The 57671-nt window shown below is 59.4% G+C and carries 46 protein-coding genes, 2 tRNA genes and 1 pseudogene (2 of these 49 cut by a window edge); 20 read left to right on the top strand and 29 right to left on the bottom strand.

Translation table 11 applies throughout. The features are described 5' to 3' along the window. Positions 1-682 carry the 5' portion of a pyridoxal phosphate-dependent aminotransferase gene (locus QF039_RS33560; protein WP_307522851.1) on the bottom strand. 491 nt of this gene lie to the left of the window's left edge, so only the first 682 of its 1173 coding nucleotides appear in the window; its start codon is at positions 680-682; its stop codon lies beyond the left edge, outside the window. Positions 683-1003: 321 nt separating this feature from the next. On the opposite strand from QF039_RS33560, the gene dksA reads away from it, so the two are divergent. From dksA to QF039_RS33490, 14 genes are all read left to right on the top strand, one after another. Beyond that, complete coding sequence (gene dksA / locus QF039_RS33555) at positions 1004-1438, top strand: RNA polymerase-binding protein DksA (protein ID WP_003212154.1); 435 nt, start codon at positions 1004-1006, stop codon at positions 1436-1438. 84 nt (positions 1439-1522) lie between these two features. After that, positions 1523-2410 carry a tRNA glutamyl-Q(34) synthetase GluQRS gene (gene gluQRS / locus QF039_RS33550; protein ID WP_008436880.1) on the top strand — a complete coding sequence of 296 codons (888 nt, stop codon included), beginning with the start codon at positions 1523-1525 and terminating at the stop codon, positions 2408-2410. A 62-nt stretch (positions 2411-2472) separates the two neighbouring features. Then, on the top strand, positions 2473-2649 hold the full coding sequence (locus tag QF039_RS33545) for a hypothetical protein (protein WP_003176118.1): 177 nt from the start codon (positions 2473-2475) through the stop codon (positions 2647-2649). Continuing rightward, entirely contained in the window at positions 2633-5587 is a 2955-nt protein-coding gene (locus tag QF039_RS33540; protein ID WP_023659379.1) for a sensor histidine kinase, read from the top strand. The genes QF039_RS33545 and QF039_RS33540 overlap by 17 nt, the downstream gene beginning before the upstream one ends. Before the next feature lie 22 nt (positions 5588-5609). After that, positions 5610-7049, top strand: a complete 1440-nt coding sequence (locus tag QF039_RS33535) for a sigma-54 dependent transcriptional regulator (protein WP_003212159.1) — start codon at positions 5610-5612, stop codon at positions 7047-7049. Positions 7050-7760: 711 nt separating this feature from the next. Further along, positions 7761-9167, top strand: a complete 1407-nt coding sequence (locus tag QF039_RS33530; protein WP_003212161.1) for a polynucleotide adenylyltransferase PcnB — start codon at positions 7761-7763, stop codon at positions 9165-9167. A 4-nt stretch (positions 9168-9171) separates the two neighbouring features. Next, on the top strand, positions 9172-9669 hold the full coding sequence (folK, locus tag QF039_RS33525) for a 2-amino-4-hydroxy-6-hydroxymethyldihydropteridine diphosphokinase (RefSeq protein WP_307522845.1): 498 nt from the start codon (positions 9172-9174) through the stop codon (positions 9667-9669). A gap of 215 nt (positions 9670-9884) precedes the next feature. After that, on the top strand, positions 9885-10685 hold the full coding sequence (gene panB / locus QF039_RS33520) for a 3-methyl-2-oxobutanoate hydroxymethyltransferase (RefSeq protein WP_307522843.1): 801 nt from the start codon (positions 9885-9887) through the stop codon (positions 10683-10685). After that, positions 10682-11533 (top strand): pantoate--beta-alanine ligase, encoded by an 852-nt coding sequence (panC, locus tag QF039_RS33515; protein WP_003212166.1) that lies wholly within the window; start codon positions 10682-10684, stop codon positions 11531-11533. Before panB ends, panC begins: the two co-directional genes overlap by 4 nt. A gap of 225 nt (positions 11534-11758) precedes the next feature. Continuing rightward, the gene (gene pgi / locus QF039_RS33510) at positions 11759-13423 is read left to right on the top strand and encodes a glucose-6-phosphate isomerase (protein WP_003212168.1); all 1665 of its coding nucleotides are present in this window, start codon (positions 11759-11761) and stop codon (positions 13421-13423) included. A 184-nt stretch (positions 13424-13607) separates the two neighbouring features. Next, the gene (gene acs / locus QF039_RS33505; protein ID WP_307522840.1) at positions 13608-15545 is read left to right on the top strand and encodes an acetate--CoA ligase; all 1938 of its coding nucleotides are present in this window, start codon (positions 13608-13610) and stop codon (positions 15543-15545) included. Positions 15546-15551: 6 nt separating this feature from the next. Further along, a complete protein-coding gene (locus QF039_RS33500) occupies positions 15552-16427 on the top strand; it encodes an oxygenase MpaB family protein (RefSeq protein ID WP_102604509.1) in 876 nt (291 codons plus the stop codon). Positions 16428-16470: 43 nt separating this feature from the next. Further along, positions 16471-17487, top strand: coding sequence for a class I SAM-dependent rRNA methyltransferase (locus QF039_RS33495; RefSeq protein ID WP_102368082.1), 1017 nt, complete (start codon positions 16471-16473; stop codon positions 17485-17487). 108 nt (positions 17488-17595) lie between these two features. Next, the gene (locus QF039_RS33490) at positions 17596-20535 is read left to right on the top strand and encodes a DUF748 domain-containing protein (RefSeq protein ID WP_307522836.1); all 2940 of its coding nucleotides are present in this window, start codon (positions 17596-17598) and stop codon (positions 20533-20535) included. A 226-nt stretch (positions 20536-20761) separates the two neighbouring features. Here QF039_RS33490 and QF039_RS33485 read toward each other — a convergent pair whose 3' ends face one another. The 16 genes and pseudogenes from QF039_RS33485 to rlmE all read right to left on the bottom strand — a co-directional run bounded on the left by QF039_RS33485 (position 20762) and on the right by rlmE (position 37033). Then, positions 20762-21382, bottom strand: coding sequence for a BON domain-containing protein (locus tag QF039_RS33485; RefSeq protein WP_003212178.1), 621 nt, complete (start codon positions 21380-21382; stop codon positions 20762-20764). Positions 21383-21677: 295 nt separating this feature from the next. Further along, on the bottom strand, positions 21678-23783 hold the full coding sequence (pnp, locus tag QF039_RS33480; RefSeq protein WP_003212180.1) for a polyribonucleotide nucleotidyltransferase: 2106 nt from the start codon (positions 23781-23783) through the stop codon (positions 21678-21680). A 194-nt stretch (positions 23784-23977) separates the two neighbouring features. Beyond that, positions 23978-24247 carry a 30S ribosomal protein S15 gene (gene rpsO / locus QF039_RS33475; protein WP_003177875.1) on the bottom strand — a complete coding sequence of 90 codons (270 nt, stop codon included), beginning with the start codon at positions 24245-24247 and terminating at the stop codon, positions 23978-23980. Positions 24248-24406: 159 nt separating this feature from the next. Then, entirely contained in the window at positions 24407-25324 is a 918-nt protein-coding gene (truB, locus tag QF039_RS33470) for a tRNA pseudouridine(55) synthase TruB (protein ID WP_307522832.1), read from the bottom strand. Positions 25325-25327: 3 nt separating this feature from the next. Next, a complete protein-coding gene (gene rbfA / locus QF039_RS33465; RefSeq protein WP_003212184.1) occupies positions 25328-25729 on the bottom strand; it encodes a 30S ribosome-binding factor RbfA in 402 nt (133 codons plus the stop codon). A gap of 159 nt (positions 25730-25888) precedes the next feature. Further along, positions 25889-28411, bottom strand: coding sequence for a translation initiation factor IF-2 (gene infB / locus QF039_RS33460; RefSeq protein WP_003212186.1), 2523 nt, complete (start codon positions 28409-28411; stop codon positions 25889-25891). A 27-nt stretch (positions 28412-28438) separates the two neighbouring features. After that, a complete protein-coding gene (nusA, locus tag QF039_RS33455) occupies positions 28439-29920 on the bottom strand; it encodes a transcription termination factor NusA (RefSeq protein WP_003212187.1) in 1482 nt (493 codons plus the stop codon). Positions 29921-29967: 47 nt separating this feature from the next. Continuing rightward, entirely contained in the window at positions 29968-30426 is a 459-nt protein-coding gene (gene rimP / locus QF039_RS33450) for a ribosome maturation factor RimP (RefSeq protein ID WP_003235029.1), read from the bottom strand. A 140-nt stretch (positions 30427-30566) separates the two neighbouring features. Next, positions 30567-30643: transfer RNA gene (locus tag QF039_RS33445), tRNA-Met, on the bottom strand. A 96-nt stretch (positions 30644-30739) separates the two neighbouring features. After that, positions 30740-30825 (bottom strand) — tRNA-Leu (locus tag QF039_RS33440). A 21-nt stretch (positions 30826-30846) separates the two neighbouring features. Next, positions 30847-31230: a preprotein translocase subunit SecG gene (secG, locus tag QF039_RS33435; RefSeq protein ID WP_026078118.1), complete on the bottom strand. Its 384-nt coding sequence runs from the start codon at positions 31228-31230 to the stop codon at positions 30847-30849. Between the two features lie 4 nt (positions 31231-31234). Continuing rightward, on the bottom strand, positions 31235-31990 hold the full coding sequence (gene tpiA, locus QF039_RS33430; RefSeq protein ID WP_003212194.1) for a triose-phosphate isomerase: 756 nt from the start codon (positions 31988-31990) through the stop codon (positions 31235-31237). Between the two features lie 66 nt (positions 31991-32056). Further along, a complete protein-coding gene (gene glmM / locus QF039_RS33425) occupies positions 32057-33394 on the bottom strand; it encodes a phosphoglucosamine mutase (RefSeq protein WP_177019338.1) in 1338 nt (445 codons plus the stop codon). 16 nt (positions 33395-33410) lie between these two features. Beyond that, the gene (gene folP / locus QF039_RS33420; RefSeq protein WP_102368079.1) at positions 33411-34262 is read right to left on the bottom strand and encodes a dihydropteroate synthase; all 852 of its coding nucleotides are present in this window, start codon (positions 34260-34262) and stop codon (positions 33411-33413) included. Positions 34263-34270: 8 nt separating this feature from the next. Further along, positions 34271-36182 (bottom strand): annotated as a pseudogene (gene ftsH, locus QF039_RS33415) (ATP-dependent zinc metalloprotease FtsH). Positions 36183-36382: 200 nt separating this feature from the next. Continuing rightward, positions 36383-37033 (bottom strand): 23S rRNA (uridine(2552)-2'-O)-methyltransferase RlmE, encoded by a 651-nt coding sequence (gene rlmE, locus QF039_RS33410; protein WP_003212203.1) that lies wholly within the window; start codon positions 37031-37033, stop codon positions 36383-36385. Between the two features lie 105 nt (positions 37034-37138). On the opposite strand from rlmE, the gene yhbY reads away from it, so the two are divergent. Further along, the gene (yhbY, locus tag QF039_RS33405) at positions 37139-37447 is read left to right on the top strand and encodes a ribosome assembly RNA-binding protein YhbY (RefSeq protein ID WP_003212205.1); all 309 of its coding nucleotides are present in this window, start codon (positions 37139-37141) and stop codon (positions 37445-37447) included. 8 nt (positions 37448-37455) lie between these two features. Here yhbY and QF039_RS33400 read toward each other — a convergent pair whose 3' ends face one another. The 8 genes from QF039_RS33400 to grpE form a co-directional block, all read right to left on the bottom strand. Beyond that, on the bottom strand, positions 37456-37860 hold the full coding sequence (locus tag QF039_RS33400) for a hypothetical protein (protein WP_003212207.1): 405 nt from the start codon (positions 37858-37860) through the stop codon (positions 37456-37458). 28 nt (positions 37861-37888) lie between these two features. Beyond that, positions 37889-38365: a transcription elongation factor GreA gene (gene greA / locus QF039_RS33395; RefSeq protein ID WP_003212209.1), complete on the bottom strand. Its 477-nt coding sequence runs from the start codon at positions 38363-38365 to the stop codon at positions 37889-37891. Then, positions 38362-41583 (bottom strand): carbamoyl-phosphate synthase large subunit, encoded by a 3222-nt coding sequence (gene carB, locus QF039_RS33390; protein WP_003212212.1) that lies wholly within the window; start codon positions 41581-41583, stop codon positions 38362-38364. The genes greA and carB overlap by 4 nt, the downstream gene beginning before the upstream one ends. A gap of 105 nt (positions 41584-41688) precedes the next feature. Beyond that, positions 41689-42825, bottom strand: coding sequence for a glutamine-hydrolyzing carbamoyl-phosphate synthase small subunit (gene carA / locus QF039_RS33385; protein WP_003212214.1), 1137 nt, complete (start codon positions 42823-42825; stop codon positions 41689-41691). A gap of 259 nt (positions 42826-43084) precedes the next feature. Beyond that, on the bottom strand, positions 43085-43891 hold the full coding sequence (dapB, locus tag QF039_RS33380; protein WP_087693401.1) for a 4-hydroxy-tetrahydrodipicolinate reductase: 807 nt from the start codon (positions 43889-43891) through the stop codon (positions 43085-43087). Between the two features lie 10 nt (positions 43892-43901). Further along, positions 43902-45026 (bottom strand): molecular chaperone DnaJ, encoded by a 1125-nt coding sequence (dnaJ, locus tag QF039_RS33375; RefSeq protein ID WP_003212219.1) that lies wholly within the window; start codon positions 45024-45026, stop codon positions 43902-43904. Positions 45027-45342: 316 nt separating this feature from the next. Next, entirely contained in the window at positions 45343-47259 is a 1917-nt protein-coding gene (gene dnaK / locus QF039_RS33370; RefSeq protein WP_003212222.1) for a molecular chaperone DnaK, read from the bottom strand. Between the two features lie 102 nt (positions 47260-47361). Then, positions 47362-47922, bottom strand: coding sequence for a nucleotide exchange factor GrpE (gene grpE / locus QF039_RS33365; RefSeq protein ID WP_003212224.1), 561 nt, complete (start codon positions 47920-47922; stop codon positions 47362-47364). 253 nt (positions 47923-48175) lie between these two features. On the opposite strand from grpE, the gene recN reads away from it, so the two are divergent. Further along, positions 48176-49849: a DNA repair protein RecN gene (gene recN / locus QF039_RS33360; RefSeq protein WP_087693402.1), complete on the top strand. Its 1674-nt coding sequence runs from the start codon at positions 48176-48178 to the stop codon at positions 49847-49849. A 96-nt stretch (positions 49850-49945) separates the two neighbouring features. Here recN and fur read toward each other — a convergent pair whose 3' ends face one another. Continuing rightward, positions 49946-50350 carry a ferric iron uptake transcriptional regulator gene (gene fur / locus QF039_RS33355; RefSeq protein WP_003212228.1) on the bottom strand — a complete coding sequence of 135 codons (405 nt, stop codon included), beginning with the start codon at positions 50348-50350 and terminating at the stop codon, positions 49946-49948. A 98-nt stretch (positions 50351-50448) separates the two neighbouring features. On the opposite strand from fur, the gene QF039_RS33350 reads away from it, so the two are divergent. Then, positions 50449-50976 (top strand): outer membrane protein assembly factor BamE, encoded by a 528-nt coding sequence (locus QF039_RS33350; protein ID WP_003212232.1) that lies wholly within the window; start codon positions 50449-50451, stop codon positions 50974-50976. 62 nt (positions 50977-51038) lie between these two features. Here the strand turns inward: QF039_RS33350 and QF039_RS33345 are convergent, their stop codons facing one another. Further along, complete coding sequence (locus QF039_RS33345; protein WP_003212234.1) at positions 51039-51353, bottom strand: RnfH family protein; 315 nt, start codon at positions 51351-51353, stop codon at positions 51039-51041. Then, positions 51346-51780: a type II toxin-antitoxin system RatA family toxin gene (locus QF039_RS33340; protein ID WP_003212236.1), complete on the bottom strand. Its 435-nt coding sequence runs from the start codon at positions 51778-51780 to the stop codon at positions 51346-51348. Before QF039_RS33340 ends, QF039_RS33345 begins: the two co-directional genes overlap by 8 nt. 168 nt (positions 51781-51948) lie before the next feature. On the opposite strand from QF039_RS33340, the gene smpB reads away from it, so the two are divergent. Then, positions 51949-52431: an SsrA-binding protein SmpB gene (gene smpB, locus QF039_RS33335; protein ID WP_003212238.1), complete on the top strand. Its 483-nt coding sequence runs from the start codon at positions 51949-51951 to the stop codon at positions 52429-52431. Between the two features lie 55 nt (positions 52432-52486). Here smpB and QF039_RS33330 read toward each other — a convergent pair whose 3' ends face one another. After that, on the bottom strand, positions 52487-53254 hold the full coding sequence (locus QF039_RS33330) for an FCD domain-containing protein (protein WP_003212240.1): 768 nt from the start codon (positions 53252-53254) through the stop codon (positions 52487-52489). Between the two features lie 261 nt (positions 53255-53515). On the opposite strand from QF039_RS33330, the gene QF039_RS33325 reads away from it, so the two are divergent. Both QF039_RS33325 and QF039_RS33320 read left to right on the top strand, forming a co-directional pair. Beyond that, positions 53516-55210, top strand: a complete 1695-nt coding sequence (locus QF039_RS33325; RefSeq protein WP_134325713.1) for a lactate permease LctP family transporter — start codon at positions 53516-53518, stop codon at positions 55208-55210. Between the two features lie 70 nt (positions 55211-55280). Beyond that, positions 55281-57671, top strand: the 5' portion of a protein-coding gene (locus QF039_RS33320) for an FAD-binding and (Fe-S)-binding domain-containing protein (RefSeq protein ID WP_307522818.1). It continues 420 nt past the right edge of the window; only the first 2391 of its 2811 coding nucleotides appear in the window; its start codon is at positions 55281-55283; the stop codon falls past the right edge of the window.

The following is a 57671-nucleotide window of genomic DNA, read 5'->3' as shown; positions in this document are numbered from 1 at the left end:
CGAAGGCTTCATCGTCGACTTCCAGCACGCTGGCGGCATCGGTGCCGTAGGTCAGGCCGTGGTAGATCTCATCCACCACCAAATGCCCATTGCGCGCCTTGATGGCGCTCGACAGCCCCGCCAACTCGTCCCGCGTCAGGATGGTACCGGTAGGGTTGGCAGGCGACGCGACCAACGCGCCCACGCTGTCCTGATCCCAATGGCGCGCCACCAGGTCGGCGGTCAGTTGATAACGTACCTCGGGGCCGACCGGGACCAGTTGGGCCGCGCCCTCCACCAGTCGCAGGAAGTGGCGGTTGCAGGGGTAGCCTGGGTCTGCCAGCAGCCAGTGCTTGCCAGGATCCACCAGCAGGCTGCTCGCCAGCAACAAGGCTCCCGAGCCGCCGGGTGTAATCAGAATTCGCTCGGGATCGATGCTCAACCCGTAGCGCTGCTGGTAGAAACCGCTGATGGCTTGCCGCAACTCCGGCAGCCCGCGGGCCGCGGTATAGCGGGTCTTGCCATTGGCCAGCGCCGCCTGCCCGGCCTTGATGATGGGCTCGGCGGTGGTGAAGTCCGGCTCGCCGATTTCCAGGTGAATCACGTCGTGACCGGCGGCCTGCAATTCATTGGCCCGCGCCAGCAACGCCATGACATGGAAAGGTTCGATAGCGCGGCTGCGCGCACTGTAGGGCTGAGCCATTAGCCTTCCTTAACTCTGAGGACAAACCCCGATTCTACCCAACCCGCCGCGCAAAACCTGCTCTATTGCCCCAAGACATGTAGCAAGCACGGCAAGCAACTACCTGCAAAACAGCTAAAATCAACATTCGAGACCGTACAAGCCCGCCCTGCTGGGGCCTGCGGCGGTTTGCAAGCCTCAGGAGACGGTGCCTCGACAACCGGGAGTGGCGCACCCCGAATCTATCTGGTAAGTTCGCCCGCTTGCAGCCGCAGGGCCGGCAGGTGTCGGTGATGTTGCAATCCTGCGCAATGGATTAGAAGAGTGAGAGGCGGTCCATTCATGCCCACCCAAGCAAAGCAACAGAGCATCAGCGGCTTCCAACCCTACGTCGAGGCGAAGGGTGAGGAATACATGGGCAAGCCCATGCGCGAACACTTCTCCAAGATCCTGAAGCAGTGGAAACAGGACTTGATGCAAGAGGTTGACCGTACCGTTGACCATATGAAGGACGAAGCGGCCAACTTCCCGGACCCGGCAGACCGTGCCAGCCAGGAAGAAGAGTTCGCCCTTGAACTGCGCGCCCGTGATCGCGAGCGCAAGCTGATCAAGAAGATCGACAAGACCCTGCAACTCATCGAAGACGAAGAGTACGGCTGGTGCGAGTCCTGCGGCGTCGAGATCGGTATTCGCCGCCTGGAAGCGCGTCCTACCGCCGACCTGTGCGTGGACTGCAAGACCTTGGCTGAAATCAAGGAAAAACAGGTCGGCAAGTAATCACTGCCGGGCTGGACAAATGGGGCGTGCGAACGCCCCATTTTTGTTTCTGGCGTTTGCTGGTTTTCCAGTAATATCCGGCCCATGACAGCCTCCTCCTATATCGGGCGTTTCGCCCCCACGCCCAGCGGACACCTGCACTTCGGTTCCCTGGTCGCCGCCCTCGCCTCCTACCTCGACGCCCGTGCCAACCAAGGCCGCTGGCTGATGCGCATGGAAGACCTCGATCCGCCACGGGAAGAGCCCGGCGCCCAGGCCGCCATCCTGAATGCCCTGGAACGCTATGGTTTTGAATGGGACGGGGAGTTGGTCCGACAAAGCGAGCGGCACGATGCCTACGCCGAAGTGCTCAACCGCCTGTTCAATCACGGCCTGGCCTACGCCTGCACCTGCTCGCGCAAGCAACTGGAGCCCTATAACGGGATTTATCCGGGACTGTGCCGCAATGCCGGGCATGACCAGCAAGATGCCGCCATCCGCCTGCGAGTGCCGGAGTTGGAGTACCACTTTACCGACCGCGTACAAGGCGAATTCCGACAGCATCTGGGTCGCGACGTAGGCGACTTCATCATCCGCCGTCGCGACGGCCTGTATGCCTACCAACTGGCGGTAGTCCTCGATGATGCCTGGCAAGGTGTGACCGACATCGTGCGTGGCGCCGACCTGCTCGACTCCACGCCGCGCCAACTGTATCTGCAAGAGTTGCTGGGCCTGCGCCAACCGCGTTACCTGCATGTGCCGCTGATCATCCAGCCGGACGGTAACAAGCTGGGCAAATCCTACCGCTCACCGCCCTTGACCACTGACCAGGCCACGCCTTTGCTGTTAAGAGCACTGCGCGCCCTGGGCCAGCCGGCGGGCGACGAAATGCACCACGCCAGCCCACGGGAACTGCTGGATTGGGGCATTCAACACTGGGATGCCACACAGATCCCGCGCACACTCACGCTGGCCGAAGCGCAATTGCGCTGAAGGCGCTTGCAGCTTGCGAGCCATCCGTTACCATCGCCGCAGTTTTTCAATCAGAGGCCAACATGTACATCTATCGATTGGTCCTGCTGCTGGTCGTCGGGATCTACCTGTTTTCTCCCGCCATCATGGATTGGTGGATCGACGCCACAGGCGCCTGGTACCGGCCCTATCTGCTTTGGCTGATTCTGATCGTCGTGACTTTCATCCTGCAGAGCCAAAAAGATGCCGATGAGCTTTAGCCTGACCGAGATGCTGCTGATCAGCGCCGCCTACCTGGCCGCGTTGTTCGGGGTAGCCTGGATCAGTGAACGCGGGATGATTCCGCGGGCGATCATTCGCCATCCGTTGACCTACACCTTGTCATTGGGCGTGTACGCGAGTGCCTGGGCGTTTTATGGCACCGTGGGCCTGGCCTATCAGTACGGTTACGGCTTTCTGTCCAGTTATCTCGGGGTGTCCGGCGCGTTTTTGCTGGCGCCGGTGCTGTTGTATCCGATCCTGAAAATCACCCGCACCTATCAGTTGTCGTCCCTGGCCGACCTGTTTGCGTTCCGTTTTCGCAGTACCTGGGCCGGTGCACTGACCACGATTTTCATGCTGATCGGCGTGCTGCCGTTGCTGGCATTGCAGATCCAGGCCGTGGCCGACTCCATCAGCATCCTCACCCGCGAGCCGGTGCAACACCGCGTGGCATTGAGCTTCTGCGCGCTGATCACTCTGTTCACGATTTTCTTCGGCTCACGGCATATCGCCACCCGTGAGAAACATGAAGGACTGGTGTTTGCGATCGCGTTTGAATCGGTGATCAAGCTGATCGCCATCGGCGGTGTCGGTCTGTACGCGTTGTATGGCGTATTCGACGGCCCGCAACAGCTGGAACTGTGGCTGCTGCAAAACCAGACCGCCCTGGCCGCACTGCACACGCCGTTGCAGGAAGGCCCATGGCGCACGCTGCTTTTGGTGTTCTTCGCCTCGGCGATTGTGATGCCGCACATGTACCACATGACCTTCACCGAAAACCTCAACCCGCGCTCGCTGGTCAGCGCCAGCTGGGGCTTGCCGCTGTTCCTGCTGTTGATGAGCCTGGCGGTGCCGCTGATCCTGTGGGCCGGCCTGAAACTTGGCGCCACCACCAATCCCGAATACTTCACGCTGGGCGTGGGTATTGCAGCCAACAGCAAATCCCTCGCATTGCTGGCCTATGTCGGCGGATTATCGGCCTCCAGCGGGCTGATCATCGTCAGTACCCTGGCGCTGTCGGGGATGGCGCTGAATCACCTGGTGCTGCCGCTCTACCAGCCGCCGGCCGAAGGCAATATCTACCGCTGGCTGAAATGGACCCGCCGGGCCCTGATCGTCGCGATCATCATGGCCGGCTATGGCTTCTACCTGTTGCTGGGTGCAGAACAGGACCTGGCCAACCTGGGCATCGTTGCCTTCGTTGCCACCTTGCAGTTCCTGCCGGGCGTGCTGTCGGTGCTGTACTGGCCGACCGCCAACCGCCGAGGCTTTATCGCCGGTTTGCTCGCCGGGATCCTGGTATGGACCGTGACCATGCTGCTGCCGCTGGTGGGCAACCTGCAGGGCTTCTACATCCCGCTGCTGAACATGATCTACGTGCTGGATGACACCAGTTGGCACATGGCGGCAATTGCCTCGCTGGCGGCCAACGTGCTGATGTTCACCCTGATCTCGCTGTTCACCAACGCCAGCCCCGAAGAAACCAGCGCCGCCGAAGCCTGCGCAGTGGACAACGTCCGTCGCCCGCAACGCCGCGAACTGCACGCCGCCTCACCCCAGGAATTCGCCACGCAACTGGCCAAGCCGCTGGGCGCCAAGGCCGCACAAAAGGAAGTCGAGCAGGCCCTGCGCGATCTCTACCTGCCGTTCGACGAGCGCCGGCCTTATGCCCTGCGCCGCCTGCGGGACCGTATCGAAGCCAACCTTTCCGGCCTGATGGGTCCGAGCGTGTCCCAGGACATGGTCGAGACGTTCCTGCCCTACAAGGCCGGCGGCGAAAACTACGTGACCGAAGACATCCACTTCATCGAGAGCCGGCTGGAGGATTACCACTCCCGCCTCACCGGCCTTGCCGCCGAACTCGATGCCCTGCGCCGCTATCACCGCCAGACGTTGCAGGAACTGCCGATGGGCGTGTGCTCCCTGGCCAAGGATCAAGAGATCCTGATGTGGAACAAGGCCATGGAAGAGCTTACCGGCATCGCCGCCCAACGTGTGGTGGGCTCGCGCCTGAACACCATTGGCGACCCGTGGAAAGAATTGCTCCAGGGCTTCATCAACCTGCCCGACGAACACTTGCACAAACAGCACCTGGCGCTGGATGGCCAGACCCGCTGGCTCAACCTGCACAAGGCCGCCATCGACGAGCCACTGGCGCCCGGCAACAGCGGCCTGGTGCTGCTGGTGGAAGACCTGACCGAAACCCAGATGCTCGAAGACAAGCTGGTGCACTCCGAGCGCCTGGCCAGCATCGGGCGCCTGGCCGCGGGTGTGGCCCATGAAATCGGCAATCCGATCACCGGTATCGCCTGCCTCGCGCAAAACCTGCGGGAAGAGCGCGAAGAAGACGGCGAAATCATCGAAATCAGCGGGCAGATTCTCGAGCAGACCAAGCGTGTTTCGCGCATCGTGCAGTCGCTGATGAGCTTTGCCCACGCGGGCGCCCATCAGAATCACGACGAAGCGGTGTGCCTGGCCGAAGTGGCCCAGGATGCCATTGGGCTGCTGGCCTTGAACCGGCGCAATTTCGAAGTACAGTTCTTCAACCTGTGCGACCCGGAACACTGGGTCGACGGTGATTCACAACGCCTGGCCCAAGTGCTGATCAACCTGCTGTCCAACGCCCGCGACGCATCGCCGGCCGGCAGCGCAGTACGGGTCAAGAGCGAGGCTTTCGAGCACACGGTCGATCTGATCGTCGAGGACGAAGGCAGCGGCATTCCACAGAACATCATGGATCGATTGTTCGAACCCTTCTTCACCACCAAGGATCCGGGTGAAGGTACCGGTCTGGGCCTTGCACTGGTCTATTCCATCGTTGAAGAGCATTATGGACAAATCACCATCGACAGCCCGGCTGACACCGAAAGCCAACGCGGCACCCGTATTCGGGTGACCTTGCCGCGTCATGTCGAAGCGACGTCCGCTGTGAACTGAGACCGTCGAGAGAGTTGAATCAATGCCGCACATTTTGATCGTCGAAGACGAAACCATTATCCGCTCTGCCTTGCGTCGCCTGCTTGAACGTAATCAGTACCAGGTCAGCGAAGCCGGCTCGGTGCAGGAAGCCCAAGAGCGTTTCAGCATTCCCACGTTCGACCTGATCGTCAGTGACCTGCGTTTGCCAGGCGCCCCCGGCACCGAGCTGATCAAGCTCGGCCAAGGCACTCCGGTGCTGATCATGACCAGCTACGCCAGCCTGCGCTCGGCCGTGGACTCCATGAAGATGGGCGCGGTGGACTACATCGCCAAGCCCTTCGACCACGACGAAATGCTCCAGGCCGTAGCGCGCATCCTGCGTGACCGTCAATCGGCCAGCAGCGCACCGGCTGAACGCCCGGCAGCGGGCAAGGCCGCCAATGGTTCTGAAAAACCCGGTATTGATAACAGTAACGGCGAAATCGGCATCATCGGCTCCTGCCCACCCATGCAGGACCTGTACAGCAAGATCCGCAAAGTAGCGCCAACCGACTCCAATGTACTGATCCAGGGCGAGTCCGGTACCGGTAAAGAACTGGTGGCCCGTGCCCTGCACAACCTGTCCAAGCGCGCCAAGGCACCGATGATCTCGGTGAACTGCGCGGCGATCCCCGAATCCCTGATCGAATCCGAATTGTTCGGCCATGAAAAAGGCGCCTTTACCGGCGCCAGCGCTGGCCGTGCGGGTTTGGTTGAGGCCGCCGACGGCGGCACGCTGTTCCTCGACGAGATTGGCGAACTGCCGCTGGAAGCCCAGGCACGCTTGCTGCGGGTACTCCAGGAAGGCGAAATACGTCGCGTCGGTTCGGTACAGTCGCAAAAGGTCGACGTACGACTGATTGCGGCCACTCACCGTGACCTGAAGAGCCTGGCCAAGATTGGCCAGTTCCGTGAAGACCTTTATTACCGCCTGCACGTGATCGCACTCAAACTGCCGGCCCTGCGTGAGCGCGGCGCCGACGTCAACGAAATCGCCACGGCCTTCCTGGCGCGCCAGAGTGCGCGCATCAACCGTACCGACCTGAAGTTTGCTGCCGATGCCGAGCAGGCGATTCGTCACTACTCCTGGCCGGGTAACGTGCGGGAGCTGGAAAACGCGGTAGAGCGTGCGGTGATTCTGTCGGAGAGCCCGGAAATTTCCGCCGAGCTGCTGGGGATCGATATCGAGCTCAGCGACCTGGATGATGATGACTTCATCGGTTTGCCACCGCAGCAGGGTGGCGGCAGTAACAACAGTCACGAGCCGACGGAAGATTTGTCACTGGAAGATTACTTCCAGCATTTCGTGCTGGAGCACCAGGACCACATGACCGAGACCGAACTGGCGCGCAAACTGGGCGTCAGCCGTAAGTGCCTGTGGGAACGGCGCCAGCGCCTGGGTATCCCGCGGCGCAAGACCGGGGTTGCCAGCGAAAGCTGAGTGGGTTGCCCCCACAGGTAACACCCTCAGATGTGAAAAAACTGTTACCGCTGATTTTTCACGTAACAAAAGCCGGGGCTTACGGTAACGAAGCCCCGGCTTTTTTTCGCCTTCAACAAACCCGAAAACGCCCCGAACCCCTTATTTTGCTGGGCCTCGCAAAAGTTGGCACGCACCCTGCTATATGCTTAGTACAAAAACAATAACAAGCAAATGTACAAGACAATAAAAATAAGACGAATCGACTCACGCATAACAAAAACAACACGGCGGAGGCGCAGCTAACTGATTCTTTTGGAGAGGCGTTGCATTTGGGGCTTGCCCCGCAACCAGGCCGAGAACAACAAAAACTGCCCTAAGGCAGAGCCTGAACTGGTTGGATCGTAGATCAGCAACACAGCGACCAAAGCAATCCGTTTGCTCTTGGCTCCCGATTGGGAGTGTCATGAAGGTGAAGCTTCATGGCGAGGGCGATCAACAAAAACAAGAAGCCCGAAACCAATAATAAAAATAGAGCACGCAACTACTTCTGGGGGAGCTTCGGCTCCCCTTGTAGTTTCCGCGATTTGGCACCTGCCACCCTTCTTTTAAGCTTCTGGCTCAAGCCTTGCAGCTAGTTCCTACACCATCCCCTGACTAAATGCTAGAATCCCGGCCCATCATGCGGTCATTCTTCGTTATGGCCGAACATTCCTTCAAACAGTGCATCCCATGCTGAAGAAGTTGTTCCAGTCATTCCGTTCTCCCTTGCGTCGTACGCAACACAAACGCAGCACGCCTGAAGTGCTCAATAGCAGCCAGCATTCGCTGCAACGCGCCCAGTTCAGCCGTTATGCGGTGAACATCGTCGAACGTTTGCAGAACGCCGGCTACCAGGCCTACCTGGTTGGCGGTTGCGTGCGCGACATGTTGCTCAATATCACTCCCAAGGATTTCGACGTCGCCACCAGCGCCACGCCGGAACAAGTGCGTGCCGAATTCCGCAATGCGCGGATCATCGGCCGGCGCTTCAAGTTGGTGCACATCCACTTTGGTCGCGAGATCATCGAGGTCGCGACCTTCCGCGCCAACCATCCGCAAAACGATGAAGAAGAAGACACTAACCAGTCTTCCCGCAACGAAAGCGGGCGCATCCTGCGGGACAACGTCTACGGCACCCTGGAAGAAGACGCGCAACGCCGCGACTTCACCATCAATGCCCTGTATTACGACCCGGTCAGCGAGCGCATTCTCGATTACGCCAATGGCGTACACGACATCCGCAACAACCTGCTGCGCCTGATCGGCGACCCGACGCAACGCTACCAGGAAGACCCGGTGCGCATGCTGCGGGCCGTGCGTTTCGCCGCCAAGCTGAACTTCGGCATCGAGAAGCACACGGCCGCGCCGATTCGTGACCTGGCACCGATGCTGCGGGAAATTCCCTCGGCCCGGCTGTTCGAAGAGGTGCTCAAGCTGTTCCTCTCCGGCTATGCTGCCGACACCTTCGAAATGCTGGTAGACCTGCAGTTGTTCGACCCACTGTTCCCGGCCAGCGCCGAAGCACTGGAGTACAACCCGACCTACACCCACACGCTGATCAGCGAAGCCCTGATCAACACCGACCTGCGTATCAAGCAGAACAAACCGGTAACCCCGGCGTTCCTGTTTGCCGCCCTGTTGTGGCCAGCGCTTCCAAAACGCGTCATGCGCTTGCAAGACCGTGGCATGCCGGCAATTCCGGCCATGCAGGAAGCCGCTCACGAGCTGATCGCCGAGCAATGCCAGCGCATCGCCATCCCGAAACGCTTCACCATGCCGATCCGCGAGATCTGGGACATGCAGGAGCGCCTGCCACGCCGCAGCGGCAAACGCGCCGACCTGCTGCTGGACAACCCGCGCTTCCGTGCCGGCTATGACTTCCTGCTGCTGCGCGAAAGCGCCGGCGAGCAGACCGACGGCCTGGGCGAATGGTGGACCGACTACCAGGACGCCAACGACAGCCAGCGCCGCGAGATGATCAAAGAGCTCAGCAGCAAAGGCGAAGCCACCGGCGATGGTCCGAAAAAACGTCGCCGCAGCAGTGGCAGCAAGCGCAAACGCAGCGCTGGCGATTCATCGAGCGCGTCGGGCGAGTAAGCACGTGGAACGTATCTACGTCGGCATGGGCAGCAACCTGGCTGCCCCTGAGCAACAATTGCGCGACGCCATCGAGGCCCTCGCGCAATTGCCGGATACCACGCTGGCGGGCGTCTCCGCCTTCTATCAAAGTGATTCCCTGCTCCCGGGCCAGCCGCGCTATACCAATGCGGTCGCGGCCCTGGACAGCGCCCTGGCACCACTGGAACTGCTCGATGCGCTGCAAGCCATCGAGAATGACCAGGGCCGCGAGCGTCTTGAGCGTTGGGGCCCGCGCACCCTGGACCTGGATATCCTGGTGTTTGGCGACCGGCTGATCGACGAGCCACGCCTGAAGGTGCCGCACTATCAAATGCACCTGCGGGCGTTCGTGCTTTACCCGTTGGCAGAACTGGCCCCGGTCAGCCTGCAACTGGCCGATGGCCGCCTGCTCGGCGACCTGCTGGATGCCTGCCCGTTTGTCGGCCTGGAACGCGTGGCGCCTGCTGAATCGCATCAGTAACAGCGGTAACACCACCGCCGTAACAATGCGGTAACACATCCAATTGACTTCCAGAGTCCTCCTCACGACTATAGGCGTCCCGCTGCCGCCTACCCGGCGCTAAAGGGCGCAATCCAGGCCTTATAAGCACTGATCCTTAAGAAAGTGCGCCTGTATAAACGAAGACTCACGCGCGTTACTCGCTGTTTCCAAGCGCCTGAATGAGGACCCTTTTCATGCCAAACGTTACCCTGAGCACCTTGCAGAGCCTCAAGCTCAAAGGTGAAAAGATCACCATGCTGACCTGCTACGACGCCACTTTTGCCCAGGCCAGCAGCCAGGCAGGAGTTGAAGTGTTGCTGGTGGGGGACTCCCTGGGCATGGTTCTACAAGGGAATGACAGCACCCTGCCCGTCACCAACGATGAAATCGCTTACCACACGGCCTGCGTCAAGCGCGGCAACGAAGGCGCCTTCATCATTGCCGACCTGCCCTTCATGGCCGATGCCACCATCGAACAGACACTGACCAACAGTGCTCAACTGATGCGTTCCGGTGCACACATGATCAAGGTTGAAGGTGCCGCCTGGCTCGCCGAGTCGATTCGTTTGCTGGCTGAACGCGGCGTGCCGGTTTGCGCGCACATGGGCCTGACGCCACAGTCGGTGAATATCCTCGGCGGCTACAAGGTACAAGGCCGCGGCGAAGCCCAGGCGCGCCAGATGCGGGCCGATGCCATCGCCCTTGAACAGGCCGGGGCGTGCATGATTCTGCTCGAATGCGTGCCAAGCGAGCTGGCAGCGGAAATCACCCAGGCCGTTAAAGTACCGGTGATCGGTATCGGCGCCGGTTCTGCCACAGACGGCCAGGTATTGGTACTGCATGACATGCTGGGCCTGTCCCTTACCGGCCGCGTGCCCAAGTTCGTGAAGAACTTCATGGCGGGCCAGGACAGTATCCAATCAGCCCTCGCCGCCTATGTCAGCGAAGTCAAAGCCGTCACCTTCCCGGGCGCCGAACACGGATTCTCCGCATGAACACCGTCAAGACCGTGCGCGAACTGCGTGCCGCCGTCACCCATGCCCGCAGCGCGGGCAAACGCATCGGCTTCGTGCCCACCATGGGCAACCTGCACAGCGGCCATGCCACGCTGGTCACCAAGGCTGCGCAACAAGCCGACTTCGTGGTGGCGAGCATTTTCGTCAACCCGCTGCAATTCGGCGCCGGCGAAGACCTGGACAAATACCCGCGCACCCTGGCGGCCGACCAGGAAAAGCTGCTTCAAGCCGGTTGCAACCTGTTGTTCGCCCCGACCGTCGAGGAGATGTACCCCGACGGCATGGCCGGCCAGACACGCGTCAGCGTGCCGCAACTGTCCGAAGGCCTGTGCGGCGCCAGCCGGCCCGGGCATTTTGAAGGCGTGGCCACGGTAGTCAGCAAGCTGTTCAACATGGTCCAGCCGGACCTGGCGATCTTTGGCCAGAAGGACTACCAGCAACTGGCGGTGATTCGCGCCATGGTCCATGACCTGAACATGCCGATCCAGATTATCGGCGAGCCGACCGTGCGGGCCGACGACGGCCTCGCGCTGTCGTCGCGCAATGGTTACCTCACCGACGAGCAGCGCGCGATCGCACCGGTGCTGTACCGCAGCCTCAGCCAGATCGCCGCCGCCATTGAAGCGGGCGATCGCGACTTCGCCAAACTGCGCGCCGCACAGGTCCAGCAGATCGAAGCGGCAGGTTTTCGCATGGACTACCTGGAGGTTCGCCAGGGCCTGCACCTGCGTCCGGCCACCGCCGAAGACAAGGACCTGGTGATCCTGGTCGCCGCCTACCTGGGCGCCACCCGGCTGATCGACAACCTGCATCTGCACCTGAACTGACCCCGCCGCACACCCCGCCTGTTGCACTGCCTGATCGGCCGGTATAAAAAAGTACCGGCCACAGCGCAGACAAAGCCAAGACAGATCGACACGCTAGGTTTAATGTATTCGCCCTACGCTCTTCGTTGGCGTTGACCGGAGCCTGTCATCTTCACAAAGACAGGACATTCCCGGCTTTCAAGTGTCCTAAAAGCAGTCCCAGCAATAAAAAGGAAACCCGCAGCGATGGCGTACTACCGCACTCCTCATGACGTTACCGCTCTGCCCGCCTGGCAAGCGCTCAATCAACATCGCCAAGCCATGCAGGATTTCAGCATGCGCGAAGCCTTTAATGCCGATCCCCAGCGCTTTACCCAGTTCACCTTGAGCAGCTGCGGACTTTTCCTCGATTACTCGAAAAACCTGATCACCAGCGAAACCCGCGACCTGCTGGTAGGCCTGGCCAAGGAAGTCGACCTTCAGGGCGCGATCAAGTCGCTGTTCAACGGCGAGCCGGTCAACTCTTCCGAAGGTCGCCCGGCGCTGCACACCGCGCTGCGCCGCCCGGTGGGTGACAAACTGTCGGTCAACGGCGTGAACATCATGCCGGACGTGCACAAGGTGCTGAACCAGATCACTGACCTGGTCGGCCGCATCCACGACGGCCTGTGGCGTGGCTACACCGAGAAGCCGATCACCGACGTGGTGAACATCGGTATCGGTGGCTCGTTCCTCGGCCCGGAGCTGGTGTCTGAAGCGCTGTTGTCCTACGCCCACAAAGGCGTGCGCTGCCATTACCTGGCAAACATCGACGGCAGCGAGTTCCACGAGCTGACCATGAAGCTGCGCGCCGAGACCACGCTGTTCATCGTCTCGTCAAAATCCTTCAACACCCTCGAAACCCTGAAAAACGCCCAGGCCGCCCGCGCCTGGTACCTGGCCCAGGGTGGCTCGGAAGCCGAGCTGTATCGCCACTTCATCGCCGTATCGAGCAACAACGCGGCCGCCGTGGCGTTCGGTATCCGCGAAGAGAACATTTTCCCGATGTGGGACTGGGTGGGCGGTCGTTACTCGCTGTGGTCGGCCATCGGCCTGCCCATCGCGCTGGCCATCGGCATGTCCAACTTCAAGGAACTGCTGTCCGGCGCCTACACCATGGACCAGCATTTCCAGACCGCTCCATTCGAGGCGAACATGCCGGTGCTGCTCGGCCTGCTGGGCGTGTGGTACGGCAACTTCTGGGGCGCGCAGAGCCACGCAATCCTGCCGTACGATCACTACCTGCGTAACATCACCAAGCACCTGCAACAGCTGGATATGGAATCCAACGGCAAGAGCGTGCGCCAGGACGGTACGCCGGTTTCCACCGACACCGGCCCGGTTATCTGGGGCGGCGTAGGCTGCAACGGCCAGCATGCTTACCACCAGCTGCTGCACCAGGGCACCCAACTGATCCCGGCCGACTTCATCGTGCCGATCGTCAGCTTCAACCCGGTTTCCGACCACCATCAGTGGCTGTACGCCAACTGCCTGTCCCAGAGCCAGGCCCTGATGCTCGGCAAGACCCGCGCCGAGGCTGAAGCCGAGCTGCGCGACAAGGGCATGGACGAAGCCGAAGTGCAGAAGCTGGCACCACACAAGGTGATCCCGGGCAACCGTCCGAGCAACACCATTGTGGTTGAACGCATCAGCCCTCGCCGTCTTGGCGCACTGGTGGCGATGTATGAACACAAAGTGTTCGTGCAAAGCGTCATCTGGGGCATCAACGCGTTCGACCAGTGGGGCGTGGAGCTGGGCAAGGAGCTGGGCAAAGGCGTCTACAACCGCCTGACCGGCACCGAAGAACAGCCTGCGGACGATGCGTCCACCCAGGGGTTGATCAACTACTTCCGCGGCCGTCACCGCGGTTGATGGTATCGGCACTACAATGAGGGTCTGAACCTGCGGGAGCGGACCCTTGTAGGTGCTGGCTTGCCGGCGATGCAAACACCTCGGTGAAACTCAATACCGAGGTGATGCAATCGCTGGCAAGCCAGCTCCTACGAGGGTCGCAAAGCTCCCCTCTTGTCGCAAAAAACAAGAATAAGGATCCCTCATGTTCGATATCAGCACGTTCCCCACCGCCGATGCCGTCCGCCGGGCTGCGCAACTCAGTCAAGCGGACTACCAGCGCCTCTACCGCCAATCCGTCGAGCAACCCGATACGTTCTGGGCCGAACAGGCCAAGCGTTTTCTCGACTGGAGCACGCCTTGGCAGACCGTCCAGAAATCCGACATCAAGACCGGCGCCGCCCAATGGTTTGCCGGAGGCCAACTGAACGTCAGTTACAACTGCATCGACCGTCACCTCGCGCAACGCGCTGATCAGCCGGCCTTCATCTGGGAGGGCGATGATCCTGCGACGTCTTCCAAAATTACCTACCGCCAGCTCCACCAAAACGTCAGCCGCCTGGCCAACGTGCTGAAAAGCCGTGGCGTGAAGAAAGGCGACCGGGTGTGCATCTACATGCCGATGATTCCCGAGGCGGCCTACGCGATGCTCGCCTGTACGCGGATCGGCGCGGTGCATTCGGTGGTGTTTGGCGGATTCTCGCCGGACGCCCTGCGCGACCGCATTCTCGACGCCGATTGCCACACGGTGATCACCGCCGATGAAGGCGTGCGCGGCGGCAAGCCGGTGGCGCTGAAACAGAATGTCGACAAGGCCCTGGCCAGTTGCCCGGGTGTCAGCACGGTACTGGTGGTGCAGCGCACTGGCGCGGCAGTCAATTGGACTGAAGGGCGCGACCTCAAGTATCAACAGGCCCTGGATGCAGCCAGCGACGACTGCCCGCCCGAGCCGATGGATGCGGAAGACCCGCTGTTTATCCTCTACACCTCCGGCAGCACCGGCAAACCCAAAGGTGTGTTGCACACCACCGGCGGTTACCTGCTGCAGGCTGCGATGACCTTCAAGTACGTGCTCGATTACCGCGAAGGCGAAGTGTTCTGGTGCACCGCCGATGTCGGCTGGGTCACCGGCCACAGCTATATCGTGTACGGGCCACTGGCCAATGGTGCGACCTCGCTGATGTTCGAAGGCGTGCCGAGCTACCCGGACAGCTCGCGGTTCTGGCAGGTGATCGACAAACACAAGGTCAACATCTTCTACACCGCGCCGACCGCGTTACGCGCGCTGATGCGGGAAGGCCACGGGCCACTGGAAAACACTTCCCGCGCCAGCCTGCGCCTGCTGGGCAGTGTCGGCGAGCCAATCAACCCGGAGGCCTGGGACTGGTACTTCAACGCGGTCGGCGAACAACGCTGCCCGATTGTCGACACCTGGTGGCAGACCGAAACCGGCGGCATCATGCTCAGCCCGCTGGTCAGCGCCCAGCGGATCAAGCCTGGCTGCGCCACCCAGCCGATGTTTGGCGTGGTGCCGGTGCTGCTCGATGAGCAAGGCAAGGAAATCAGTGGCGCCGGCAGCGGCGTGCTGGCGATCAAATCCAGCTGGCCGGGGCAGATCCGCAGCGTGTACGGCGACCCTCAGCGGATGATCGCCACCTATTTCAAACCCTACCCCGGCTACTACTTTACCGGCGACGGCGCGCGGCGCGACGAGGACGGTGACTACTGGATCACCGGCCGCATCGACGACGTGATCAACGTTTCCGGGCACCGCATCGGCACCGCCGAAGTCGAAAGCGCCCTGGTGCTGCATGATCAGGTCGCAGAAGCCGCGGTGGTCGGTTATCCACACGACGTAAAAGGCCAGGGCATCTATGCCTTCGTCACGCCCATGAATGGCGTCGAGCCCGACGACGCGCTGAAAAAACACCTGCTGGACCTGGTCAGCAAGGAAATCGGCAGCTTCGCCAAGCCCGAGCTGATTCAATGGGCACCGGCCTTGCCGAAAACCCGCTCAGGCAAGATCATGCGGCGGATCCTGCGCAAGATTGCCTGCAACGAGCTGGACAGTTTGGGAGATACATCCACACTGGCCGACCCGAGCGTGGTGGACGGCCTGATCGACAAGCGCCTCAACCGCTAGGAACCCATGGAATTCATTCGCAGCCGCATCGAAAACCAGCTGATGAGCCTGACCGGCTTGTCGCTGGGCCAACTCGACCTGGAGAACCCCAAGGGCGATCCGGGTCTCTTTGGGCCGAACTCGGTGAGCTGGAAGGTCCATGGCGACTTCAGCAGCATGTTGATCGGCGGCATCAGCGCGTTGATGTTGCAGGCATTGCACCCGCTGGCGTTGGCCGGCGTGTGGGACCACTCGAACTTTCGGCAGGACATGCTGGGGCGGTTACGACGCACCTCGCAGTTCATTTCCGGCACCACGTTTGGTTCGCGGCGTGACGCCGAATGGCTGATCGAGAAAGTGCGCACCATTCACCTGCAAGTGGTCGGCCATGCACCGGACGGCCGACCGTATGCCGCCAGTGATCCCGAGTTGCTGACCTGGGTGCATGTGGCGGAGGTCAGCAACTTTCTCGCGGCCCACCTGCGTTATCGCAACCCGGATTTATCTGCGAGGGATCAAGACCGGTACTACAGCGAAATCGCCCTGGTGGCCGAGCAATTGGGCGCGCGCCATGTGCCGCGTTCGCGCCAGGAAATTTCCGATTACCTTGAGCGTATTCGTCCGCAACTGCTGTGTGACCAGCGCAGCCACGAAGTCCTGCGCCTGCTGCTCAATGCGCCGTCTCCGAGCACCCTGGCCAAGCCGTTTGGCTCGCTGATGATGCAGGCCGGTATCGACCTGCTGCCGGACTGGGCCAGCGACATGCTCGGGCAGAAGCAAAGCCCGATCCAGCGCCAGATGATTCGTGCCGGGGTCAGGCGCAGCGCGCCGTTGTTGCGCTGGGCCATGCGCAATGGTTCGGTGCAGCGGGCCCACAGGCGAATGGGCCTGCTGGAGCCATAACTGTTAAACTCCCGCGCCCCAATTACTCTGCAAGGCGCGCACTATGTCTTCCTTGAATCAGGCGCTGCGCGCCGCCCTCGATCATCGCCAGGACCTGCTCGCCGAGCTGCATGCACAAGGTACCGATTGCTATCGCCTGTTCCACGGCAGCCAGGAAGGCGCCGGCGGCCTGACGATCGACCGCTACGGCCCGCAACTGCTGGTGCAGAGTTTTCACCAGTCGCTGGAAAGCGACGACCTGTTGCACCTGCATCAAGCAATCAACCAGCACCTGGGGCTTGAACTGCTGCTGGTCTACAACGACCGCTCCCGGGGCAACTCGCGCATCGACCGTGAAGACACGGTGTACCGTGCCGAGCCCGCAGCCCTGGAAGACCTGGTCGGCCACGAATGGGGCCTCAATTACCGCGTGCGCGGCCGCCATGCCGGGCAAGACCCGCTGTTATTCCTGGACCTGCGCAACACCCGTGGCTGGGTCAAGGCACACAGCGCCGGAAAAAGCGTGCTGAACCTGTTTGCCTACACCTGCGGCGTAGGCCTGAGTGCTGCTGCCGGTGGCGCTCGTGAGGTGTGCAACCTGGACTTTGCCGAGGGCAACCTGGCGGTCGGTCGCGAAAACGGTCAACTCAACCCGCAATTGCCGACGATGGAATTCATCCAGTCCGACTACTTCCCGGCAATCCGCCAACTGGCCGGCCTGCCCATCAGCCAGCGTCGGGGGCAGAAGCTGCCGAGTTACCCGCGCCTGGAGCAGCGTCAATACGATCTGGTACTGCTCGACCCACCCGCCTGGGCCAAGAGCGCCTTCGGCACCGTCGACCTGCTGCGCGACTACCAGAGCCTGCTCAAGCCGGCGCTGCTGGCCACGGCCGACAACGGCGTGCTGATCTGCTGCAACAACCTGGCGAAAGTCGGCATGGACGACTGGCGTGACCAGGTCCTGCGCTGCGCGGAAAAGGCCGGGCGCCCGGTGCGCGACTGGCAGGTCATGACACCCGGCGCAGACTTCCCGTCCCACGACCAGCAACCACCGCTGAAGACCCTGATCCTGCAACTGTAGGACTTGTCCCAAAAGGGCCAGGGCGCAGTAATAAAGGCCCGGCTCTTCGGAACCGTAAACCCGTGCCATACTCCAAGGCACTCTTGATTGACATAGATGGCGTCACATATGCCCAAAGGATTGATTCGCGCCGCTGGCGCCTTGCTGACCGCCCTTGCCCTGTACAGCTTGCTGGGCTTCCTGATTCTCCCCGGTATTGCCCTTCGCGTGGCCAACCAACAGTTGGCGAACTACGCCACGGTGCCGGCGCGTGTCGAGCGTATCGAGCTCAACCCGTTCAGCCTCGAACTGACCGTGTGGGGCCTGAATATCGGTGAGCCGGGCAAGGAGCAAGTGGCCTTTGAACGCCTCTATGCCAACCTGCAGATCGACAGCCTGTGGACCCGCGCCCTGCACCTGGCCGACGTACAACTCGACAAGCCCAAGACCGAGCTGCTGTTCGACAAATCCGGCCAGCTCAACCTGGCGCAGCTGTTCAAACTCCCGGCCAGCGAACCGACACCAACCGATCCGAACGCCAAGCCATTCCCGCTGCGCATCGATAACATCAAGCTGGCAGGCGGCTATGTGCACTTCCAGGATTTGCGCCCGAGCGAGCCGATCGAGTTTCTCTACGACAAACTCGATTTCGAGCTGAAAAACCTCAGCACGCTGCCCGATGACAACGCCGACATGACCCTGGTGGCAGCCGGCCCTGAAGGCGGCCAGATCGACTGGACCGGCAACTTCAGCCTGATCCCGATCGCCTCCGAGGGCAAACTCAAGGTTACCGACGGCAAGATGAAAGTCTGGTGGCCGTATGTACGTGACGCGGTGCCGCTGGTTCTGGAAGACGGCATCCTCAACTTCAGCACCGACTACAAGCTGAGCCTGGCCAAGGAAACCGAGTTGAACCTGACCAACGTTGCCCTGAGTGTCGCGCCGTTTGCGATCAAGGCCCCGGATGGCCGGCCGCTCGCGCGCCTGCAGAAGCTGGACGTCAGCGAAACCACCGTGGACCTGGCCAAACAGCAAGTGATCGTCGGCAAGATCCGCAGTAATAAACTCGAAACCTGGGCCGCCCTTGAAGCCGACGGCCAGCTGGACTGGCAGAAGCTGTTTGCCAGCCAACCGAGCAAACCTGCAACTGCACCCGCAGCCGAGCCAGCCACCGCACCCGCTACCGCCGACTCGCCAAAACCTGCACCGGCAGCGCCGAGCAAGCCTTGGCAAGTGCTGCTCAAGGACGTGCACCTGCGCGACTATCAAGTGCATCTGGCTGACCGCTCGGCCAAACCGGCAGTCGCCCTGGAAGTCGGGCCGCTGAACCTTGACCTGCAGGGTTTCGACAGCCTTAACCAGAGCCCTTTTACCCTCAAGCTCGATACCGGCGTAGGCAAACAAGGCAAGCTCGAGGCGACCGGCCAGGTCAACCTGAGCCCGGTCAGCGCCAAGCTGAAAGTGGATACCAAGGACATCGACCTGCGCGTCGCCCAGTCGTATATCAGCCCGTTTATCCGCCTGGAACTGCGTAGCGGCATGCTCGGCAGCAACCTCGACGTGAACCTGAAAAGCACCGACCCCCTGGCATTCCAGGTGACCGGCCGGGCCCAGGTCGACCAGTTGCACACCCTGGACACCATGAAGACCCGCGACTTCCTCAAGTGGCAGCGCCTGGTGCTGGAAGGCGTGAATTATCAACATGGCGACAGCCTGTCGATCGACAAGGTCAACCTGTTGCAGCCCTATGCGCGCTTCATGATCAACGATGACCGCACCACCAACATCGATGACCTGCTGATCCCGCAGCCGGCCAACAGCCCCGGCAAGTCCGCAGCGAAACCTGCGGCCAGCAAAGAGAAGCCCCTGGGCATTCATATTGGTCAAATTGCGATCAACGACGGCTCGGCCAACTTCGCCGACTTTAGCCTGACCCCGAACTTCGCCACGGCCATCCAGCAGCTCAACGGCCAGATCGGCACCATTGACAGTCGCCAGGCCAAACCGGCGAGCGTCGACGTCAAGGGCAAGGTTGACCGTTATGCACCGGTCACCATCAAGGGCAGCGTAAACCCGTTTGACCCGATGGCCGCACTGGATATCGCCACCAGCTTCAAACGCGTCGAACTGACCACCCTGACGCCATACTCGGGCAAGTTTGCCGGGTTCCGCATCCGCAAGGGTCGGCTCAACCTGGACCTGCATTACGTCATCACCAAGGGCCAGTTGAAGGCCGAAAACAAGGTGGTGGTCGAGCAACTGCAACTGGGTGAGAAGGTCGACAGCGCCGACGCCGTGGACCTGCCGATTCGCCTGGCGATAGCCCTGCTCAAGGACTCCGACGGCAAGATCTCGATCGAACTGCCGGTGACCGGCGACTTGAACAACCCGCAGTTCAGCGTCATGCCGATTGTCTGGCAGACCCTGCGCAACCTGGTAGTACGTGCGGCCACGGCGCCATTCAAGTTCATTGGCGGCCTGATCAGCGGTGGTGGTGCCCAAGACCTTGGCAACGTGTCGTTTGCGGCAGGCTCCAGCGAGCTGAGCAAGGATTCCCAGTCGGCCCTCGACAGCCTGGCCAAAGCCCTCAAGGAGCGCCCTGCGCTGCGCCTGGAGATCGAAGGCACCGCCGCTGCCAGCAGTGACGGCCCGCTTTTGGCCGCACAACGGCTGGAACGCGAATACCAGTACAACTACTACAAGATCCTCCAGCGCCGTGGCGACAAGGTGCCGGCCCAGGCGTCGCTGCTTGAAGTACCGGAAAAGGAAAAGGCGCCGCTGCTGGAAGGCATCTACCGCACCCGCCTGAAACAACAGCCTCCGGCCGAATGGAAAGACCTGAGCAATGACGAGCGCACCGCAAATCTGCGGGACGGTGTGATCAAGTTCTGGAGTGGCAGTGACGTGTTGCTGCGCCAACTGGGCCAGGACCGCGCCAGCGCGATCAAGGACTACCTGGTAGACAAGGCGCAGCTGGAAGATGAGCGGGTTTACTTTATCGATGCAAACCTTGGGGAAGCGGAGAAAGATGGTCGGGTGGTAACACCGATGCATCTGGATGCCGAATAAACCGGCACCCGCTGAGCACCTGTGGCGAGGGGGCTTGCCCCCTCGCCACAAGAGCCTCGCTGACATCCCCACTTTTCTACCCACAATAGAACAGGCCCCGACACAAGTGCCGGGGCCTGTAATGACCACATCCGTGTGGTCGGTCGCATGAACCTGTGAGGTGCATTGAGCGGATATCTAACTCGCTCGTGGCCGCCTCCGCCTAGCTCAGGCGATTCGTTAAGCGTTACTCTGCTTTCAGGCCGTCGGCCGATACAGCTTTAACGCCTTTGATTTTCTTGGTGATGTTCACCGCGGTAGTTTTCTGCGCTTCAGTCACTGCGACGGTCGACGACAGGGAAACTACACCTTTGTTGGTTTCGACTTTGATGTCGGTGCCAGGAATACCTTTCTCGGTTACCAGGTCAGCTTTCACTTTGGTGGTGATCCAAGTGTCCGAGGTGGACTCTTTGGCACCAGCAGCTGCGCTTTTGGTTTTGTCGACGTTATCAGCCTTGGTAGCGCCGCCAGCCATCAGGCCGTCAGCCGAAACTGCGGTTACGCCTTTGATTTTCTTGGTGATCGCTACAGCAGTAGCTTTCTGAGCGTCAGAGATAGCAACTGTCGAGGACAGGGAAACCACACCTTTGTTGGTCTCAACCTTAATGTCCGAACCAGGAATACCTTTCTCGGTCAGCAGGTCAGCTTTGACTTTGGTGGTGATCCAGGTATCCGAAGTGGACTCTTTAGCCTTGGTGACTTCACCGGCCGCCAGCGTCATAGGGGCTTGGGAAGTCTGAGCAAAGGCTACGTTAGCACCCATGGCCAGGGTCAGAGCGGTAGCAGTAGCGAGAGCGAACTTCTTCATACGAGTAACTCCTGTTTTATTAAAAGTCTGCAGTACGTAAACCTTGATGCTGCAGCGTTAACAGGGATATTGCAGACAGTGTGCCAACTCGACGCGGCCAATTAAATCCTTATAAAACAACACGTTATGAAAACAGGTGATTTTCGGAATCGTGCAACTTGCATGAAGGCGAACGTGCCTGCATGCAAGTTGCGGCTTTTGGGGTATGGCTAAACGCCTGATTTCGCGACACTTTCCCGCAGGCATAAAAAAAGGACTCCGAAGAGTCCTTTTTCAGCTTGCAGCGACGGGGTGATTAAACGCCCGAAGCCTTGGCTGCTGCTACGTCCTTGATGGACAGCTTGATACGGCCGCGGTTGTCCACGTCCAGTACCAGCACTTCCACTTCCTGGCCTTCTTTCAGGATGTCGGTCACTTTCTCAACGCGAGCATCGCTCAGCATAGAGATGTGAACCAGACCGTCCTTGCCCGGCAGGATGTTGACGAATGCGCCGAAGTCGACGATGCGCTCAACCTTACCGACGTAGATCTTGCCGATCTCGGCTTCAGCAGTGATACCCAGGACGCGCTGACGTGCCGCTTCAGCCGCTTCCTTGGTTTCGCCGAAGATCTTGATCGAGCCGTCGTCTTCGATGTCGATCGAAGCCTTGGTCTCTTCACAGATCGCACGAATGGTCGCGCCGCCTTTACCGATAACATCACGGATTTTGTCGGTGTCGATTTTCATCGCGATCATGGTCGGAGCATTTTCCGACAGTTCGGTACGGGACTGGCCAATGATCTGGTTCATCTGACCGAGGATGTTCAGGCGCGCTTCCAGGGCTTGGCCCAGAGCGATTTCCATGATTTCTTCGGTGATGCCCTTGATCTTGATGTCCATCTGCAGCGCGGTAACACCTTTGGCGGTACCGGCTACTTTGAAGTCCATGTCGCCCAGGTGGTCTTCGTCGCCCAGGATGTCGGTCAGGATGGCGAACTTCTCGCCTTCTTTAACCAGGCCCATGGCGATACCGGCAACCGGTGCCTTCATCGGAACGCCGGCATCCATCAGAGCCAGGGAAGCGCCGCAGACCGAAGCCATGGAGCTGGAACCGTTGGACTCGGTGATTTCCGACACAACACGAATGGTGTACGGGAACACGTCGGCGGCAGGCAACATGGCTGCAATCGAACGACGGGCCAGACGGCCGTGACCGATTTCGCGACGACCAGCGCCACCCATGCGACCACACTCACCTACCGAGAACGGAGGGAAGTTGTAGTGCAGCATGAACGGGTCTTTTTTCTCGCCTTCCAGGGTGTCCAGCAGCTGTGCGTCACGGGCAGTACCCAGTGTTGCAACAACCAGGGCCTGGGTTTCACCGCGGGTGAACAGGGCCGAACCGTGGGTTTTTGGCAGAACGCCGACTTCGATGTTCAGCGGACGTACGGTGCGGGTGTCGCGGCCGTCGATACGTGGCTTGCCGTTAACGATGTTTTCGCGAACGGTGCGGTATTCGATTTCGCCGAAGGCTGCTTTGACTTCGCTGGAAGAAGGCTGGCCTTCTTCACCGGACAGCTTGGCAACAACCTGGTCCTTCAGCTCACCCAGGCGAGCGTAACGGTCGGCCTTGATGGTGATGGTGTAGGCGTCGGAGATAGCGGTGCCGAACTCGGAGCGGATAGCGCCCAGCAGTGCGGTAGCTTCTGGCTGAGGAGCCCAGGTCCAGGTTGGCTTGGCAGCTTCAGCGGCCAGTTCCTTGACAGCGTTGATCACAACCTGGAACTCGTCGTGAGCAAACAGTACAGCGCCCAGCATCTGGTCTTCGGTCAGCTCTTTGGCTTCCGATTCAACCATCAACACGGCTTCCGAAGTACCGGCAACGACCATGTCCAGGCTCGAAGCTTTCTGCTGTTCGTAAGTCGGGTTCAGCAGGTAGCCGGTGCTTTCGTGGAATGCAACACGGGCAGCGCCGATCGGGCCATCGAAAGGAATACCGGAGATGGCCAGGGCCGCCGAGGTACCGATCATCGCAGCGATGTCCGGATCGGTCTTCTTGCTGGTGGAAACGACGGTGCAGACAACCTGCACTTCGTTCATGAAGCCTTCTGGGAACAGCGGACGGATCGGACGGTCGATCAGTCGGGAAGTCAGGGTTTCTTTCTCGGAAGGACGGCCTTCACGCTTGAAGAAACCACCAGGGATCTTACCTGCAGCGTAAGTCTTTTCCTGGTAGTGAACGGAAAGAGGGAAGAAGCCTTTGCTTGGGTCAGCGGTCTTGGCGCCTACAACGGTCACCAATACGGTGACGTCGTCGTCAACGGTAACCAGCACTGCACCGGAGGCTTGACGGGCGATACGGCCTGTCTCGAGGGTAACGGTCGACTGACCGAACTGGAATTTTTTGATAACCGGGTTCACGGTGTCCTACCTTCTTTGTGGCTCTTGGGGAACTTGTCTTCTTGCGAAATTCTTGGGCAATGTCGGGAATCGGCCCAACGCCTGTCCAGGGTAAAACGTGTATCCAGATAAAACTTGAGGCTGGAAGCCTGCCATGGGCCAGCGGGAAACCCACTGACACACGACAGCCAACCAACCTCTAGCGCAATCGCTTATTAGCGACGCAGACCCAGGCGACCGATCAGAGTCTGATAACGACCCAGATCCTTGCCTTTCAGGTAGTCCAGCAGCTTACGGCGCTGGTTTACCATGCGGATCAGACCACGACGGGAGTGGTGATCTTTACCGTTGGCCTTGAAGTGACCTTGCAGCTTGTTGATGTTGTGGGTCAGCAGTGCAACTTGCACTTCTGGCGAACCAGTGTCACCAACAGCTTGCTGATAGTCAGCAACGATTTGTGCTTTTTCTTGAACGTCGAGAGCCATGAGGCAATCCTTTTTTCAGGAAACCACCCAAAGGGCAGTTTCAACAGGCCAGGGACAAATCCCTGTATCTAAAAATGAGTAGTGACCATGCCTGCTAACAGCCACCCTCGTTCCAGTTTGAGTAAAAGCTACTGCGCTTTTACCACAAACTGGTTTCGGTCATTCTGACCGAATCAGTCGACGCGGCGCGATGCGCCCGTCTTCGCTCACTTCACCGATACCGATAAAGCGACCGTTGTGATCTTGTACCCGCACCATGCCGAACTTCGGGGCATCCGGTGCACGTACCGGCTGGCCGTTAAGCCAGTAGAACGCGCTGTGCTCCGAGAAGTGCAGCAATGGCCAATCCAGTAAACCGCTGTCCGATGGCATCAGGAAGCGATCAACCGCTTCGTTGCCGCCTTCGGCATGCACTGCTTCCAGCTCTTCCAGCGTGACCGTCTGGGCCAGGGTGAAAGGGCCTGCCTGGGTGCGTCGCAGTTCTGCAACGTATGCGCCACAGCCTAGTTGCTCACCGATATCTTCCACGAGGGTGCGGATATAGGTGCCTTTGCTGCAGTCCACCGCCAACCGGGCAGTGTCGCCTTCAGCGACGAGCAATTCCAAGCGCGCAATAGTAACAGAACGCGGTTCGCGCTCCACCACTTCCCCTGCACGTGCCAGCTTGTATAGAGGCTGGCCATCACGCTTGAGAGCCGAGTACATCGGCGGTATCTGACTGATTTGCCCACGAAAAGCAGGTAAGGCAGCTTCGATATCAGCACGACCAACGGTCACCTCGCGAACCTGCAAAACATCACCTTCGGCGTCTGCCGTGGTGGTGGTCTTGCCCAGTTGCATCAGGGTTTCGTAGCCCTTGTCGGAATCGAGCAGGTATTGCGAAAACTTGGTGGCCTCGCCGAAGCACAACGGCAACACGCCGGTGGCCAAGGGGTCGAGGCTGCCGGTGTGCCCTGCCTTCTCGGCATTGAGCAGCCAGCGAACCTTCTGCAACGCCGCATTGGAGGTAAAGCCAATGGGCTTGTCGAGCAGAATGATGCCGCTGACATTACGACGGATGCGTTTGACCTGAGCCACCGATTACTCCTTGGCGTCTTCAGGCGTGGCGGATTCCGGGTGCTGATTGTCTTCAGCCACGGCCCGCTCGATCAGTGCCGACAGGTGCGCGCCACGCACGACACTTTCGTCGTAGTGGAAGTGCAACTGAGGAACGCTGCGCAGCTTCATTTCACGGGCCAACTGCATACGCAGGAAACCTGCGGCGGAGTTGAGCACCTTGATGCTTTGCGCGATTTCTTCGCTGTTGTCCTGGCCCATCACGGTGATGAAGATCTTGGCGTGACCAACGTCACGGCTGACTTCAACGGCGGTGATGGTGACCAGGCCAACACGTGGGTCTTTTACTTCACGACGGATCAGCTGTGCCAGCTCACGCTGCATCTGATCGCCGATACGTTGGGTACGGCTGTATTCTTTTGCCATGTCTTGTTACCTGTTGCTGCCACACGGTGAAACCCGTGGGGTCTGAAAGCGGCAAACGCCCGGCCTGACAAAAGCCAGACCGGGCGTTGCGTTTAGAGTCCGGACACAGCGCCAGGCATTTGCATGCCCGGGCGCTGCGTGGCCCTTGAAGTACGCGAGTTAGAGGCTGCGAGCAACCTGGACCTTCTCGTAGACTTCGATCTTGTCACCCGCCTTGACGTCGTTGTAGCTCTTGACGCCAATACCGCATTCCATGCCGGCACGTACTTCGGAAGCGTCATCCTTGAAGCGGCGCAGGGATTCCAGCTCGCCTTCGAAGATAACGATGTCTTCACGCAGTACACGGATTGGACGGTTACGGTGCACAACACCTTCGATAACCATGCAACCGGCGATCGCGCCGAATTTCGGCGAGCGGAACACATCACGCACCTCGGCCACACCCAGGATGTTCTCCCGGACGTCGCTGCCAAGCATGCCGGTGAGGGCTTTCTTGACGTCTTCGATGATGTCGTAGATGACGTTGTAGTAACGCATGTCCAGGCCTTCCTGCTCGACGATCTTCCGTGCGCCAGCATCGGCACGCACGTTGAAGCCGAACAGTACAGCGTTGGAGGCCAGCGCCAGGTTGGCATCGGATTCGGTGATACCACCGACACCGCCGCCGACCACACGCACTTGCACTTCGTCGTTACCCAGGCCATTCAAGGCGCCGTTCAACGCTTCGAGGGAACCACGAACGTCAGATTTGAGGACGATGTTAAGCGTCTTCTTCTCTGCCTGGCCCATGTTCTCGAAGATGTTTTCCAGCTTGCCGGCGTGAGCACGGGCCAGCTTGACTTCGCGGAACTTGCCTTGACGGAACAGAGCCACTTCACGGGCTTTCTTCTCGTCCGACAGCACGCTCATCTCGTCGCCAGCGTCCGGGGTACCGTCCAGGCCGAGGATCTCGACAGGGATGGAAGGACCGGCTTCCTTGATTGGCTTGCCGTTCTCGTCGAGCATGGCACGTACACGGCCATAGTTCGAACCGACCAGGACCATGTCGCCTTGGCGCAGGGTACCGTCTTGAACCAGAACGGTTGCAACCGGGCCACGACCCTTGTCGAGACGCGATTCAACCACAACACCACGACCCGGGGCCGAGGGAGTTGCTTTCAGTTCAAGAACTTCGGCTTGCAGCAGGACAGCTTCGAGCAGTTCGTCTACACCGGTACCGACTTTTGCCGAAACCGAAACGAATGGCGTATCACCGCCCCACTCTTCGGAAGTCACGCCGTGAACCGACAGTTCGCTACGGATGCGATCGAGATCGGCGCCCGGCTTGTCGATTTTGTTCACTGCAACAACCAGAGGAACACCAGCGGCTTTGGCGTGCTGGACAGCTTCAATGGTCTGCGGCATTACGCCGTCGTCCGCTGCAACTACCAGGATCACGATGTCAGTCGCCTTGGCACCACGGGCACGCATGGCGGTAAACGCGGCGTGACCAGGGGTGTCGAGGAAGGTGACCATGCCGCGTTCGGTTTCAACGTGGTATGCACCGATGTGCTGGGTGATGCCGCCGGCTTCGCCTGCAGCTACCTTGGCACGACGGATATAGTCGAGCAGCGAGGTCTTACCATGGTCAACGTGGCCCATTACGGTCACGACTGGCGCACGGGAGAAAGTCTCGCCTTCAAACTTCAGGGACTCGGCCAGGGAATCTTCCAGGGCGGTGTCGCTGACCAGGGTCACTTTGTGGCCCAGCTCTTCAGCAACCAGTTGGGCAGTTTCCTGGTCCAGTACCTGGTTGATGGTCGCTGGGGTACCCAGTTTGAACATGAACTTGATGATTTCAGCAGCCTTGACCGACATCTGATTGGCGAGGTCGCCAACAGTGATGGTCTCGCCGATCTGCACGTCACGCACGACAGGGCCGGTTGGGCTCTGGAAACCGTGGGCGTTGCGCTTCTTCAGCTTGGCCTTGCCGCGACCACCGCGACGGAAGCTGTCGCTTTCTTCGTCGGTAGTACGTGGGGCAACGCGTGGCGCTGGCGCCTTCTCTTTGACCGAAGCACGATGTGGAGCGTTTTTGCGCTCACCATCGCCACTGCCACGACGATTGTTATCGTCGGCACGTGGTTTGTCCGGGCGGCGAGGTTCTTCGCGTTTGCGAGCGTCGGCTGCAGGAGCTGGCGCGGCGGCAACCGGAGCGGCCTCACGAACAGCTTCAACAGGCGCGCTAGGCGCAGCAACGGCCTCAGTGTTAGCAGGTTGCGCAGCAGCAGGCTGGCGACGCGCTTCTTCTTCGGCGCGACGCTTGGCTTCTTCTTCAGCCTTCTGACGAGCAGCATTTTCTACTGCGCGACGTTCTTCCAGTTCGCGTTTGCGCTCGGCTTCGATTTCTTCCGGGCTGCGCTGTACGAAGACTTTCTTCTTGCGTACTTCAACGCTGATGCTCTTGCTGCCAGCAACACGCAGGGTGCTGGTGGTTTTGCGCTGCAATGTAATCTTGCGCGGTTCTTCCACTTTCGCCTTGTGGCTGCTCTTCAAGTGAGTCAGCAAAGACTGCTTCTCACTATCGCTCACACCTTCATCGGCGGCGGTGTGCGGCAGACCTGCCTCACGCATCTGCTGCAACAGGCGCTCTACCGGTGTTTTGACCTCATCGGCCAGTTGTTTCACCGTGACTTGCGTCATGCACTTCTCTCCTCAGGCCGCGCCTAATTACTCGAACCAATGGGCTCGGGCGGCCATGATCAACTTGCCGGCACGATCATCGTCAATGCCGTCGATGTCGAGCAGGTCGTCAATAGACTGCTCGGCCAGGTCTTCGCGGGTAATTACGCCGCGCACCGCCAGTTCCATCGCCAAATCCTTGTCCATACCCTCAAGCGAGAGCAGGTCTTCGGCCGGATGGGCGTCTGCCAGCTTTTCCTCAGTAGCGATGGCTTTAGTCAACAAACGATCCTTGGCCCGAGCGCGAAGCTCGTTGACGGTGTCTTCGTCAAAGCCGTCGATGTTGAGCATTTCTTCCAACGGTACGTAGGCAATCTCTTCCAGGCTGGTGAAGCCTTCATCTACCAGCACCTGTGCCAGGTCTTCGTCGACTTCCAGCTCGTCGATGAAGTTGCGCAGGATGTCACCGGTTTCTGCTTGCTGCTTAGCCTGGATGTCCGATTCGGTCATCACGTTCAGGGTCCAGCCGGTCAACTGGCTGGCCAAACGTACGTTCTGACCACCGCGACCGATGGCCTGAGCCAGATTGTCTGCGCCAACGGCGATGTCCATTGCATGGGCATCCTCGTCAACGATAATTGCCGCCACTTCAGCAGGCGACATTGCGTTGATCACGAACTGCGCCGGGTTATCGTCCCACAGGACGATGTCCACACGCTCACCGCCCAATTCGCCCGACACTGCCTGGACGCGCGAACCGCGCATACCAATGCAAGCGCCTTGCGGGTCGATGCGTTTGTCCTTGGAGCGGACCGCGATCTTGGCGCGGGAACCCGGATCGCGGGACGCAGCCATGACTTCGATCAGGCCTTCGGCAATTTCCGGCACTTCGATGCGGAACAGCTCGATCAGCATTTCCGGCGCGGTACGCGACAGGATCAACTGAGGGCCGCGGTTCTCGGTGCGGATTTCCTTGAGCAGCGCACGCAAGCGCACGCCAACCCGGAAAGTTTCGCGGGAAATGATGTCTTCGCGGGCCAGCAACGCTTCAGCGTTGTTACCCAGGTCGACGATCACGTTGTCGCGGGTGACTTTTTTCACGGTGCCGGAGATGATTTCCCCCAGGCGCTCGCGATAAGCGTCAACGACTTGAGCGCGCTCGGCTTCGCGGACCTTCTGCACGATGACTTGCTTGGCAGTCTGTGCAGCGATGCGGCCGAACTCGATGGATTCGATCTTTTCTTCGACGACATCACCGACCTGGGCGCCCGGATGCGTTTCAGCAACCTTGCTCGGCCAGGTTTCGATGGCCGGATCATCAAGATCGGCTTCTTCGACGACCGTCCAGCGACGGAAAGTCTCGTAGGCACCGGTGTGGCGGTTGATTTCCACACGCAGATCAACTTCGTCTTCAAAACGCTTTTTGGTAGCAGTGGCCAGGGCCAGCTCCAGCGCTTCAAAAATCACGTTTGCCGGTACGCCCTTTTCATTGGATACCGACTCAACAACCAGCAGTACTTCTTTGCTCATCGTACGCCTCGCCTTTCGCAAGCCATTGGATCCGCGGGATCCGCGTCTCAGTCAAAACTGGGAATAATGTTGGCCTTGTCGATCATATCGATCGGCAACAGGAACTCATGGTCTTCTACCTGCACCACGACGTCCTGCTCTTCTACACCGCGCAGAAGGCCCTGAAAGTTGCGTCGCCCTTCAAAGGGAGAGCGCAGCTTGATCTTCACTTGTTCACCGGCAAATTTTGCAAACTGATCAATAGTGAACAGTGGGCGTTCCATGCCAGGCGAGGAAACTTCGAGGGTGTATTCAACGGAGATCGGATCTTCAACATCCAGGACACCGCTGATCTGACGGCTGACAATGGCACAATCGTCCACCAGCACGCCGCCCTCTTTATCGATATAAACGCGCAACATTGAGTGGCGACCTTGAGCCGAAAACTCAATACCCCAGCATTCATAGCCTAGGGCCACGACCACCGGGGCCAACAAGGCCTGCAACTCTTCTAGCTTGCTCGACACCTGAACCCCCTCGTGCATGTATGTGCATGCTGTGCAAAATAAAAAAATGGGCGAAACGCCCATCCTTGAAACGCCGTCGAACAGCGGCGTTGAAAGTGTCCAGCTAACAAAAAGCCCCTTAAAAGGGGCTCCGCTAAAACTGGTTGCGGGGGCCGGATTTGAACCGACGACCTTCGGGTTATGAGCCCGACGAGCTACCAGACTGCTCCACCCCGCGACAAAGCTGGGGCGGAAGTATACGACCGATCCCTTACAGGGTCAATGTAACCTTCCACCTACAAGAAAGCCCGCAACAGCGGGCTCTCCTGATAATTGGTACCGAGAAGGGGACTCGAACCCCTACACCCTATGGGCACAACCACCTCAAGGTTGCGTGTCTACCAATTCCACCACCTCGGCAATACAGCGTTTACAACCTTCTTACTTCTGCTCTTGAGCTGGAGGTACGTCAGTCGCTGGAGTAGCCGACTTTTGCTCTTGAAGCACCGGGACATCATCAGAAGCCGGTTTTGCTTTTGGTACTTCCAACACTGCTGGGTTTGGGAGACCTACTTGAGTCAGCACATGAGCTTTCTCTTTAGCAAAGTAACCTAACCCCAAGCTGGTTATGAAGAAACCGGCGGCAAGTATAGCAGTAAACTTACTAAGAAAGGTAGAGGAACCTTGGCTTCCGAACACAGTATTTGAAGCACCTGCCCCGAAAGACGCACCAGCGTCCGCACCTTTACCCTGCTGCAGCAAAACCAGAGCAACTACGCCCAGTGCACCCAGCAGATGAAAAACAACGATGACTGTTTCCAGCATTTTTTCAGTTTCCCGCGGCGCGACAAATCGCACCGAACTCATCTGCATTCAGGGAAGCTCCACCAATGAGCCCCCCATCGATATCCGGCATGCCGAACAGTTCGACCGCATTGGCCGCCTTCACGCTGCCGCCGTATAGAAGCCGCACACCTCGTGCGACCTCAGAATTCTCTGCCGCCAACTGCGCGCGGATGGCTGCGTGCACATCCTGCGCCTGTTGCGGCGAAGCAGTCAGCCCGGTGCCAATGGCCCAGACCGGCTCGTAAGCAATTACTGCATTTGCAAAGGCACCGACTCCCAGCTCCTCGATGATGCTGCCCAGCTGACGCCCGACAACCTCAAGAGTTTTACCGGACTCACGCTGCTCAAGGGTCTCCCCTATGCACAACACCGGAACCAAGCCGCAAGCCTGTGCCGCCGCGAATTTTCGATTGAGTGTCCCATCACGCTCGCCCATGATCTGGCGGCGCTCGGAGTGCCCAACAAGCACCAGGGAACAACCCGCATCAACCAGCTGACTCGGTGCAATCTCACCGGTCAACGCACCTTGCATGGATTCCACCGCAGAGTTCTGCGCGCCGACCTGGATCGACTTGCCTTTCAAGCCATCAATCACTTGATTGATATACAAGCAAGGCGGGAATACCGCGACATCAACACCGCTAGGCAAGGCCAAATGACGAAGGCCATTGATCAGCTCAGCGACACTGGCGCGGGTACCGTGCATCTTCCAGTTACCAGCTACCATAGTGCGACGCATGCTGTACCTCGTCGGTCAAAGTGGGCGCAGATGTTACCCAACCACATCATCACTGGCAAGCCGAATTCAGGCGCAAACTTCAGTTACCAGTTTTGCCAGCTCTTCGGCATAGCCGCGAACCTGTGTTTCGTCCTCGCCCTCGACCATTACACGCACCAAAGGCTCGGTACCCGACTTGCGCAGCAAGACCCGGCCACGCCCCGCCATGGCGGCAGTCACGCGCTCACTGGCCTCTTTGACAGCCGGATGCTCGATAGGGTTGTCACCGCCTGCAAAGCGCACGTTGAGCAGCACTTGCGGGCACTTGCGCAACGCCTGCCGCGCCTGGGCCAGGCTTTCTTCACGGCGACGCAGCGCCAGCAGCACCTGCAGCGCCGCAATGATCGCATCCCCGGTAGTCGTGTGCTGGAAGCAGACGATATGACCGGAATTTTCGCCACCCACCTGCCAATTACGCTCCAGCAGGTCGGCAATCACGTAGCGGTCACCGACATTGGCGCGCACAAACGGGATCCCCAGATCTGCCAGGGCCAGCTCCAGGCCAAGATTGCTCATCAAGGTACCGACGACGCCGCCTTGCAGCTTGTTACGCTCATGCAGGTCACGGGCGATGATGAACAACAGGTCGTCGCCATCGACGATCGCGCCAGTGTGGTCGACCATCAATACGCGGTCGCCATCACCATCGAACGCGATGCCCAAGTCGGCATGCTCAGCCAGGACAGCCGCCTGCAACTGACCCATGTGGGTTGAGCCGCAGTTGTCGTTGATGTTCAGGCCGTTCGGCTGCGCCGACAGTACAGTAACGTCTGCGCCAAGCTCCTTGAACACACTCGGTGCGACTTTGTACGTCGCGCCGTGGGCGCAGTCGATGACGACCTTCAACCCGGCAAAATTGGTGCTGCTTGGCACGCTGCTTTTGCAGAACTCGATGTAACGGCCGGAAGCGTCGTTAATCCGCGAAACCTTGCCCAGCTTGCTCGATTCGACGACGGTCATCGGCGCATCCAGCAACTCTTCGATCATGTGCTCGATCTCATCCGGCAGCTTGGTGCCCTGGCCCGAGAAGAACTTGATGCCGTTGTCATCATGGGGATTGTGCGAAGCACTGATCACGATACCGGCCTGAGCATGAAAGGTACGCGTCAGGTAAGCGATCGCCGGCGTAGGCATCGGCCCCAACAGCATCACATCAGCGCCGGCAGCAGACAGACCTGCCTCCAGCGCAGACTCAAACATATAACCCGAGATACGCGTGTCCTTACCCACCAGGATACGGCAGGCCCCCATGCTGCGGAACGCCATGCCGGCGGCCCAGCCCAGCTTGAGCATGAAATCGGGAGTAATCGGGAATTCGCCGACCCGACCGCGAATGCCATCGGTGCCAAAATACTTTTTAGTCATAAGTGCTCCATCATTCTTATTCGGCTGATTCAACCGCTGCGATCATCCGCACTACATCTATCGTCTCGGCCACGTCATGCACGCGCAAGATGCGCGCACCCTTGACCACGGCAAGTGCCGCAAGTGCCAGGCCGCCATGCAGCCGCTCACCCACCGGACGATTCAACGCCAGACCTATCATGCTCTTGCGCGAAACCCCGACCAACAAGGGGCGACCAAGGGCATGCAGGGATTCCATATGCTTGAACAGGCTTAAATTGTGCTGCAAGGTCTTGGCAAAGCCAAATCCCGGGTCGAGGATTATCCGCTCGGGAGCAATCCCCGCCGCCGCGCATTGAGCCATGCGCTCAGCAAGGAAGCCTTTCACTTCACCGACCAGATTGTCGTAATGAGGGTCGTCCTGCATCGTGCCCGGCTCGCCAAGCATATGCATCAGACAAACCGGCAGCCCCGTCGCGGCGGCCGCATCCAGAGCGCCATCGCGCTGCAAAGAGCGCACATCGTTGATCAACCCTGCACCCAGCCGCGCAGTTTCGCGCATAACGGCAGGGGTCGAGGTGTCGACAGAGATGATGACGTCCAGCTCTTGATGGATGCGCTCGACAATCGGAGCAACCCGTTCCAGTTCCTCCAGGGGAGAAACTGCGCGCGCGCCGGGCCGGGTTGATTCGCCACCGACGTCAATCAGAGTCGCACCGGCAGCCACCATCGCTTCCGCATGGCGCAACGCAGCATCAAGCTGACTGAAGCGACCACCATCGGAAAAGGAATCAGGGGTTACATTAAGAATGCCCATAACGTGTGTATGGGCCAAATCAAGAACCCGGCTGCCGCAAGGCAACCGGGTCGAGGACAACGCAGAAGTCATTTCAAACCTTAATGGTCAGCAGCCGGGCCGCCGATCGGGGCTTCAGGGCGTTCGTTCTGTACCACTGGCGGCGTGCCCGAAAGTACCCGAACCACCTTCCCAATCGCGAGGCTCGCGAGGCGTACGACCGGCCATGATGTCGTCAATCTGCTCGGCATCAATGGTCTCGTACTTCATCAGGGCATCAGCCATGGCGTCGAGCTTGTCGCGGTTGTCGGTGAGGATCTGCTTGGCCGTGCCGTAGCACTGGTCAATGATGCTGCGCACCTCGGAGTCGATCAGCTTGGCTGTCTCGCCGGAGAAGCTGGCAGCTTGACCACCACCACCGCGACCCAGGAATACTTCACCTTCTTCCTCGGCATACATCAAAGGACCGAGTTTCTCCGACAGACCCCACTTGGTCACCATGTTCCGTGCAATCTGGCTGGCACGCATGATGTCGTTGGAGGCACCGGTGGTAACACCATCGAAGCCCAGGGTCATCTCTTCGGCGATCCGGCCGCCATACAGCGAGCAGATCTGGCTGATCAAGGCACGCTTGGAGAGGCTGTAGCGATCCTCTTCCGGCAGGAACATGGTGACGCCCAGCGCCCGGCCACGAGGAATGATCGATACCTTGTAGACCGGGTCATGCTCAGGCACAACGCGACCAACAATGGCGTGACCGGCTTCATGATAAGCGGTGTTCTGCTTCTCTTTCTCGGACATGACCATGGATTTGCGCTCGGCGCCCATCATGATCTTGTCTTTCGCCAGCTCGAACTCCTTCATTTCAACGATGCGCTTGCCGGTACGGGCGGCAAACAGGGACGCCTCGTTCACCAGGTTGGCAAGGTCGGCACCGGAGAAGCCTGGAGTACCACGGGCAATCACGGCCGGAGCCACGTCGTCGCCCATTGGCACTTTGCGCATGTGTACTTTCAGGATCTGCTCACGACCGCGGATGTCTGGCAACCCGACAACGACCTGACGGTCAAAACGGCCCGGACGCAGCAACGCGGGGTCGAGTACGTCTGGACGGTTGGTTGCGGCGATCACGATGATGCCGTCGTTCATTTCAAAGCCGTCCATCTCAACCAGCAACTGGTTAAGCGTCTGCTCACGCTCATCATGACCGCCGCCCATGCCGGCGCCACGATGGCGACCAACGGCGTCGATTTCATCGATGAAGATGATGCACGGAGCGTGCTTCTTGGCCTGTTCGAACATATCGCGAACACGGCTGGCACCTACACCGACGAACATTTCGACGAAGTCGGAACCGGAAATGGTGAAGAAAGGTACTTTGGCTTCGCCGGCAATGGCCTTGGCCAACAGGGTTTTACCGGTACCTGGCGGGCCAACCATCAGCACACCGCGAGGAATACGGCCACCCAGGCGCTGGAACTTGCCCGGATCGCGCAGGAATTCAACCAGTTCGCCCACTTCTTCCTTGGCTTCGTCGCAACCGGCAACGTCAGCCAGGGTGGTTTTCACCTGATCTTCGGAAAGCAGGCGCGCCTTGCTCTTGCCGAAGCTCATCGGCCCGCCCTTGCCTCCCGCACCACCTTGCATCTGGCGCATGAAGAACATGAACACGGCGATAATCACCAGTATCGGGAAGCTGGCCACCAGGAGTTGGGTCCAGATGCTCTGCTGCTCAGGCTGCTTGCCTTCAACAACCACGTGGTTATCCACCAGGTCGCCGATCAGGCCATTGTCCTGGATTGCCGGACGGATGGTCTTGAAGCTGTCGCCATCGTTGCGCTTGCCGGTAATCACGTAGCCATCAACCGCTACGCGCTCTACCTTGCCATCCTTAACTTGCTGGATGAAGTCGGAATAGTTGAGGGTCTGCGGCTCGTTAGGGCTGGAGAAGTTGTTCATCACCGTCACGAGGACAGCCGCGATGATCAACCACAGGATCAGATTCTTTGCCATATCGTTCAATTAACTACCCTCTGAAGCAAGCTCCGCTACTGGCGCGTGCTTCGCATGATATTCACCGGCCTAACTTACTACATTACCTACAACTCTGGCAGGCGCCGTCTGTAACCCTTTGTGAAACTTTGACTACACAATATTCGTAAAGCTTCGTGACGAAAGCGATATAAAAAAACCTATCGCCTCCGTCAAATTTCTCAAAAGCGCTCTTCACTGGCAGCGCCTTCAATGCCACGGAAGCCGCGACCCAGCAAATACTGCTCGCGAGACCTGTCCCGGGAAGAGTCAGGCTTGCGTGTCTGTACCTTGTCGAACAGTTTGCGGATGTTCTTGTGATACTCGTCGAAGCCTTCACCCTGGAAGACCTTGACCAGAAAGTCACCACCCGGACGCAGTACCCGTCCTGCCAGGTCCAGTGCCAATTCGCACAGGAACATGGCTCGCGGCATATCAACAGCCGGTAATCCACTCATATTGGGGGCCATATCGGAAATCACAAGGTCTACCTGCGAATTTCCGACGGCCTCAAGGATCTGTGCCAGCACTTCATCCTGGGTAAAATCGCCGTGAACAAAGGTCACGTCAGGGATGCTGTCCATTTCCAGGATGTCGGAAGCGATCAAACGACCTTGTCCACCAATCAGACGACTGGTCACCTGGGACCAGCCACCCGGGGCGGCACCCAGGTCGATAACGCTCATGCCAGGACGGATCAACTTGTCCTTCTCCTGGATCTCCAGCAGTTTGTAGCTGGCCCGGGAACGGTAGCCATCCTTTTGCGCCATTTTGACGTAAGGGTCGTTGAAATGCTCTTGCAGCCACTTAAGGCTAGTTTTGGAACGGGCCACGGGCCACCTCGAAAATAAAACGGGTCGTGATTAACTGGGCGGTCCCGGACTCGCTCGGGTAAACTGGCCGCCGCTTTTTACAAGATCAGACGCAGGGGTCAGATTATGCCGCTCACTCAAGAGCAGAAGAAACAGTACAAATCCATTGGCCACCATCTGAAACCAGTTTTGATTGTGGCTGACAACGGTTTGACTGAAGGTGTGTTAGCCGAACTTGAACGCGCATTGGGCGATCACGAGCTAATCAAGATCAAGGTCAGCATCCTTGATCGCGAGGCGCGCCTGGCAGCTATTGCAGAACTGTGCAAGGCTGGCAAAGCGGACCTGGTTCAGGTCATCGGCAAGATGGCGCTGCTGTATCGCAAGAACTTCAGCGCCAACAAGCAACTGTCGAACGTACACCGCTTCAAGTGAAACAAGGGTCACGGGCGTGCTTCGCACGCCCTGCCACTCCATCCTGGCGCCGGCTGTACAACCAGAACCAACCCGGAAAACCCTAGCACAAGATAGCTGAACAGCTGCCAGCGCAACGCCTCCGGCAGAAAGATGCGCACCACGCAAAACATTGCGCACGCATACAGCGCCATCAACAGCAGTTGCCCGCGAATATCCCGCCACAGACTCCCCAAGCCTTCGGCCTTGATCAGCACCAGCGCCTGAAGCGTCACGCACGCCGCTGCAAAACCTACCAGCAACGCGCTTAATAATCCGCTGACCTCATCGATCAGCAACGGTGCCAGGCCAATCAGGCCCAGCGCCGGCAGCACACCAATATGTAACAGCCATAGGCCGCCAACCCAAAGCATCTGGGCAAACTGCCAAAGCATGGCGCCCGCACGAAGCGGGCGCCGTCTTTCAGATGTGACGAACTTCGACAATCTCGTACTCGATCACGCCACCAGGCGTCTTGACGGCCACCACGTCACCCTCTTCCTTGGCAATCAAGGCGCGGGCCAGCGGCGAACCGACGGAGATCTTGCCGAGTTTGAAGTCGGCCTCGTCTTCACCCACGATGTGGTACACCACGCTTTCGTCAGTCTCGACGTTGGCGATTTCCACGGTGGTGCCGAAAATCACCTTGCCGGTATGCGGGATGGTCGTGACGTCGATAACCACCGAATTCTGCAGGCGGCCTTCGATGTCACGGATCCGCGCCTCGACCATACCTTGCTGCTCGCGGGCAGCATGGTATTCAGCGTTTTCCTTCAGGTCACCCAATTCCCGGGCCGTACCGATGTCCTGGCTCAGCTTTGGACGGACGACCTTGGTCAGGTGGGCGTGCTCTTCTTCCAGGGCTTTTGCGCCCTGGACGGTCATTGGGTATTTGATCATGCCTTCAATCCTGCGTGTAGATCCTGCAAGCGACGCACGGTTTTTTCAGGACCGAACTTCAGCGCTTCGCAGATAGCTTCGCCAGCAGCAATGGTGGTGGTGCAGTAGATCTTGTGCTGCAAGGCGTTACGACGAATGGAGTAGGAGTCCGCGATCGACTGGCGACCTTCGGTGGTGTTGATGATCAAGGTGACTTCGTCATTCTTGATCATGTCGACCACGTGTGGACGGCCTTCCGTCACCTTGTTCACGCGACGCACTTTCAGGCCGGCAGCCTCGATCAGCTTGGCGGTCCCGGCAGTGGCCACGACTTCGAAGCCCAAGTTGATCAGATCACGGGCCACGCCTGCAACCAGCGGCTTGTCATCATCGCGCACGCTGATGAACGCAGTACCGCCGGTAGGCAGCACTTCGCTGGCGCCCATCTGGGCTTTGGCGAATGCTTCACCGAAGGTATCGCCCACGCCCATCACTTCACCGGTGGACTTCATCTCCGGGCCCAGGATCGGGTCCACACCAGGGAATTTGGCGAATGGGAACACCGCCTCTTTCACACTGTAGAAGTTCGGAATGATTTCCTTGGTGAAGCCGATTTCCTTCAAGGTCTTACCGGCCATCACACGGGCAGCAATCATTGCCAGGGAAACACCGATGCACTTGGAAACAAACGGCACGGTACGCGAGGCGCGCGGGTTGACTTCGATGACGTAGATGTCTTCGCCTTGCAGCGCCAACTGTACGTTCATCAGGCCGACCACGCCCAACTCCAGGGCCATTTTCTTGACCTGTTCGCGCATCTCGTCCTGGATGTGTGCAGGCAGCGAGTATGGCGGCAGCGAGCAAGCGGAGTCACCGGAGTGAACGCCAGCCTGTTCGATGTGCTGCATGATCGCGCCGATCACCACGTCGGTGCCGTCGCAGACCGCATCCACGTCCATCTCGATGGCGCAGTTGAGGAAGTGGTCCAGCAGCACCGGGCTGTCGTTGGACACTTTCACCGCATCACGCAGGTAACGCTTGAGTTCGTCTTCTTCGTAGACGATTTCCATCGCCCGGCCGCCCAGTACGTAGGACGGACGCACCACCAGCGGGTAACCAATCTTGCTGGCCGCGCGGATCGCTTCGTCTTCGCTGCGCACAGTGGCGTTTGGCGGCTGACGCAGGTTCAGGCGCTCAACCATCTGCTGGAAGCGCTCACGGTCTTCGGCACGGTCGATAGCGTCAGGGCTGGTACCGATGATCGGCACGCCAGCAGCTTCAAGTGCGCGAGCCAGTTTCAACGGGGTTTGGCCGCCGTACTGGACGATCACGCCTTTTGGCTTCTCGACACGGCAGATTTCCAGTACGTCTTCCAGGGTTACCGGCTCGAAGTACAGACGGTCGGAAGTGTCGTAGTCAGTAGAAACAGTTTCCGGGTTGCAGTTGACCATGATGGTCTCGTACCCGTCTTCGCGCAGGGCGAGAGCGGCGTGTACGCAGCAATAATCGAACTCGATGCCTTGGCCGATACGGTTTGGACCGCCGCCCAGGATCATGATCTTGTCGCGGCCCGACGGCGCGGCTTCGCACTCTTCCTCGTAGGTGGAGTACATGTATGCAGTGTCGGTGGCGAACTCGGCCGCACAGGTATCAACGCGCTTGTAGACCGGGAAGATGTCCAGCTTGTGGCGATGGGTGCGCAGGTTCTTCTCGGTCACGCCCAGCAGCTTGGCCAGACGCATGTCGGAGAAACCTTTGCGCTTGAGGCGGAACATCAGATCGCGGTCGATGGAGGACAGACCGAGGGTCTTGACCTTCTCTTCTTCCTTGATCAGATCTTCGATCTGCACCAGGAACCACGGGTCGATCATGTTCATGCCGAAGATGTCTTCGACGGTCATGCCGGCGCGGAAAGCATCGGCCACGTACCAGATACGCTCGGCACCCGGCACGGTCAGCTCGCGCTTGAGCACGCTCATGCTTTCCGGGTTGCTCAGGTCGAGCTTCTCGTCCAGGCCGCAAACGCCCACTTCCAGGCCGCGCAGGGCTTTCTGCAGGGACTCCTGGAAGGTCCGGCCGATGGCCATGACTTCACCAACCGACTTCATCTGAGTGGTCAGGCGGGCGTCGGCTTTCGGGAATTTCTCGAAAGCGAAGCGTGGCAGCTTGGTGACGACGTAATCGATCGACGGCTCGAAGGAAGCCGGTGTTGCGCCGCCGGTGATTTCGTTCTGCAGCTCGTCCAGGGTGTAACCGATCGCCAGCTTGGCGGCGATGCGCGCAATCGGGAAGCCGGTAGCTTTCGATGCCAGCGCCGAAGAACGCGATACACGCGGGTTCATCTCGATCACAACCATGCGGCCAGTGTCCGGGCAGATGCCGAACTGGACGTTGGAGCCACCGGTTTCCACACCGATCTCACGCAGCACCGCCAAAGAGGCGTTACGCATGATCTGGTATTCCTTGTCCGTCAGGGTCTGTGCCGGCGCAACGGTGATCGAGTCACCGGTGTGCACGCCCATCGGGTCGAAGTTTTCGATCGAGCAGACGATGATGCAGTTGTCCTTCTTATCGCGGACAACCTCCATCTCATATTCTTTCCAGCCGATCAGGGATTCGTCGATCAGCAGCTCTTTGGTCGGAGACAGGTCCAGGCCGCGGGCGCAGATTTCTTCGAACTCTTCACGGTTGTAAGCGATACCGCCGCCGGTGCCGCCCATGGTGAAGGACGGACGGATGATGCACGGGAAGCCCAGGCGCTCCAGGACCGCGTTGGCCTCTTCCATGCTGTGGGCGATACCGGAACGCGGGCAATCAAGGCCGATGGACTTCATGGCCTTGTCGAAACGCGAACGGTCTTCAGCCTTGTCGATGGTGTCGGCATTGGCGCCGATCATCTCTACGCCGAACTTCTCCAGGACGCCTTCGCGCTCCAGGTCCAGTGCGCAGTTCAGGGCGGTCTGGCCACCCATGGTTGGCAGCAGGGCGTCCGGACGCTCTTTCTCGATGATCTTGGCAACGGTCTGCCACTTGATCGGCTCGATGTAGGTGGCGTCGGCCATGTCCGGGTCGGTCATGATGGTGGCCGGGTTGGAGTTCACCAGGATGACGCGGTAGCCCTCTTCGCGCAGGGCTTTACAGGCCTGGGCGCCGGAGTAGTCGAATTCGCAGGCCTGGCCGATCACGATCGGGCCAGCGCCGAGAATCAGGATGCTTTTTATGTCTGTACGTTTTGGCATGGGTTTGTCACTCAAATCCGCAGGTCAGTCGGCAAGCCGTCTTGAACAATCTTTGAAGAGCCCGAGGGGGCCGCCGGTTTCCCGGGCCGCCCTCAGGCCGCTCAGTTAGCGTCGCTTGGCCATCTCATTGATGAAACGGTCGAACAGCGGCGCTACGTCGTTCGGGCCCGGGCTTGCTTCAGGGTGGCCCTGGAAGCTGAACGCGCTCTTGTCGGTGCGCTCGATACCTTGCAGGGAACCGTCGAACAGCGACTTGTGAATCGCCCGGACGTTGCCCGGCAGCGTCGCTTCATCCACCGCAAAACCGTGGTTCTGGCTGGTGATCATCACGACGCCAGTGTCCAGGTCCTGCACCGGGTGGTTGGCACCGTGGTGGCCGTGACCCATTTTCAGGGTCTTGGCGCCGGAAGCCAGGGCCAGCAACTGGTGGCCGAGGCAGATGCCGAATACCGGGATCTCGGTTTCCAGCACTTCCTTGATCGCCTTGATGGCGTAGTCGCAAGGCTCCGGGTCACCCGGGCCGTTGGACAGGAACACGCCGTCCGGCTGCAGGGCCAGTACGTCGTTGGCCGGGGTCTGCGCAGGCACCACGGTCACGCGGCAACCGCGCTCGACCAGCATGCGCAGGATGTTGTGCTTGATACCGTAGTCGTAGGCCACGACGTGGTAAGGCAGTTCGGAAGCTTCGATGGTCGCGTGGCTGTCGGTCTTCAAGTCCCAGACGGTGGAGCGCCACTCGTACGTTTCCTTGGTGCTGACGACTTTCGCCAGATCCATGCCTTTCAGGCCAGGGAAACCTTGGGCCGCTGCGATCGCTGCTTCTTCGGAGATGTTGTCACCGGCCATGATGCAGCCGTTCTGCGAGCCTTTTTCACGCAGGATGCGTGTCAGGCGACGCGTATCGATACCGGCGATCGCCACAACGTTGTTGGCTTTCAGGTAATCGGACAGGGACATCGTGTTACGCCAGTTGCTCGCTACCAGTGGCAGGTCACGAATGACCAGGCCAGCCGACCAGACACGATCAGACTCGGCGTCTTCCGGTGTAGTACCGGTGTTGCCGATGTGCGGATAGGTCAGGGTAACGATCTGTTGGGCGTAGGAAGGATCAGTAAGGATTTCCTGATAGCCGGTCATGGCGGTGTTGAACACCACCTCTCCAACGGTCTGACCGTCGGCTCCAATGGCTTCGCCGCGAAAAATGCTGCCATCAGCAAGGGCGAGTATGGCTGGCTTAGTCAAGAAGACCTCCCGTAAATAAAGCCTGAAAGGGCGATCGCAGGTTGTAAAAAAGCGGAGTGACGTATGGACACGTCACCCCGCTTCTTCACTGAATTATTCTGCGCGCTTTTAGTGGACACACTAAAGCTGTAGCTTACAGAAAAAGGCTTTTTTGGTCCACCGCTAATGAGCCTTAAAGGCAGGGGAATGCGACAGGACGTCGCCTAGCGGGTAAAAACGGGGCCTCAGCATATTCCTGAGACCCCGTTTTAGCTACTTCTTAATGCAGGTCCAGCACGTCGCGCATGTCGTACAGGCCCGGCGCACGACCCTCCAGCCACAGCGCCGCACGTACAGCACCCTTGGCGAACGTCATGCGACTCGATGCCTTGTGGGTGATCTCAAGACGCTCACCCTCGGTTGCGAACAGCACGGTGTGATCGCCCACCACATCACCGCCGCGAACGGTGGCAAAACCGATGGTGTCGTGGGCGCGGGCACCGGTATGGCCTTCACGACCATACACCGCCACCTTTGACAGGTCCCGCCCAAGGGCATCGGCAATCGCCTCACCCATACGCAATGCCGTACCGGACGGCGCATCTATCTTGTGCCGGTGATGAGTCTCGATGATCTCGATGTCAGCCTCATCACCCATCACCCGCGCCGCCATGTCGAGCAGCTTCAGCGACAGATTGACGCCGACGCTGAAATTGGCCGCGAACACGATTGGAATATCCTTGCCCGCCTCCACCAGCAGCTGCTTTTGCTCGGCGCTCAGGCCCGTTGTGCCAATCACCATGGCCTTGCCCGCCTTGCGGCAGAACGCCAGGTTTTTCAGCATCACGTCCGGCAGGGTGAAATCGATCAGCACGTCGAACTCGTCGGCAACCTGCTCCAGATTGCCGGACAACGAAACGCCGATCCGCCCCAGGGACGCCAACTCACCCGCATCCGCACCAATCAAGGTGCTGCCGGGACGAACAATCGCCGCCGTCAGCCCGGAGGCCGGCGAGCGTGCCTGCACGGCCTCGACCAGGGTCTTGCCCATGCGCCCGGCAGCGCCCATCACCGCGATACGTCGCATACTCACTTCCTTACAGGTCGCCGAAGAAGCGCTTCACGCCTTCGAACCAGCCGGTGGTTTTTGGCGAATGAGTGTCATCGCCGGCCAGGGAGCTGCGGAACTCTTCCAGCAGTTCGCGCTGACGACGCCCCAGGTTCACCGGCGTCTCTACCGCCACACGGCACATCAGGTCGCCAGCACCGCCACCGCGCACCGGCGCAACGCCTTTGCCACGGATACGGAACTGCTTGCCGGTCTGCGTACCCTCAGGGATCTTCAGCTTGACCCGACCGTCCAGCGTCGGAATCTCAAGCTCGCCACCCAAGGCCGCATCGACAAAGCTGATCGGCACTTCACAGAACAGATGCTTGCCGTCGCGCTGGAAGATCGAGTGCTCGCGCACATTGATCACCACATACAGGTCGCCCGTCGGACCGCCCTGAGTGCCCGCCTCGCCTTCGCCCGACAGACGAATGCGGTCGCCGGTATCAACACCCGCCGGCACTTTCACCGAGAGGGTCTTGTACTCTTCGACACGCCCTTCGCCGTGGCACGAGTCGCACGGATCGGAAATGATCTTGCCCTGGCCGTGGCAGCGCGGGCAGGTTTGCTGCACCGAGAAGAAGCCTTGCTGCATGCGTACCTGGCCGATACCGCCGCAAGTCGGGCACGTGATCGGCGAGGAGCCCTTCTTGGCGCCCGAACCGTCGCACGGCTTGCAATTGACCAGCGTCGGAACACGGATATTGACGCTGGTGCCGCGCACCGCTTCTTCCAGGTTCAGCTCCAGGGTGTAGCGCAGGTCGCTGCCACGCTGGGCACCGCCACGCTGGCCACCGCGGCCGCCGCCAAAGAAGTCGCTGAACACGTCGCCGAAAATATCGGAGAAGTTCTGCCCGCCGAAACCGGCACCGCCGCCACCCATGCTTGGGTCGACACCGGCATGGCCATACTGGTCGTAAGCGGCGCGCTTGTTCGGATCACACAGGCATTCGTAGGCCTCATTGGCCTCTTTGAACAGCTCTTCGGATTCTTTGCTATCCGGATTACGGTCCGGGTGGTGCTTCATCGCCAGGCGACGGTAAGCCTTTTTCAGGTCCGCCTCGCTGGAGCCACGCTCCACACCCAACACTTCGTAATAGTCACGCTTTGCCATAAGTCTTTGCACTCTTAAGGACGTCCGGCAAAACCCTCCTGAGCCTTGCCAAACTCGTTGAGCCCCAATACAGGCCCGGACCCAACTCACGTCAATTCAACGATCCTGGTCGTTACTGCTTTCAACCGGAAACCGGCCAAAAACGCGGTGACTGTCGTCCGGAAAGCAGGAGCATTCCCGATCACACCGCCAGCATCCGAGCGTTGTCGCATGCTGTAAAAATTCGCGTACCCCAGACACGCCAACGCGGGAGCAAGCTCCCGCGCGGCGACATCCTACCAGTCACCGCTTGTGAGCGGTCAACCGGGCGACCAAGTTACTTCTGGTCTTTGACTTCTTCGAACTCGGCATCGACAACATCGTCGTGCTTGGCTTCAGGTTCTGCCTGGTGTGCAGCACCATCAGCCGGCTGGCCTTGTTCGGCGTACATTTTCTGAGCCACTGGCGCAGAGACTTTCGACAGCTCTTCAACCTTGGCTTCGATAGCAGCCTTGTCGTCGCCTTTAACGGCGGCTTCCAGGGCAACTACTGCGGCTTCGATTGCAGTTTTCTCTTCGGCAGTCACTTTGTCGCCAGCATCAGCGATCATTTTGCGAGTCGAGTGAACCAGTGCATCACCCTGGTTACGGGCAGCGGCCAGCTCTTCGAACTTGCGGTCTTCGTCAGCGTTGGCTTCAGCGTCACGGATCATCTGCTGGATTTCTTCCTCGGACAGACCCGAGTTAGCCTTGATCACGATCGACTGAGTCTTGCCGGTGGCCTTGTCTTTGGCGCCTACGTGCAGAATGCCGTTGGCGTCGATGTCGAAGGTCACTTCAATTTGTGGCACGCCACGTGGTGCTGGTGGAATCTCGGCCAGGTCGAACTTGCCCAGGGACTTGTTCTGACCGGCTTGCTTACGCTCACCTTGCAGCACGTGAATGGTCACGGCGCCCTGGTTATCGTCGGCAGTCGAGAACACTTGCGATTTCTTGGTAGGAATCGTGGTGTTTTTCTCGATCAGCGCAGTCATCACGCCGCCCATGGTTTCGATACCCAGGGTCAGCGGGCTTACGTCCAGCAGCAGAACGTCTTTCACGTCGCCGGCCAATACCGCGCCCTGGATGGCAGCACCCATGGCAACTGCTTCGTCCGGGTTCACGTCTTTACGCGCTTCTTTACCGAAGAACTCGGTAACCAGCTTCTGAACCAGTGGCATACGGGTCTGACCGCCCACCAGGATCACGTCGTTGATCGCGCCAACGTCGATACCCGAGTCTTTCAGCGCAATGCGGCAAGGCTCGATGGTGCGTTGAACCAGGTCTTCTACCAGCGCCTCCAGCTTGGCGCGGGAGATTTTCACGTTCAAGTGCTTAGGACCGGTAGCGTCTGCAGTGATGTACGGCAGGTTCACGTCGGTCGAATTGCTCGAAGACAGTTCGATCTTGGCTTTCTCAGCGGCTTCTTTCAGGCGCTGCATGGCCAGCGGGTCACCCTTGAGGTTCATGCCGCTTTCTTTCTTGAATTCGTCAACGAGGTAGTCGATCAGACGAATGTCAAAGTCTTCACCGCCCAGGAACGTGTCACCGTTGGTGGCCAACACTTCGAACTGGTGCTCGCCATCGACTTCAGCGATTTCGATCACGGAAACGTCGAAGGTACCGCCACCCAGGTCGTAAACGATCACAGTGTGGTCGCCCTTGGCCTTGTCCATACCGTAGGCCAGAGCGGCTGCGGTTGGTTCGTTGATGATACGTTTCACGTCCAGGCCAGCAATACGGCCGGCGTCTTTGGTCGCCTGGCGCTGGCTGTCGTTGAAGTAAGCCGGAACGGTGATCACCGCTTCAGTCACGGCTTCACCGAGGTAGTCTTCGGCGGTTTTCTTCATCTTTTTCAAGATTTCAGCCGAGATTTGTGGCGGCGACATTTTCTGGCCGTTCACTTCAACCCAGGCGTCACCGTTGTCAGCCTTGGCGATTTTGTACGGGACCATCTTGATGTCTTTCTGTACGACTTCTTCGTCGAACTTACGACCGATCAGACGCTTCACCGCGTACAGGGTGTTATGCGGATTGGTCACAGCTTGACGTTTGGCGGACTGGCCCACCAGGATTTCGCCGTCGTTGGCATAAGCCACGATGGACGGAGTGGTGCGTGCGCCTTCGGCGTTTTCAATAACTTTGGATACGCCGTTTTCCAGCACGGAGACGCAGGAGTTGGTAGTCCCCAGGTCGATACCGATAATTTTGCCCATGATTTACTCTCCCGAAACTTAGATTTTTTTGCCGCAGCAGTGGTGGCTAACTGCGGCAGTACTTAAACGCTTGACTTATAGATGGGGCCGTTACGACTTATTTCAAGCCTGCTCATCAATAGAAGGTGCAACCGGTGCAGGAGCCTTGCTCACCACAACCATTGCCGGGCGCAGCAAGCGACCGTTGAGCTGGTAACCCTTCTGGAACACCTTCAATACGCTGTTCGGCTCAAGATCAGCGTTTTCCTGCATCGCCATTGCCTGGTGATGCTCGGCATTGAACGGCTCGCCGCCTTGCGGATCGATGGCTTCCAGCTGATAACGCTTCAGGGTGTCCTGGAACATTTTCAGGGTCAGTTCGATCCCTTCGCGCATTGGGCGGATGTTTTCGTCGTCCGGGTTGGACAGCTCAAGGCCACGCTCCAGGCTGTCGATGATCGGCAACAGATCACCGGCAAATTTTTCCAGGGCGAATTTGTGAGCTTTTTCTACATCCTGCTCGGCGCGGCGGCGGACGTTCTGCAGATCGGCGGCAACACGCAACGATTGATCCTGTGCGCCTGCCAATTGCTCTTCGAGCACTTGCACACGAGCGGCCAAGTCTTCACCTGCGGCCTGGTTGGCGTCTGGATTTTGCGTATCCTGCGTCTGTTCGTCAGCCATAGATTTCTCCTTTCAAAATCATGCGCGAACTCGACTCGCGCTTCTGTTCCGGTATATGGGGCCACAATTTTCAGGTTCAAGGGTTGAGGCGTTACCAAAAGTCTTTCACTTGTCCTGGATCAATTCTTATCAATCATTCCCTGTTGCGCTTAAAAAGCGATTTATTCAAGCAAATCGGACTAAGCATCAGGATTGTCACCTCCAAACAAAACACTGTATAAATAACCAGACCTAAAGCCTGGGAGCGGCCGTCATGCTGGTGCACCTGTCCGTACATAACTACGCCATCGTTGAACATCTGGATCTTGAACTGGATCGCGGGATGAGCGTAATCACAGGCGAAACCGGCGCCGGCAAGTCGATCATGCTCGACGCCCTGGGCCTGACCCTGGGTGATCGCGCCGACAGCGGGGTAGTACGCCCGGGCGCCGACAAGGCCGATATCCTCGCCACCTTTGACCTGGCCGATATCCCGGAAGCCGAGGCCTGGCTTGCCGAGCGCGACCTTAACAATGAAGGCCCGTGCATCCTGCGCCGGGTGATCACGGCCGAAGGGCGCTCCCGCGGCTATATAAATGGCACGCCCTGCCCGCTCGGCGATTTGAAAGCCCTGGGCGAACTGCTGATCGATATCCACAGCCAGCATGAACACCAGTCCCTGCTGAAAACCGACACCCATCGCCGACTCCTCGACGAATACGCCGGTGCCACCGATCTTGCGCGCCAGGTGCAATTGGCTGCGCAGCGCTGGCGCCAGACCCGCCAGGAGCTGGAGCGCCTTTCCAACTCCGGCGATGAGCAGCGTGCCCGCCACCAATTGCTCAGCTACCAACTGGAAGAGCTGGAAAGCCTGGGGCTCGGCGAGACGGAACTGGAGCAACTGGAACAGGAACACAAGAACCTCACCAACGCCGAAACCCTGCTGGGCATCTGCCGGCAAGTGGTGGAGCAGTGCAGCGAAAGTGACTCCGGCAATGTGCTCAACGCCCTGACTGCCAGCCTGAACCGGCTATCCAGCGTGAATAACGCATCAGGCTCGCTGAACGAAGCCACCACCTTGCTGACCAGTGCGCAAATCCAGGTAGAAGAAGCCGTGGGCGAACTGAACCGCTTTCTCGATCACTTCGATGCCGACCCAGCCCGCCTGCAGGATATAGAAGAGCGCCTGGACACCATCTACACCCTGGCGCGCAAACACCGGATCCAGCCGACCGAAGTCGCAACCATGCAGCAAAAGCTGCTGGATGAAATTGAAACCCTGAACGCAAACGACGAATCCATCGAGCGACTGGGTGAAGAGCTGGCGTCCTTTGCTCGCCATTATCACGAGAAAGCCCGAGAACTCAGCGACCTGCGCCATCAGGCAGCGACCGGCCTGGCCAGCGCGGTGGAGCAGGAAATCCAGCGCCTGGGCATGCCCGGCGGGCGCTTCACCATCGAGTTGCACACTAACACCAGCAATGAACTGCTGCCCAACGGCCTTGAACAGGTAGAACTGCTGGTCAGCGCGAACCCGGGCCAGCCACTCAAGGCACTGGCAAAGGTAGCTTCCGGCGGCGAGCTGTCGCGGATCAGCCTGGCGATTCAGGTGATCACCGCCCAGACCTCTCGCGTGCCAACACTGGTATTCGATGAAGTGGACGTAGGGATCGGCGGCCCGACTGCCGAGATCGTGGGCCAGTTGCTGCGCCGGCTGGGCGATCGCGGCCAGGTACTGACCGTTACCCACTTGCCACAAGTAGCCGCCCAAGGGCATCAGCACTTGTTCGTGCACAAGGTGCGAGGCAGCGATGCGACCCATACCGCCGTGTCCAAGCTGAACAAGACCGAACGGGTAGAAGAAGTGGCGCGGATGCTCGGCGGCATCGATCTGACCAAGGAGTCCTTGGCTCACGCGAAAAAAATGGTGGTAACCGCGAAGGTCTGAAGCCTGGCTTACTGAGTATTTTCTTTCTATAGAAAGCACGAAGGCGACCCTAGGGTCGCCTTCGATCGTTTCGCAGAGCGAATCTGCGTAGCTTTCTTACTTTTTCTTACGTATGTAGAGAACCAGATTGTGGTCCACCAAATCGAATCCATGCTGCTCAGCGATCATGTGCTGGAGCTTCTCGATTTCCGGACTGGTGAACTCGATAACCTCATTGGTATCCAGGTCAACCATGTGGTCGTGATGACCGCCGTCGGCCAATTCGAACACTGCATGACCGCCGTCGAAATTATGACGAACCACCAGTCCTGCTGCTTCAAACTGGGTCAGAACACGGTAAACCGTGGCCAGGCCAACGTCCTCGTTAGACTCCATCAGCGCCTTATATACATCCTCGGCACTCATGTGGCGCTGCTCAGCAGAATCGAGCATTTGTAGAATCTTGACTCGTGGCAGAGTCACTTTAAGACCGGCTTTGCGTAGTTCGCTATTTTCAACCATGGTTAGCTTTCTCGCGGATGCTGCTTCGCAGCTTCTCTTAATACGGGTATGATCGGCGTTTACGTTGTCCCAGCCAAGATAGTGGAAGTCGCCCACCGATGCAAAACACCAAGCTCTTGCTAACCAGTTTCACCTTTGTGGGACTGCTCGCACTCGCCGGTTGTTCATTCCCCGGGGTTTACAAAATCGACATCCAGCAGGGCAATGTCGTCACGCAGGACATGATAGACCAGTTACGCCCGGGAATGACCCGACGGCAAGTACGGTTTATCATGGGCAATCCCCTGCTGACCGACACATTCCATGCCGATCGCTGGGATTATCTCTATAGCATCCAACCTGGTGGCGGTGAACGCCAGCAGGAGCGGGTCAGTGTCATCTTCAATGGCAATGACCAGCTCGTCAGCCTGTCGGGGGACTTCAAACCGGGCGTAAGCCGCGATGAAGCCTTGCTGGGCAAGGACAACGGCACCACCGCTCCTGCGCCCGCGCAGAACGAGGAGAAGCCCAAGTCCGAGGTACCGGCCAAGCCCGGCTCCTTGCTGGACGAGATCCAGAAAGGCGTCGACGGCGTACAAACCGTTCCGGTGCCGACTCCAGAACCCCTGGATGCCAGCCCGCAATAAGTTTGCAGCGCTCGATAAAAAGCCCGGCATGCCGGGCTTTTTGTTGCCTGCTGTTTCGCAAGCTATGAATTCTGCTGCTTTGCCTTGGCAGCCTTGGCCGCACGCAAACGACGTATCTCCATCGGATCTGCGAGCAATGGCCGATAGATCTCGATTCGGTCTCCAGCCTGCACCACACGCACGTCAGCGTCTGCCACCACCTTGCCGAAAATCCCCAAGGGGCAATCCTGCAGATTCAGCTCCGGAAATTGCGCAGCCATCCCCGAGCCCAACGCTGCAGCCCTGAGGGTTGAGCCCGGCGCTACTGCCAGGCTCATCAACACCTGGCGATCCACCGCGGCGTACACCACCTCGATTTCAACCAATGGCTCAGCCATGCATTTGCTTGGCGCGCTGGCAAAACGCGTCCACCAGAGTATTCGCCGCCTGATTGAACAGTGGCCCCAGGGTGGCACGCACGATAGGGCCGGCATAGTCGAACGACAGGTCCAGGCTGATCTTGCAGGCTTTCTCGTTCAACGCCTTGAACACCCACACACCGTGCAACTGAGTGAACGGACCTTCTTCGAGATTCATCTCGATGGACTGCCCGGGCACCAGCGTGTTGCGCGTGACAAAGTGCTGGCTCAAGCCGCCCTTTGCCACCCCCACGCTGGCAACCATGTGCTCATCACTGCTCTCCAACACCTCGGCAGTCGAACACCAAGGCAGGAACTCCGGGTAACGCGCCACGTCGTTGACCAGGTCATAGAGCGCCTGTGCCGGATAAGGCAGCAGGGCCGAACGTTGAATATGCGTCGTCATGTGAGCGTTATTTCCACAGCTGAGCGGCAAACATCGCGAAAGGACAACAGGATTCGCGAAAGAAAAAAATCAAAAACCAGCCTGCATTGTCCGGGATTCATTCAACACGCTCAAGCACGCAGGTTGACCGTAGCCGACGCGCTCGCAACTCCCTATAATGCCGCCCCTATGGCTAAACAAAAGAAACACCCAACAGGGACCATCGCGCAAAATAAAAAGGCGCGACACGATTACTTCATCGAACATCGTTTCGAGGCTGGTCTGGTCCTGGCCGGCTGGGAAGTAAAAAGTCTGCGTGCCAGCAAGCTGCAGCTGGTCGACAGTTATGTGCTGCTCAAAGACGGCGAGGCATGGCTGCTCGGCAGTCATATCACGCCGCTGATGACCGCCAGCACCCACGTGATCGCCGACCCGGTGCGCACGCGCAAGCTGTTGCTCAATGCCCGCGAGCTGGAAAAACTCCACGCCGCCGTGCAGCAAAAGGGCTATGCCTGTGTCTGCCTGTCGTGGTACTGGAGCAAGCACCTGGTCAAGTGCGAGATCGCACTGGGCAAGGGCAAGAAGGAATACGACAAGCGTGATACCGAGCGCGAGCGCGATTCCAACCGGGAATTGCAGCGTGCCGTGCGTAACAAGGGCAAGGAAGACTGACTTTCTTGTGACTTGATGTGGATGACGGAGCCCGCTCCCTCATCCACAGCATTTGCTACATCCCTTTGCGCCGTTCCGCCCGGGCCATGCGCTGAACCTCCTGCCGCACTTCCTCCAGCACTTCCTGCACATACAGCAGGTGACGTGTTGAGACTTCCCGTGCCTGTTCGGCGCGCCCCTCGATAATCGCCAGATACAGGTCCCGGTGCTGATTGATCAGCATGTCGCGGGTCTCCGTACGCTGCTGATACATGCCACCAATATTGGTCACCACATTACGCTTGAGCAGGTCGAACAGGCCGCGAATGGTGTGCAGCAATACCGCGTTATGGCTGGCCTCGGCGATGGCCAGGTGAAACCTCGCATCCGCCGCGCCCTCTTCCGCCCGGCTCACTTCATCCGAGCGCGTGTAGCAATCCTGCAACTCCTCGAACGCTGCCGTTAGCCGCTCGCGGTCCACCTCAGTGGCACGCAACGCTGCGTAATACGCGCACGAGGCCTCCAGGGTCTGGCGAAACTCCAGAAGATCACGCTGAGCCTCCGGATTATTTTCCAGCAGATGCAGCAGCGGATCACTGAAGGTTGAACCCAGCGACTCCACCACATAATTGCCACCACCTTGGCGACTGATCAGCAAACCTTTTGCCACCAGCTTCTGGATCGCCTCACGCAACGACGGCCGCGACACCCCGAACTGCTCGGCCAGTGCGCGCTCGGCCGGCAAGCGCTCGCCCGACTTCAGCGTGCCCTCAAGGATCATGCCCTCAAGCTGCTCGACGATGTCGTCAGACAAACGGCGCTGACGCACCTGATCAAACCCCATAACTCACTCTCCACCATCCCGACCACTCGCCGGGGCCCCTATTCTGGCCTATCGCCGCGTATCCGGCACCTATCAGAACGCCCTCGTTTAAGCCAATCAGCACCCACCAACCCCGACCTACGACCAAAGATTCACAAGCGGCAAATTGACACATCCCCCAGAAGGCTTTTAACCTAGCCAACGGTGATTGTAAATTGGTAATACCAATTACCCAAATCATCCAAGCAGTGCCTGACCAACAACAATTAGGGGCCACCCCATATGCAAACCTGGCAACAGCTCTACAGCCCGCTCGGCAGCCTCGGCCTGTCCGCACTGGCCGCCGTCATTCCCATCGTATTTTTCTTCCTGGCCCTGGCGGTGTTTCGCCTCAAAGGCCACGTTGCGGGCAGCATCACCCTGGCACTGTCGATCCTGGTGGCGATCTTTGCCTTCCAGATGCCGGTTGACATGGCGCTCGCCGCCGCCGGTTATGGCTTCGCCTACGGCCTATGGCCAATCGCCTGGATCATCGTCGCCGCCGTATTCCTGTACAAACTGACGGTCAAGAGCGGCCAGTTCGAAATCATCCGCAGCTCCGTGCTGTCGATTACCGACGACCAGCGCCTGCAAGTGCTGCTGATCGGCTTCTGCTTCGGCGCGTTCCTGGAAGGCGCCGCCGGTTTCGGTGCACCGGTGGCGATTACTGCCGCACTGCTGGTAGGCCTGGGTTTCAATCCGCTGTATGCCGCCGGCCTGTGCCTGATTGCCAACACCGCCCCCGTTGCGTTCGGCGCACTGGGGATTCCGATCATCGTGGCCGGGCAAGTGACCGGGATCGACGCGTTCAAGATCGGCGCCATGGCCGGTCGCCAGCTGCCGCTGCTGTCACTGTTCGTGCCGTTCTGGCTGGTGTTCATGATGGACGGGCTGCGCGGCGTCAAGGAAACCTGGCCTGCCGCGCTGGTTGCGGGCCTGAGCTTCGCCGTTACCCAGTTCTTCACCTCGAACTTCATCGGCCCGGAACTGCCGGACATCACCTCGGCCCTGGCCAGCCTGATTTCCCTGACCCTGTTCCTGAAAGTCTGGCAGCCCAAGCGCAGTGCCGGCGCGCAAATCGTTGGCGCAACGTCCGGCACTGCCGTCACTGCCAGCGCCGGTGGCTTTGGCCTGCCGCGCAACACCCTGGCTTCGCCTTACAGCCTGGGGGAAATTTTCAAGGCCTGGTCGCCGTTCCTGATCCTGACCGTGCTGGTCACCATCTGGACCCTCAAGCCCTTCAAGGCGATGTTCGCCGCCGGCGGCGCGATGTACAGCTCGGTATTCAACTTTGCGATCCCGCACCTGGATCAACTGGTGATCAAGGTTGCGCCCATCGTTGCTACGCCAACGGCCATCCCGGCGGTATTCAAGCTTGATCCGATTTCCGCGACCGGCACGGCGATTTTCTTCTCCGCCCTGGTATCGATGCTGGTGCTGAAGATTGATTTCAAAACTGGTCTGACCACCTTGAAAGAAACCTTTTATGAGCTGCGCTGGCCGATCCTTTCCATCGGCATGGTGCTGGCCTTTGCCTTCGTCACCAACTATTCGGGCATGTCATCAACCATGGCCCTGGTGCTGGCGGCTACCGGCGCGGCATTCCCGTTCTTCTCGCCATTCCTTGGCTGGCTCGGCGTATTCCTGACGGGTTCTGATACTTCATCCAACGCACTGTTCAGCTCGCTGCAAGCCACTACCGCGCACCAGATCGGCGTCAACGACACCTTGCTGGTAGCGGCGAACACCAGCGGCGGCGTGACCGGCAAGATGATCTCGCCGCAGTCGATCGCCGTGGCATGCGCCGCCACTGGCCTGGTGGGCAAGGAATCCGACCTGTTCCGCTTTACCCTCAAGCACAGCCTGTTTTTCGCGACGATCGTCGGGCTGATCACCTTGGCCCAGGCTTACTGGTTCACCGGTATGCTGGTGCACTAAGACCTGCACGCGATAGGGTAAGAACCGACGCCGGGCAGCGATTCCGGCGTCTGCTATTTCTGGAGGACCGATGAGCCTGCCTGCTGCTTTTCTGAGCGACGCCGCACAACTGATCCCGAAAGATCGTCGTTTCGACGATCCACTTTCCACCCTCGCCTTCGGCACCGACGCCAGCTTTTACCGACTGATCCCACAACTGGTGATCCGTGTCGAGTCGGAAGATGAGGTGGTGGCGCTGCTGCAACTGGCCCAACGCGATCGCGTGCCGGTGACCTTTCGTGCGGCGGGCACCAGCCTTTCCGGACAGGCCATCAGCGACTCGGTACTGATCGTGCTGGGGGACAATTGGAACGGGCGCGAGATTCGCGGCCAGGGCACACAAATCCGCTTGCAGCCCGGCGTGATCGGCGCACAGGCTAACGCCTGGCTGGCGCCATTCGGGCGCAAGATCGGCCCGGACCCGGCGTCGATCAATGCCTGCAAGATTGGCGGCATCGTCGCCAACAATGCCAGCGGCATGTGCTGCGGCACGGCCCAGAATACCTACCACACCCTGGCAGGAATTCGCTTGGTGCTGGCCGACGGCAGCCGCCTGGACACGGAAGATCCGGCCAGTGTCGCGGCCTTTCGCCAACGCCATGTCGAGCTGCTTGACCGCCTGGCGGCACTCGGTCGAGAAACCCGGGCAAACGCTGAACTGGCTGCAAAAATCCGCCACAAATACCGTCTGAAAAATACCACCGGGTTGTCACTCAACGCCCTGGTGGATTTCGACGAGCCACTGGATATCCTCAGCCACCTGCTGGTCGGCTCCGAAGGCACCCTGGGCTTTATCAGCGCAGTGACCTACGACACGGTGATCGACCACCCGAACAAAGCCTCGGCCCTGATCGTGTTCCCGGATGTGGAAACCTGCTGCAACGCGGTGACCGTACTCAAAACCCAACCTGTTTCAGCGGTTGAACTGCTGGACCGGCGCAGCATGCGTTCGGTGCAGGACAAACCCGGCATGCCGGCTTTCGTACAGCAGCTATCGGAAAATGCCTGCGCCCTGTTGATCGAATCCCGCGCCGCCTCGCCCTCGCTGCTGCATGAGCAACTGGCGCTGATCATGGCCTCCCTGGCCAGCTTCCCAGTGGAGAAACAAGTCGACTTCACCGAAGACCCGGTGGAAAACGCCCGCCTGTGGGCGATCCGCAAAGACACCTTCCCCGCCGTGGGCGCCGTGCGTAAAACCGGCACCACCGTGATTATCGAAGACGTGACCTTCCCGGTGGAACAACTGGCCATTGGCGTTAATCGCCTGATCGAACTGTTCGACAAACATCACTACGACGAAGCGATCCTTTTCGGACACGCCCTGGAAGGCAATCTGCACTTTGTGTTCACCCAAGGCTTCAACAGCGCGGAAGAAGTCGCACGCTACCAGGCGTTCATGGAAGACGTCGCCCAGTTGGTGGCCGTGGAGTTTGGCGGCTCGCTGAAGGCCGAGCACGGTACCGGTCGCAACATGGCGCCCTTCGTCGAGCTGGAATGGGGCAGCGATGCCTACCAATTGATGTGGCAGCTCAAGCGCCTGCTCGACCCCAACGGCATTCTCAACCCGGACGTGGTGCTCAGCGAAGACCCGCAAATCCACCTCAAGCACCTCAAGCCCCTGCCTGCCGCCGACGAGCTTGTGGATAAGTGCATCGAGTGCGGTTTCTGCGAACCGGTGTGCCCGTCGAAGGGGCTGACCCTGAGCCCGCGCCAGCGCATTGTGATCTGGCGCGATATCCAGGCCAGGAAACGCGCCGGTATCGACACCACTGAACTGGAAGCGGCCTATCAATACCAAGGCATCGACACCTGCGCGGCCACCGGGCTTTGCGCCCAACGCTGCCCGGTAGGCATCAATACCGGCGACTTGGTGAAAAAGCTGCGCAGCCGCGACGCCGACCGTACGAAAACCGCCGAATGGCTGTCGACGCACTTCGCCACCGCCTTGCAAGGCGCGCGCTTCACCCTGCACGTAGCCAACGGTGCGCGCATGCTGCTGGGCGCGCCGCGACTGGCGAAGCTCTCGGCCACGGTGACCCGCCTGTCCAAGGGGCAAATCCCCCAGTGGACCAACGCCATGCCGCAACCGGAAAAGGCCATTCGCTTCAGCCCCGCCGTGAGCGATGAGCGCCCCCGCGTGGTGTACCTCGCCGCCTGCGTATCACGCGCGATGGGCCCGGCAGCCGGCGACCACGAACAGATGTCGCTGTACGACAAAACCCGCGGTCTGCTGGAAAAAGCCGGTTACCAGGTAGTCTTTCCCGACAATCAGGACAACCTCTGCTGCGGGCAGCCTTTCGCATCCAAGGGCTACGCCGAACAAGCCGAACACAAACGCCAGGAACTGATCGGCGCCCTGCTCCACGCCAGCCGTGGCGGCCTCGACCCGATCTACTGCGACACCAGCCCGTGCACCCTGCGC

The organism is Pseudomonas sp. W2I6 (genome assembly GCF_030815935.1).
Taxonomy (GTDB): domain Bacteria; phylum Pseudomonadota; class Gammaproteobacteria; order Pseudomonadales; family Pseudomonadaceae; genus Aquipseudomonas.
This window is presented reverse-complemented; position numbering and strand designations above follow the sequence as displayed.

Bases quoted from the DNA above. Each gene is read 5' to 3' on its own strand.
- dapB (WP_087693401.1), bottom strand. From the start codon at position 43,891: ATGCGACGTATCGCGGTGATGGGCGCTGCCGGGCGCATGGGCAAGACC.
- dnaK (WP_003212222.1), bottom strand. From the start codon at position 47,259: ATGGGCAAAATTATCGGTATCGACCTGGGGACTACCAACTCCTGCGTC.
- fur (WP_003212228.1), bottom strand. From the start codon at position 50,350: ATGGTTGAAAATAGCGAACTACGCAAAGCCGGTCTTAAAGTGACTCTG.
- rbfA (WP_003212184.1), bottom strand. From the start codon at position 25,729: ATGGCAAAAGAATACAGCCGTACCCAACGTATCGGCGATCAGATGCAG.
- QF039_RS33485 (WP_003212178.1), bottom strand. From the start codon at position 21,382: ATGAAGAAGTTCGCTCTCGCTACTGCTACCGCTCTGACCCTGGCCATG.
- QF039_RS33325 (WP_134325713.1), top strand. From the start codon at position 53,516: ATGCAAACCTGGCAACAGCTCTACAGCCCGCTCGGCAGCCTCGGCCTG.
- glmM (WP_177019338.1), bottom strand. From the start codon at position 33,394: ATGACTAAAAAGTATTTTGGCACCGATGGCATTCGCGGTCGGGTCGGC.
- folP (WP_102368079.1), bottom strand. From the start codon at position 34,262: ATGACTTCTGCGTTGTCCTCGACCCGGTTGCCTTGCGGCAGCCGGGTT.
- QF039_RS33400 (WP_003212207.1), bottom strand. From the start codon at position 37,860: ATGCTTTGGCAGTTTGCCCAGATGCTTTGGGTTGGCGGCCTATGGCTG.
- grpE (WP_003212224.1), bottom strand. From the start codon at position 47,922: ATGGCTGACGAACAGACGCAGGATACGCAAAATCCAGACGCCAACCAG.
- QF039_RS33340 (WP_003212236.1), bottom strand. From the start codon at position 51,780: ATGACGACGCATATTCAACGTTCGGCCCTGCTGCCTTATCCGGCACAG.
- pgi (WP_003212168.1), top strand. From the start codon at position 11,759: ATGGCGTACTACCGCACTCCTCATGACGTTACCGCTCTGCCCGCCTGG.
- acs (WP_307522840.1), top strand. From the start codon at position 13,608: ATGTTCGATATCAGCACGTTCCCCACCGCCGATGCCGTCCGCCGGGCT.
- QF039_RS33345 (WP_003212234.1), bottom strand. From the start codon at position 51,353: ATGGCTGAGCCATTGGTTGAAATCGAGGTGGTGTACGCCGCGGTGGAT.
- QF039_RS33535 (WP_003212159.1), top strand. From the start codon at position 5,610: ATGCCGCACATTTTGATCGTCGAAGACGAAACCATTATCCGCTCTGCC.
- yhbY (WP_003212205.1), top strand. From the start codon at position 37,139: ATGCCGCTCACTCAAGAGCAGAAGAAACAGTACAAATCCATTGGCCAC.
- panB (WP_307522843.1), top strand. From the start codon at position 9,885: ATGCCAAACGTTACCCTGAGCACCTTGCAGAGCCTCAAGCTCAAAGGT.
- QF039_RS33330 (WP_003212240.1), bottom strand. From the start codon at position 53,254: ATGGGGTTTGATCAGGTGCGTCAGCGCCGTTTGTCTGACGACATCGTC.
- QF039_RS33495 (WP_102368082.1), top strand. From the start codon at position 16,471: ATGTCTTCCTTGAATCAGGCGCTGCGCGCCGCCCTCGATCATCGCCAG.
- tpiA (WP_003212194.1), bottom strand. From the start codon at position 31,990: ATGCGTCGCACTATGGTAGCTGGTAACTGGAAGATGCACGGTACCCGC.
- nusA (WP_003212187.1), bottom strand. From the start codon at position 29,920: ATGAGCAAAGAAGTACTGCTGGTTGTTGAGTCGGTATCCAATGAAAAG.
- secG (WP_026078118.1), bottom strand. From the start codon at position 31,230: ATGCTGGAAACAGTCATCGTTGTTTTTCATCTGCTGGGTGCACTGGGC.
- QF039_RS33530 (WP_003212161.1), top strand. From the start codon at position 7,761: ATGCTGAAGAAGTTGTTCCAGTCATTCCGTTCTCCCTTGCGTCGTACG.
- rpsO (WP_003177875.1), bottom strand. From the start codon at position 24,247: ATGGCTCTCGACGTTCAAGAAAAAGCACAAATCGTTGCTGACTATCAG.
- gluQRS (WP_008436880.1), top strand. From the start codon at position 1,523: ATGACAGCCTCCTCCTATATCGGGCGTTTCGCCCCCACGCCCAGCGGA.
- panC (WP_003212166.1), top strand. From the start codon at position 10,682: ATGAACACCGTCAAGACCGTGCGCGAACTGCGTGCCGCCGTCACCCAT.
- dksA (WP_003212154.1), top strand. From the start codon at position 1,004: ATGCCCACCCAAGCAAAGCAACAGAGCATCAGCGGCTTCCAACCCTAC.
- carB (WP_003212212.1), bottom strand. From the start codon at position 41,583: ATGCCAAAACGTACAGACATAAAAAGCATCCTGATTCTCGGCGCTGGC.
- QF039_RS33540 (WP_023659379.1), top strand. From the start codon at position 2,633: ATGCCGATGAGCTTTAGCCTGACCGAGATGCTGCTGATCAGCGCCGCC.
- greA (WP_003212209.1), bottom strand. From the start codon at position 38,365: ATGATCAAATACCCAATGACCGTCCAGGGCGCAAAAGCCCTGGAAGAA.
- infB (WP_003212186.1), bottom strand. From the start codon at position 28,411: ATGACGCAAGTCACGGTGAAACAACTGGCCGATGAGGTCAAAACACCG.
- QF039_RS33500 (WP_102604509.1), top strand. From the start codon at position 15,552: ATGGAATTCATTCGCAGCCGCATCGAAAACCAGCTGATGAGCCTGACC.
- smpB (WP_003212238.1), top strand. From the start codon at position 51,949: ATGGCTAAACAAAAGAAACACCCAACAGGGACCATCGCGCAAAATAAA.
- QF039_RS33490 (WP_307522836.1), top strand. From the start codon at position 17,596: ATGCCCAAAGGATTGATTCGCGCCGCTGGCGCCTTGCTGACCGCCCTT.
- recN (WP_087693402.1), top strand. From the start codon at position 48,176: ATGCTGGTGCACCTGTCCGTACATAACTACGCCATCGTTGAACATCTG.
- QF039_RS33545 (WP_003176118.1), top strand. From the start codon at position 2,473: ATGTACATCTATCGATTGGTCCTGCTGCTGGTCGTCGGGATCTACCTG.
- QF039_RS33350 (WP_003212232.1), top strand. From the start codon at position 50,449: ATGCAAAACACCAAGCTCTTGCTAACCAGTTTCACCTTTGTGGGACTG.
- dnaJ (WP_003212219.1), bottom strand. From the start codon at position 45,026: ATGGCAAAGCGTGACTATTACGAAGTGTTGGGTGTGGAGCGTGGCTCC.